The sequence below is a fragment of the Kribbella sp. NPDC055110 genome, from assembly GCF_053607525.1.
In genome coordinates, this window is the sequence record NZ_JBSGTS010000026.1 from 56,209 (window position 1) to 111,406 (window position 55,198).

The 55,198-nt window shown below is 69.4% G+C and carries 46 protein-coding genes, 1 tRNA gene and 1 other RNA gene; 27 read left to right on the forward strand and 21 right to left on the reverse strand.

Translation table 11 applies throughout. The features are described from left to right. The first annotated feature begins 87 nt into the window (after window positions 1-87). Window positions 88-969, forward strand: a complete 882-nt coding sequence (panB, locus tag ACWF0M_RS30800) for a 3-methyl-2-oxobutanoate hydroxymethyltransferase (protein ID WP_452239232.1) — start codon at window positions 88-90, stop codon at window positions 967-969. A gap of 104 nt (window positions 970-1,073) precedes the next feature. Continuing rightward, window positions 1,074-2,672: an alpha/beta fold hydrolase gene (locus ACWF0M_RS30805; RefSeq protein ID WP_452239233.1), complete on the forward strand. Its 1,599-nt coding sequence runs from the start codon at window positions 1,074-1,076 to the stop codon at window positions 2,670-2,672. On the opposite strand, the gene ACWF0M_RS30810 is transcribed toward ACWF0M_RS30805, so the two are convergent. Then, entirely contained in the window at window positions 2,652-3,551 is a 900-nt protein-coding gene (locus tag ACWF0M_RS30810) for an aldo/keto reductase (protein ID WP_452239234.1), read from the reverse strand. The genes ACWF0M_RS30805 and ACWF0M_RS30810 overlap by 21 nt on opposite strands. An 89-nt stretch (window positions 3,552-3,640) precedes the next feature. Between ACWF0M_RS30810 and ACWF0M_RS30815 the strand changes: the two genes are divergently transcribed. Then, window positions 3,641-4,138: an NUDIX hydrolase gene (locus ACWF0M_RS30815; RefSeq protein WP_452239235.1), complete on the forward strand. Its 498-nt coding sequence runs from the start codon at window positions 3,641-3,643 to the stop codon at window positions 4,136-4,138. A 1-nt stretch (window position 4,139) separates the two neighbouring features. Here ACWF0M_RS30815 and ACWF0M_RS30820 read toward each other — a convergent pair whose 3' ends face one another. Then, window positions 4,140-4,316, reverse strand: coding sequence for a hypothetical protein (locus tag ACWF0M_RS30820; protein ID WP_157996160.1), 177 nt, complete (start codon window positions 4,314-4,316; stop codon window positions 4,140-4,142). Window positions 4,317-4,379: 63 nt separating this feature from the next. Beyond that, window positions 4,380-5,126, reverse strand: coding sequence for a helical backbone metal receptor (locus ACWF0M_RS30825; RefSeq protein ID WP_452239236.1), 747 nt, complete (start codon window positions 5,124-5,126; stop codon window positions 4,380-4,382). 295 nt (window positions 5,127-5,421) lie between these two features. Here ACWF0M_RS30825 and ACWF0M_RS30830 point away from each other — a divergent pair, with 295 nt between their 5' ends. Beyond that, window positions 5,422-6,033 (forward strand): histone H1-like repetitive region-containing protein, encoded by a 612-nt coding sequence (locus ACWF0M_RS30830; protein WP_452239237.1) that lies wholly within the window; start codon window positions 5,422-5,424, stop codon window positions 6,031-6,033. An 82-nt stretch (window positions 6,034-6,115) separates the two neighbouring features. Here ACWF0M_RS30830 and ACWF0M_RS30835 read toward each other — a convergent pair whose 3' ends face one another. Next, on the reverse strand, window positions 6,116-6,304 hold the full coding sequence (locus ACWF0M_RS30835; RefSeq protein WP_133999543.1) for a hypothetical protein: 189 nt from the start codon (window positions 6,302-6,304) through the stop codon (window positions 6,116-6,118). Window positions 6,305-6,357: 53 nt separating this feature from the next. Here ACWF0M_RS30835 and map point away from each other — a divergent pair, with 53 nt between their 5' ends. Further along, on the forward strand, window positions 6,358-7,206 hold the full coding sequence (gene map, locus ACWF0M_RS30840; RefSeq protein ID WP_452239238.1) for a type I methionyl aminopeptidase: 849 nt from the start codon (window positions 6,358-6,360) through the stop codon (window positions 7,204-7,206). Continuing rightward, entirely contained in the window at window positions 7,203-7,391 is a 189-nt protein-coding gene (locus tag ACWF0M_RS30845) for a hypothetical protein (RefSeq protein WP_452239239.1), read from the forward strand. Before map ends, ACWF0M_RS30845 begins: the two co-directional genes overlap by 4 nt. Here ACWF0M_RS30845 and ACWF0M_RS30850 read toward each other — a convergent pair. Together ACWF0M_RS30850 and ACWF0M_RS30855 are read right to left on the reverse strand one after the other, a co-directional pair. Further along, a complete protein-coding gene (locus ACWF0M_RS30850; RefSeq protein ID WP_452239240.1) occupies window positions 7,379-7,834 on the reverse strand; it encodes an N-acetyltransferase family protein in 456 nt (151 codons plus the stop codon). The genes ACWF0M_RS30845 and ACWF0M_RS30850 overlap by 13 nt on opposite strands. Then, a complete protein-coding gene (locus ACWF0M_RS30855) occupies window positions 7,831-9,339 on the reverse strand; it encodes a S10 family peptidase (RefSeq protein WP_452239241.1) in 1,509 nt (502 codons plus the stop codon). The genes ACWF0M_RS30850 and ACWF0M_RS30855 overlap by 4 nt, the downstream gene beginning before the upstream one ends. A 44-nt stretch (window positions 9,340-9,383) precedes the next feature. Here ACWF0M_RS30855 and ACWF0M_RS30860 point away from each other — a divergent pair, with 44 nt between their 5' ends. After that, on the forward strand, window positions 9,384-9,746 hold the full coding sequence (locus ACWF0M_RS30860) for a DUF952 domain-containing protein (protein WP_452239242.1): 363 nt from the start codon (window positions 9,384-9,386) through the stop codon (window positions 9,744-9,746). Window positions 9,747-9,756: 10 nt separating this feature from the next. Continuing rightward, window positions 9,757-10,155, forward strand: an RNA gene (gene rnpB / locus ACWF0M_RS30865) — RNase P RNA component class A. A gap of 3 nt (window positions 10,156-10,158) precedes the next feature. Here rnpB and ACWF0M_RS30870 read toward each other — a convergent pair. Further along, the gene (locus tag ACWF0M_RS30870; RefSeq protein ID WP_452239243.1) at window positions 10,159-10,890 is read right to left on the reverse strand and encodes a DUF899 domain-containing protein; all 732 of its coding nucleotides are present in this window, start codon (window positions 10,888-10,890) and stop codon (window positions 10,159-10,161) included. Window positions 10,891-11,006: 116 nt separating this feature from the next. Between ACWF0M_RS30870 and ACWF0M_RS30875 the strand changes: the two genes are divergently transcribed. Then, window positions 11,007-11,186, forward strand: a complete 180-nt coding sequence (locus ACWF0M_RS30875; RefSeq protein ID WP_452239244.1) for a hypothetical protein — start codon at window positions 11,007-11,009, stop codon at window positions 11,184-11,186. 254 nt (window positions 11,187-11,440) lie between these two features. Beyond that, window positions 11,441-12,502: an alpha/beta hydrolase gene (locus ACWF0M_RS30880; protein WP_452239245.1), complete on the forward strand. Its 1,062-nt coding sequence runs from the start codon at window positions 11,441-11,443 to the stop codon at window positions 12,500-12,502. Here the strand turns inward: ACWF0M_RS30880 and ACWF0M_RS30885 are convergent. Continuing rightward, window positions 12,499-12,984: a GNAT family N-acetyltransferase gene (locus ACWF0M_RS30885; RefSeq protein WP_452239246.1), complete on the reverse strand. Its 486-nt coding sequence runs from the start codon at window positions 12,982-12,984 to the stop codon at window positions 12,499-12,501. The genes ACWF0M_RS30880 and ACWF0M_RS30885 overlap by 4 nt on opposite strands. Before the next feature lie 50 nt (window positions 12,985-13,034). Here ACWF0M_RS30885 and ACWF0M_RS30890 point away from each other — a divergent pair, with 50 nt between their 5' ends. Further along, window positions 13,035-13,589, forward strand: a complete 555-nt coding sequence (locus ACWF0M_RS30890; RefSeq protein ID WP_452239247.1) for a TetR/AcrR family transcriptional regulator — start codon at window positions 13,035-13,037, stop codon at window positions 13,587-13,589. Here ACWF0M_RS30890 and ACWF0M_RS30895 read toward each other — a convergent pair. The 6 genes from ACWF0M_RS30895 to ACWF0M_RS30920 all read right to left on the reverse strand — a co-directional run bounded on the left by ACWF0M_RS30895 (window position 13,574) and on the right by ACWF0M_RS30920 (window position 20,214). Beyond that, a complete protein-coding gene (locus ACWF0M_RS30895) occupies window positions 13,574-13,702 on the reverse strand; it encodes a hypothetical protein (protein WP_452239248.1) in 129 nt (42 codons plus the stop codon). The genes ACWF0M_RS30890 and ACWF0M_RS30895 overlap by 16 nt on opposite strands. A 16-nt stretch (window positions 13,703-13,718) precedes the next feature. Continuing rightward, window positions 13,719-15,149: an RNB domain-containing ribonuclease gene (locus ACWF0M_RS30900; RefSeq protein ID WP_452239249.1), complete on the reverse strand. Its 1,431-nt coding sequence runs from the start codon at window positions 15,147-15,149 to the stop codon at window positions 13,719-13,721. A gap of 175 nt (window positions 15,150-15,324) precedes the next feature. Then, on the reverse strand, window positions 15,325-16,443 hold the full coding sequence (locus ACWF0M_RS30905) for a bifunctional RNase H/acid phosphatase (RefSeq protein ID WP_452239250.1): 1,119 nt from the start codon (window positions 16,441-16,443) through the stop codon (window positions 15,325-15,327). Next, entirely contained in the window at window positions 16,440-17,198 is a 759-nt protein-coding gene (locus ACWF0M_RS30910; RefSeq protein ID WP_452239251.1) for a zinc ribbon domain-containing protein, read from the reverse strand. The genes ACWF0M_RS30905 and ACWF0M_RS30910 overlap by 4 nt, the downstream gene beginning before the upstream one ends. A gap of 16 nt (window positions 17,199-17,214) precedes the next feature. Then, window positions 17,215-18,342, reverse strand: a complete 1,128-nt coding sequence (locus ACWF0M_RS30915; RefSeq protein WP_452239252.1) for a Nif3-like dinuclear metal center hexameric protein — start codon at window positions 18,340-18,342, stop codon at window positions 17,215-17,217. Window positions 18,343-18,555: 213 nt separating this feature from the next. Further along, window positions 18,556-20,214: a glycoside hydrolase family 13 protein gene (locus ACWF0M_RS30920; RefSeq protein ID WP_452239253.1), complete on the reverse strand. Its 1,659-nt coding sequence runs from the start codon at window positions 20,212-20,214 to the stop codon at window positions 18,556-18,558. A gap of 127 nt (window positions 20,215-20,341) precedes the next feature. Here ACWF0M_RS30920 and ACWF0M_RS30925 point away from each other — a divergent pair, with 127 nt between their 5' ends. Next, on the forward strand, window positions 20,342-21,550 hold the full coding sequence (locus ACWF0M_RS30925; protein ID WP_452239254.1) for an ROK family transcriptional regulator: 1,209 nt from the start codon (window positions 20,342-20,344) through the stop codon (window positions 21,548-21,550). Between the two features lie 117 nt (window positions 21,551-21,667). Here the strand turns inward: ACWF0M_RS30925 and nagZ are convergent, their stop codons facing one another. After that, window positions 21,668-23,152, reverse strand: a complete 1,485-nt coding sequence (gene nagZ, locus ACWF0M_RS30930; RefSeq protein ID WP_452239255.1) for a beta-N-acetylhexosaminidase — start codon at window positions 23,150-23,152, stop codon at window positions 21,668-21,670. A gap of 315 nt (window positions 23,153-23,467) precedes the next feature. Here nagZ and ACWF0M_RS30935 point away from each other — a divergent pair, with 315 nt between their 5' ends. Then, window positions 23,468-24,397, forward strand: coding sequence for an ROK family protein (locus tag ACWF0M_RS30935; protein WP_452239256.1), 930 nt, complete (start codon window positions 23,468-23,470; stop codon window positions 24,395-24,397). Between the two features lie 413 nt (window positions 24,398-24,810). Here ACWF0M_RS30935 and ACWF0M_RS30940 read toward each other — a convergent pair whose 3' ends face one another. Beyond that, entirely contained in the window at window positions 24,811-34,845 is a 10,035-nt protein-coding gene (locus tag ACWF0M_RS30940) for an amino acid adenylation domain-containing protein (RefSeq protein ID WP_452239257.1), read from the reverse strand. A gap of 532 nt (window positions 34,846-35,377) precedes the next feature. On the opposite strand from ACWF0M_RS30940, the gene ACWF0M_RS30945 reads away from it, so the two are divergent. After that, window positions 35,378-35,454 (forward strand) — tRNA-Val (locus tag ACWF0M_RS30945). An 8-nt stretch (window positions 35,455-35,462) separates the two neighbouring features. On the opposite strand, the gene ACWF0M_RS30950 is transcribed toward ACWF0M_RS30945, so the two are convergent. Next, window positions 35,463-35,933 (reverse strand): peroxiredoxin, encoded by a 471-nt coding sequence (locus tag ACWF0M_RS30950; protein WP_452239258.1) that lies wholly within the window; start codon window positions 35,931-35,933, stop codon window positions 35,463-35,465. Continuing rightward, entirely contained in the window at window positions 35,930-36,373 is a 444-nt protein-coding gene (locus ACWF0M_RS30955; protein ID WP_452239259.1) for a DUF3052 domain-containing protein, read from the reverse strand. Before ACWF0M_RS30955 ends, ACWF0M_RS30950 begins: the two co-directional genes overlap by 4 nt. Before the next feature lie 266 nt (window positions 36,374-36,639). Here ACWF0M_RS30955 and aceE point away from each other — a divergent pair, with 266 nt between their 5' ends. The 6 genes from aceE (at window position 36,640) to ACWF0M_RS30985 (ending at window position 44,865) form a co-directional block, all read left to right on the forward strand. Then, entirely contained in the window at window positions 36,640-39,411 is a 2,772-nt protein-coding gene (aceE, locus tag ACWF0M_RS30960; protein ID WP_452239260.1) for a pyruvate dehydrogenase (acetyl-transferring), homodimeric type, read from the forward strand. 362 nt (window positions 39,412-39,773) lie between these two features. Continuing rightward, the gene (locus ACWF0M_RS30965; protein WP_452239261.1) at window positions 39,774-40,295 is read left to right on the forward strand and encodes a GNAT family N-acetyltransferase; all 522 of its coding nucleotides are present in this window, start codon (window positions 39,774-39,776) and stop codon (window positions 40,293-40,295) included. A 35-nt stretch (window positions 40,296-40,330) separates the two neighbouring features. Beyond that, window positions 40,331-41,803, forward strand: a complete 1,473-nt coding sequence (locus ACWF0M_RS30970) for a peptide MFS transporter (protein ID WP_452239262.1) — start codon at window positions 40,331-40,333, stop codon at window positions 41,801-41,803. Window positions 41,804-41,872: 69 nt separating this feature from the next. Beyond that, window positions 41,873-42,097 carry a hypothetical protein gene (locus tag ACWF0M_RS30975; protein ID WP_452239263.1) on the forward strand — a complete coding sequence of 75 codons (225 nt, stop codon included), beginning with the start codon at window positions 41,873-41,875 and terminating at the stop codon, window positions 42,095-42,097. Beyond that, a complete protein-coding gene (locus tag ACWF0M_RS30980) occupies window positions 42,094-43,179 on the forward strand; it encodes a flavin-containing monooxygenase (RefSeq protein WP_452239264.1) in 1,086 nt (361 codons plus the stop codon). The genes ACWF0M_RS30975 and ACWF0M_RS30980 overlap by 4 nt, the downstream gene beginning before the upstream one ends. A gap of 51 nt (window positions 43,180-43,230) precedes the next feature. Further along, the gene (locus ACWF0M_RS30985; RefSeq protein WP_452239265.1) at window positions 43,231-44,865 is read left to right on the forward strand and encodes a LuxR C-terminal-related transcriptional regulator; all 1,635 of its coding nucleotides are present in this window, start codon (window positions 43,231-43,233) and stop codon (window positions 44,863-44,865) included. Here ACWF0M_RS30985 and ACWF0M_RS30990 read toward each other — a convergent pair. Then, window positions 44,850-46,346 carry an FAD-dependent monooxygenase gene (locus ACWF0M_RS30990; RefSeq protein ID WP_452239266.1) on the reverse strand — a complete coding sequence of 499 codons (1,497 nt, stop codon included), beginning with the start codon at window positions 46,344-46,346 and terminating at the stop codon, window positions 44,850-44,852. The genes ACWF0M_RS30985 and ACWF0M_RS30990 overlap by 16 nt on opposite strands. Window positions 46,347-46,396: 50 nt before the next feature. On the opposite strand from ACWF0M_RS30990, the gene ACWF0M_RS30995 reads away from it, so the two are divergent. Both ACWF0M_RS30995 and ACWF0M_RS31000 read left to right on the forward strand, forming a co-directional pair. After that, complete coding sequence (locus tag ACWF0M_RS30995) at window positions 46,397-47,038, forward strand: TetR/AcrR family transcriptional regulator (protein ID WP_452239267.1); 642 nt, start codon at window positions 46,397-46,399, stop codon at window positions 47,036-47,038. Between the two features lie 35 nt (window positions 47,039-47,073). Continuing rightward, entirely contained in the window at window positions 47,074-47,598 is a 525-nt protein-coding gene (locus ACWF0M_RS31000) for a hypothetical protein (protein ID WP_452239268.1), read from the forward strand. Here the strand turns inward: ACWF0M_RS31000 and ACWF0M_RS31005 are convergent. Both ACWF0M_RS31005 and ACWF0M_RS31010 read right to left on the reverse strand, forming a co-directional pair. After that, complete coding sequence (locus tag ACWF0M_RS31005) at window positions 47,573-48,580, reverse strand: pirin family protein (RefSeq protein WP_452239269.1); 1,008 nt, start codon at window positions 48,578-48,580, stop codon at window positions 47,573-47,575. The genes ACWF0M_RS31000 and ACWF0M_RS31005 overlap by 26 nt on opposite strands. Continuing rightward, a complete protein-coding gene (locus ACWF0M_RS31010; protein WP_452239270.1) occupies window positions 48,577-49,620 on the reverse strand; it encodes a PHP domain-containing protein in 1,044 nt (347 codons plus the stop codon). The genes ACWF0M_RS31005 and ACWF0M_RS31010 overlap by 4 nt, the downstream gene beginning before the upstream one ends. 115 nt (window positions 49,621-49,735) lie before the next feature. On the opposite strand from ACWF0M_RS31010, the gene ACWF0M_RS31015 reads away from it, so the two are divergent. The 5 genes from ACWF0M_RS31015 to fabF all read left to right on the forward strand — a co-directional run bounded on the left by ACWF0M_RS31015 (window position 49,736) and on the right by fabF (window position 55,060). Then, window positions 49,736-50,950, forward strand: a complete 1,215-nt coding sequence (locus tag ACWF0M_RS31015) for a PucR family transcriptional regulator (RefSeq protein ID WP_452239271.1) — start codon at window positions 49,736-49,738, stop codon at window positions 50,948-50,950. Window positions 50,951-51,028: 78 nt separating this feature from the next. Then, the gene (locus ACWF0M_RS31020) at window positions 51,029-52,222 is read left to right on the forward strand and encodes an acyltransferase domain-containing protein (RefSeq protein WP_452239272.1); all 1,194 of its coding nucleotides are present in this window, start codon (window positions 51,029-51,031) and stop codon (window positions 52,220-52,222) included. A 124-nt stretch (window positions 52,223-52,346) separates the two neighbouring features. Further along, the gene (locus ACWF0M_RS31025; RefSeq protein ID WP_452239273.1) at window positions 52,347-53,342 is read left to right on the forward strand and encodes a beta-ketoacyl-ACP synthase III; all 996 of its coding nucleotides are present in this window, start codon (window positions 52,347-52,349) and stop codon (window positions 53,340-53,342) included. A gap of 93 nt (window positions 53,343-53,435) precedes the next feature. Further along, entirely contained in the window at window positions 53,436-53,684 is a 249-nt protein-coding gene (locus ACWF0M_RS31030) for an acyl carrier protein (protein ID WP_130446978.1), read from the forward strand. Window positions 53,685-53,824: 140 nt separating this feature from the next. Further along, window positions 53,825-55,060 (forward strand): beta-ketoacyl-ACP synthase II, encoded by a 1,236-nt coding sequence (fabF, locus tag ACWF0M_RS31035; protein WP_452239274.1) that lies wholly within the window; start codon window positions 53,825-53,827, stop codon window positions 55,058-55,060. The last annotated feature ends 138 nt before the right edge of the window (window positions 55,061-55,198 follow it).

Below are 55,198 nucleotides of genomic sequence, written 5' to 3' on the forward strand. Positions count from 1 at the left end.
GGTCCATCCGCCGGCGACACGGCCGCGGGCAGTGTGGGCTCGGCAGGTCCGGCCGCCAGTAACACGGCCGCGGATGGTGGGCCGCGGGTGGTGGCTGGTGTTGCGCCGCGTAGGGAGGCGGAGGTTTCGCCGTACGGCGGGGGTGCTGGGAAGCCGGCCGATGGGGTGAAGCGGCCGCGGCGGTACCGGATCCATCACCTGCGGGACTTCAAGAGTCGTGGTGAGAAGTGGGCGATGCTGACGGCGTACGACCAGTACACCGCCGAGATCTTCGACCAGGCCGGGATCCCCGTCCTGCTTGTCGGTGACTCCGCCGCGAACAACGTGTTCGGCTACGACACCACCCTCCGGGTGACGGTCGACGAGCTCATCCCGTTGGCGCGTGCGGTTGCCGGTGCGGTCGAGCATTCGCTGGTGGTCGCGGACCTGCCGTTCGGTTCGTACCAGGCGTCGCCGGAGCAGGCGTTCCACACGGCGGTGCGGTTCATGAAGGAAGCCGGCGTACACGCGGTGAAGCTCGAGGGCGGGCGGACCGTCGTACCGATGGTCGAGAAGCTCACGCAGTCCGGCATCCCGGTGATGGCGCATATCGGTTTCACGCCGCAGAGCGAGCACAGCATCGGCGGGTACCGCGTCCAGGGCCGGGGCGATCAGGCCGCCGGTCTGATCGACGACGCCGTGGCGCTCGCCGAGGCCGGTGCGTTCTCGGTGGTGCTGGAAATGGTCCCGGGCGATGTCGCCGCGGAGATCACCAAGCGCATCCCGATCCCGACGATCGGCATCGGCGCCGGCCGCGACACCGACGCCCAGGTGCTGGTGTGGCAGGACATGGCCGGTCTGCGCTCGGGCACGATGCCGCGCTTCGTCAAGCAGTACGCCGACCTGCGCGGCATCCTGACCAACGCCGCCACCACGTACGCGTCCGAGGTCGCCTCAGGTGCCTTCCCGGGAGACGAACACACTTTCTGACGCGACTCTCCGCACCTCCCCGGTAGCTGTCCGCAAACGGTCGGCGAACCCTTGTCCGGCCGATTGCATCGGTTCACGATGTTTCGGCAAAGGGGAGGCCATTGATGATCCGTCGATTCGTTGTTGCCATCGGAGTTTCGTTCGCGCTGGTCGCCGGCGCGCTGACATCGATTCCGGCCGCGAGCGCCGTACAAGCTCGTCCGAGACCGGCGAGCTACACGCCGCCGCCGGTGCAGTGGGGTACGTGTACCGATCCGCGCCTGGCCGCGCGCGGCGCGCAGTGCGGGTACGTCGTCGTACCGCTCGACTACAGCCGTCCGAACGGGACGAAGATCCAGCTCGCGGTGTCGCGCATCAAGCACAAGACGCCCGACGCGCAGGCCCAGGGCCCGATGCTGGTGAACCCGGGCGGACCGGGCGGCTCGGGCCTGATCTACGCGGTGTTCGGTGAGTTCGTCCCGAACGGCGCCGGCGACGCGTACGACTGGATCGGGTTCGACCCGCGCGGTGTCGGCTCCAGCAGGCCCGCGCTGAGCTGCATCCCGGACTACGCCGGCTACAACCGCCCGCTGTACGTCCCGGTGACGCGGCAGATCGAGCAGGTGTGGCTGCAACGCTCCAGGGCGTATGCCGCGGCCTGTGACAACGCGCAGCACGCGCTGCTCGGTCACCTCACCACGCTCGACTCGGTCCGCGACATGGAGAGCATCCGGACGGCCCTCGGCGCCCCGCAGATCAACTACTACGGGTTCTCCTACGGCACGTACCTCGGCCAGGTGTACGGAACGCTGTACCCGAACCGCTTCCGCCGCGTCATCTTCGACGGCGTCGTGAACGCGACCCGCGTCTGGTACGACGCCAACCTCGACCAGGACTTCGCGTTCAACAAGAGCGTGAAGGTGTTCTTCGCGTACGTCGCCGCGCACAACTCCACCTGGCATCTCGGCACCACCGAGGCCCAGGTCGAACTCCGGTACTACGCCGAACTGAAGAAACTCATCGGCCATCCCGCCGACGGCAAGATCGGCCCGTCCGAATGGAACGACATCTTCACGCAGGCGGCGTACTACGTGTACGGCTGGGTGGATGTCGCGAACGCGTTCGCGGCATGGGTCCACAACCACGACGCCGCGCCGCTGGTCGACCTGTACGGCAGTCCGCCGTTCGACGACAACGGGTACGCCATCTATCTGGGTGTGTCCTGCACCGACGCCAAGTGGCCGACGAACTGGCAGACGTGGCGGCGGGACAACTGGAGCATCTATGCGAAGGCGCCGTTCCTGACCTGGAACAACGCCTGGTTCAACGCACCGTGCGCCTTCTGGCCGGCGAAGGCCGGTCACCCGGTGAAGGTCGACGGCAGCCGGGTCCAGAGTCTGTTGATGATCAACGAGACCCTCGACGCCGCGACGCCGTACTCGGGCGCACTGCAGACCCGCAAGACGTTCCCGAACGCGGTCCTCATCGAAGGTGTCGGTGGCACCACGCACGCGGGCTCGTTGTCCGGCGTCACGTGCACTGACGACCGCATCGTCGCGTACCTGCAGACCGGTGCGCTACCGCCACGGGTGTCGGGCAATCGTTCCGATGTGCAGTGCCCGCCGGTTCCGGCGCCGCAGCCTGAGGCCGCGGTGGCCGCTGCGACAACAAAGTCCGGTGCGCTGCGTCACGCCCTCAGGCCGTCATATCCATGGGAGCGATGAGCGCTCGGTCCAGTACTCCTCGGGTTCTTGTGCGAACTCGGTGAGTGGGCCGTCGGTGCGGTAAGCGAGGTTGCTGGCCAGTTGGGCCGTCGTGGTTGCTCCGCTGAGGACCACGTCGGCCCACGGCTGAGCGACGGCTGCGCCGATGGCCAACGCGTCAGGTGCGACGCCGTGCTGCTGAGCGAACTCGTTGAACGGCGTCTCGCCCGCGCGGGATGTGAGGCGGCCGTTGGCGACAACCTCCTTCACAACGACGAACCAGCCGGCGTCGTGCGCTTCCGCGAGGGCGGCGCCCGCTGACGTCTCCAGGACGTTCCAGGTGGCTTGTACGGCGGAGAACGGCGTACTGGAGGACAACGCCTTGCGCAGCGTCTCGGCTTGTCGTGGACCGCTCGTGGAGAGCCCGACGCGGACACCGGAGTCCGCCAGCTCGCGCAACCGATCCAGCAAGCGCTTGTCCTCGAGTGCGGGACTGTCGGACGTCAGGCTGTGCACGAGGTAGAAGTCCGGTGGTCCACCGAGCGCTTGAAGGGTCTCCGGCCATTGGCGTTCGAACGTCGCGAGGCTGTGGTCCTTCACCTCGTGCGTGTCCACGTCGTGCCGCCAGTCGGCGACGTACGTGTAACCCCATTTCGACCCGACGGTCATCGCCGTACGGCGTTGCGGTGTGATCCACTCGCCGAGGAACTGCTCGGCAAGACCGTACGAACGCGCGGCGTCGAAGTACCGAACACCTGCATGCCAGGCCTGCTCCAGCAGCTCGTGCGTCCGCACCCGCAGGTCCTCGACGGCACGTCGCGGCGGCAGGTCCTCGTCGTGCCCGAGATTGATGTACCCGGGACGCCCGAGCGCTGCCAGTCCAAGACCGATACTTGCCATGCTTCCGATCGTAGATGTCCACAGCAACCATGTGAGACGCGCCGCGGCACCCGACGCCGAGCGAGCAGTTTCCCTTAGCGTTTTGTGGTGTGAGCGAATCCCAGTTGCCACCACCAGGAACGGTCCGACACCGTACGACGGCCCGCGTGCTGCCGGTGCGTCCGGACGGCAAGGTGCTGCTGCTGCACGGCTGGGATCCGCTGAAGCCGCAGTCGCCGTACTGGTTCACGATCGGCGGCGGCGTCGAATCCGGTGAGACCGTCGCGGAAGCGGCCGGCCGCGAACTGCGCGAAGAGGTCGGCGTCGTGCTGCCGATCGACGCGCTCGGCGCACCGGTGGCGACGAACACGATCGAGTTCGAGTGGGGCGGGTGCCGGATCATCCAGCACCAGACGTTCTTCGCGGTCGCGGTGGACAGCGTCGACGTGACGTTCGCGAACCAGGAGGAGCTGGAACTGCAGACGATCAGCGCGCACGGCTGGTGGTACGGCGACGACCTCGAGGCGACCGGTCAGGCCGCGCACGTCACGATCCCCGGAATGCTCCGGCGGGCAGCGGACGTGATCACACTGCGGCGGGCTTCCTGAGTCAGCGCTTGCGCGCCTCTTTCAGGACCTTCTTGGGGACCTTCTTGTCCACCTCGTAGTGCACGCGATCGAGCCGCTCGGCGCAGCCTGCCTTGGACAGGCGCAGCAGGACCACCGGGCACTTCTTGCACCTCGGCTTGTCCTTGCAGCACTTCTTCTTCGCGGTCATCGACGGCACCCGGCGAGCGTAGGTGAGGCATACCTAACCCGTCTAGACGTCACGTGGCGATCGTGGCGGACGTCACGCGAGCTGTCCGCTCAGAAGTTCGCGCGCCTCGACAAGTGACGGTCCGTACCAGGTCAGATGCCGCCCGGATACACACCGCGCGGGTTTCGTGAACACCTCCGGTCCGTCGTCGGGAGAAAACGGATAAGGCTCGTCCGGCAGCACCACGAGGTCGTAGTCGGGTAACACGTCCGGGTCGAATCGCGGATAACGTTCACCGGATTCATTCAGCACGTTGTCGATGCCGATCCTCGACAACAGATCGCCCGCGAACGTGTCCCGGCCGAGCGCCATCCACGGCCGCCGCCAGATCGGTACAACGGCCCGCCGGCGCATTCCGGCGTACGGCGTACTCCACACCGCGCGCGCATCGCGCAACCACTGCGGTTCGCCGCCGACGATCGCGGACAGCATGCGACCGAGCGAGTCGAGTGATTCCGGCACCGTCGTCGGCGCCGTCACCCAGACCGCGATTCCACGGCTGCGCAACGCGTCGAGATCGGCCGCGCGATTCTCCTCGGCGTTCGCGACGACGACGTCCGGTGCGAGTTCGCGGATGCGCTCGACATCGGGATTCTTGGTACCGCGAACACGGACGACGTCGAGGTCCGCGGGATGCGTGCACCAGTCGGTCGCACCAACGATTTCGGTTGGATGCGTGACCGCGATCGACTCCGTCAACGACGGCACGATACTCACCACACGACGTACCTCGTCGGGTAGTTCGACGACGTTGCGCAGGTCGTCGTACGCACTCTTCATCTGCTCTTCGCACCTCACGTTCGCAGGACGTTGCCGAGGACAACACTCGTCGATCGGGGCAGTTGCGCGCCAGATTGCGCGCGTGTCGCCAAGAAAATATTCAGCCTATCCGGCATCCTCGAGGCGCGGCGGAATCCCTTCTGCACAAGGATTCTCGGCATTTACCCACGCACCCGCCGCGAGTTCTCCTTAACCTGCGGACGTTTCCGGTGCTTTACGTAGCGCACAAGTGTTGTCATCATCATGACGACGAGGAATCCACCGTGGTTTTCCTCAGCCGCACCAAGGAGGCAGAGTGCCAGCCAAGAAGGCAGCCGCAGGGAAGGCGACAGCCAAAAAGGCTTCTCCCGCCAAGAAGACTGTCGCGAAGAAGACCAGCGCCGCGAAGACGACAACCGCGCGCAAGGTCAGCGCAGCAAAGAAGACTGCGACGAAGAAGGTGAGTGCGGCCAAGAAGACCGCCGCCAAGAAGACGGTGGCGAAGAAGGCGCCGGCCAAGAAGACCACCGCCAAGAAGGCCCCCGCGAAGAAGGTCGCGGCCAAGAAGGCTCCGGCGAGGAAGGTCACGGCCAAGAAGACCGTCGCGAAGAAGGCGCCGGCGAAGCGCGCGACCGCTGCGAAGAAGACGACGGCAGCGCGCAAGACGACGGCGAAGAAGACGGTCGCGAAGAAGACCGTCGCCAAGAAGGCGCCGGCGAAGAAGGTCGTGGCGAAGAAGGCCCCGGCCAAGAAGGTCGCCGCCAAGAAGGCGCCGGCCCGCAAGGTCGCCGCGAAGAAGGCTCCCGTGAAGCGCGTCGCCGCGAAGAAGGCGCCGGCTCGCACCGCCGCGAAGAAGTCCGCGGTGAAGAAGACCGTTGCCAAGAAGGCACCGGCACGCAAGGCCCCGGCCAAGCGGGTAGCTCGCTGACCTTCACGTCAGCAAAGTCGCTAACAACTGAGGGGCACCATCAGTCTGATGGTGCCCCTCAGCACGTCTTCGGAGCCGGACCTCAGTCGTCGTCCCACTTCGGGTCGTTGTCCCAGGCCTCGTTGCGTTCCTGGGCCTTCTCCAGGGCGCGGGCAGCTTCCTCGGGCGAGCTGTACGGCCCGAGCCGGTCCCCCGACTTCGCACCCTGGTACGGCTCGACCTTGCCGGTCTTGGTGTTGTAGTACCACTCGTTGCTGTGATCGTCGCTCATCTGGATGACCACCTCCTGGGAGTCTTGTCGCAGCTCTCTAGAATGATCTCACCATGTCTGTCCTTACCTCTGGCGTCATTTCGCCGCGCCGCGACGTACCTGCTTCCATTCCGCGTCCGGAGTACGTCGACAAGCCGACGCCGACGCCGTTCGACGGGTCGTATGTGACGGCGCCCGAGCTGGTCGACAAGATGCGAGTTGCGAGCAAGCTCGCCGCGCAGGCGTTGCAGGCGGTCGGTGCGGCGGCGAAGCCGGGCGTGACGACGGACGAGCTCGACAGGGTCGGGCATGAGTACCTGGTCGAGCGCGGCGCGTACCCGTCGACGCTCGGCTACCGCGGGTACCCGAAGTCGCTGTGTACGTCGGTGAACGAGGTGATCTGCCACGGCATCCCCGACGACCGTCCGCTCGAGAACGGCGACATCGTCAACGTCGACATCACGGCGTACCTGGACGGCGTGCACGGCGACACCAACGCGACGTTCCTGGTCGGCGACGTCGACGAGGAGAGCCGGCTGCTCGTCGAGCGCACCCGCGAGGCGCTGAACCGCGGCATCAAGGCGGTCAAGCCCGGTCGTCAGGTGAGCATCATCGGCCGCGTCATCGAGTCGTACGCGAAACGCTTCGGGTACGGCGTGGTGCGCGACTTCACCGGCCACGGCATCTCCACGTCGTTCCACTCCGGCCTGATCATCCCGCACTACGACGACGAACGCTTCGACGATGTGATCGAGCCCGGGATGACGTTCACGATCGAGCCGATGCTGACCCTCGGCACGTTCGAGTACGACCTGTGGGACGACGGCTGGACCGCCACCACGAAGGACAAGTCCCGAACCGCCCAGTTCGAACACACCCTCGTAGTCACCGACACCGGCGCCGAAGTACTGACCCTCCCGTGACGGTCACGCCGTACGAGGAAGGTCACCTCGCCGGCGTCCTCGCGATCTGCGAAGCCGAGAACTGGCCGAGCCTGCCCGCCGACCCCGCACGCGCACACGCGGTCTTCACCGCGCCCGGCGTGACGACCGTCGTCGCGCTCGACGGCGAGCAGGCCTTCAACGGCTTCCGCATTTACCCTTCCTGAAAGCCGAACGATCTGTAGAGCGTCACAGCAGGCGTGTTCTTCTCGTCGACGCGCAGTGCGACGGTGATGTTTGCGCACTCGCGGAGGAGCAGTCTGGCGATTCCTTGGTGGCGGCGGGATCGGGCGGTGAACAGCTCGATGATGAACGGGCAGTCGGGAGTGTCCGGCCACGGTGCGCGCTCGACGACGAGCAGTGCGCCGACCAGTTGGTCGTCGGCCCAGGCGAGGCGGCTGAGGCTTGGTGCGAGTACGCCGTACTCGCCCGCGAATGTGAGCTCGATGTCCTCGAGGGCTTCCTGTTCCGTTGCTGCGGCGACGCCGGCGTCGTACGCCTCGAAGTACAGCTTGCCGAGTGGGAGTGCGTCCTCGACCGCCGGCGGACGCAGTACGACGCCCGGGACTGCCGGCGTCTGTACTGCGTCTGCGCGGCGGATCAGGATCATCGGTTGGAGGAGGCGGTGATGAAGGTGGCGAGGTCGGTGGACTGTTGGATGCGGGACTCTTCGTGGACGTACATCATGTGGCCGGCCGGGTAGTACTTCGTCTCGATGTTGGCGGCCAGCTCGGCCGGGATCTGCAGGCGGGCGAGGGTGTGCTCGGTGGCGAAGTACGGCGTCGCGCCGTCGTAGTGGCCGGAGGCGACATGAACGCGAAGGTGCGGGTTGACGCGCATCGCCTCGGCGAGCTTGTCCGCGACCGAGATCTGCTGGCCCTCGAACTCCTTGAACGACCAGCCCTTCGCGGCGTCCATGCTGATCACCTCGTACGGCAGGTCGTTCTCGTAGCCGAGCTCGACCCGGACGTAGTGGTTGAGCGCCGCGGAGTACGGCCCGGTGATCGCGTTCATCGACGGGTCGCGGTCCTGCCGTTCACCAGCCGAGTCCGGGTCCCATCCGGTGAAGCGGCCGTCGAGCCGGCCGACAACCAACCGGCGGGCACGCAGCAGTTCGGCGAAGAAGCGGCCGTGCTCGATCCGCAGGTTCACGCGGTCGATGTAGTCCTCGCTCAACCCGGTCAGCGCGGCCAGCCGGGTGACCACCTCGGCGCGGTAGTCCGCCGAGATTCGGTTGCCCTGGGCAAGCGCATTCGGGTAGCGCCCGGCCGCGAACCGTTCCGCGTCCGCGAGCACCTCCTCCAGCGATTGATCCGGCACCAGACCGTGGTAGTGCGCAATCGCGGCGTACGACGGAAGGAACAAGGCGTACGGCAGGTCGTTGCCCGGCGTGAAGTCGAGCGGCCCGAACTCGAGCGCCGCCGAGATCAGCATGACGCCGTTGAGATACATCCCGTACCGCTGCTGCAGATGCGCCGCGAGCCCGGCCGCGCGCGTCGTACCGTAGGACTCGCCGGCCAGAAACTTCGGCGACATCCAGCGCCCGTTCCGCGACGTCCACAGCCGGATCACCTCACCGACCGACTCCAGGTCGCGCGTGAACCCGTGGTAATCCCCCGGCTTCTCGCCCTCCGCGGCCCGCGAGAACCCGGTCGACACCGGGTCGATGAACACCACGTCACTGTGCTTCAGCAACGTCTCGGCGTTGTCGACGATCGAGTACGGCGGGGGCGCGAGCTCACCCACATCGCCGGTAACCACGCGCCGCGGGCCGAGCAGACCGAGGTGCAGCCAGATACTCGACGACCCCGGGCCGCCGTTGAACGCGAACGTCACCGGACGGTCCTCCGCGCCGGTGCCATCAGGGTCGTCGAGCGTGTACGCCGTGAGGAACACCTCGGCCTTCGGCTTCAGCCCGTCGAACTTGCCGTCGGTGAACACCTCCTCGCGGAGCACGATCCGTCCGGTGGTCGCCGTGTACCGCAACTCCTGGCCGTCGACCGTCAGCGTGCGCTGCGTCGTCACCAGGTCGTCGACCGGCGCCGCCGGCTTGGTCTCCTCTTTGGACTCCGGCTTGGACTCGGTCTCGGGCTCGGTGCGCTCCTCGTTCGCCATGTCGAGCACCTTAATCCACGGCCGCAACCACTAGCGTTGGCTTTATGGCGACGATCCTTCACATCGCATTCGTGGACCAGTGGGAGGCTGCGCGCGACGCCGGGAGCTACCGGTGGTCGACCCGCGGCAAGAGCCTCGACGACGGCGCGACGTTCATCCACGCGTCCCGGCCGGAACAGGTCGCCCTGGTGGCGAACTTCGTGTACGCCGACGTGAACGAGCCGCTGTGCCTGCTGGTGATCGACACCGAGCGCCTCGTCTCCGCATTGTGCGAGGAGCCCGTCGGCGACCAGTTGTTCCCGCACATCTACGGACCGCTCAACCTCGATGCGGTGGTCGACGTACGCGCGTATGAGCGGGGCCCGGACGGCCGTTGGCCGGTCGTGACCGCGGAGGCCGTATCCTGAGAGGACGGAACGGGTCGGTCGGGCGATCGCGTCGCCCTTTGCAGAGGGCGCCGAGGAAAGTCCGGACTCCACAGGGCAGCGTGGTGGGTAACGCCCACCCGGGGTAACCCGCGGGACAGTGCCACAGAGAACAGACCGCCAGCGGCTCCGATGAACCCCGTGGTTCATAGGAGTGCGGGTGAGGGTGAAACGGTGGTGTAAGAGACCACCAGCTCCGCAGGTGACTGTGGAGGCTAGGTAAACCCCACGTGGAGCAAGGCCAAGAAGGGCGGTGGGCAACCACCACCCGCGCGAGCGTCCGAGGGCGGCCCGCCCGAGCTCGCGGGTAGGCCGCTAGAGGTGCCCGGCAACGGTCACCGTAGATGGATGATCGCCACCACAGAATCCGGCTTACAGACCGACCCGTTCCCCCTCAGTGGCAGTGGTCCTCGTGCGTCGGCACAGCGCGGTCGGTGGGTTTCTCCCAGGGTTCTTGGCGGCCGAGGGCGGTCAGGTCGAGGGCGGTGGGGGTGAAGGTCATGGCGTCGGGGCCGCGGCCGTACGTCGAGTAGGTGTGGTAGATCTGCTCGTCTACGCGGAGGAAGCAGCTCAGGCCGTGGAGGTCGAAGGGCTGCTCGCCCTGGGTGTGCTCGTTGTTCGGCAGTGCGTCCCACTCGGACTTGGTGCGGTAGTTGTACTCGAACGGTACGACGGACTCGTCCAGCGTGACGTGGTAGTCGTAGTTGAAGTCGCTCCCGTACGACGAGTACCACGGGTGCACCCACCCGCGCGCATCCCGGTACGCGGCGAGCTTGTCGTACGGCGCTCGCGAGACCAGCGCGAGCGTGGTGTTCGCCGCGTTGAGGAACCGCACGGACCCGATCTCGTCGACGAACCCGGTGCAGTTCGGGCACCCGGCGTCCCACTCCGGCTGGAACATGAAGTGGTACACGACCAACTGGTCCCGCCCCTCGAACAGCTCCAGCAGACTCACCGGCCCCTCGGACCCGGCGAACGAGTACTCCTTGTCAATCAGCACCATCGGCAACTCCCGCCGCCGCGTGTTCAGCGCATCCCGCTCCTTGGTAAACGCCTTCTCCGCACCCAGCAACTCCCGCCGAGCCGCCACCCACTCGTCGCGCGACACCACATCCGGCAAGCTCATACCCACTCCTCCATCAATCAACGGAACACCCGAGACGTCGGAACCACCTCCACCACTTCGACATCCTCCCGCGACCAACCGCCGTACCATCGAAACCGTGGCCGCCGGGGTGCTTGGTGGTCGCGCGTGGGGGCTCGATCGCCGTACTCGACGGTGATGGGCGGAAGGTCGCCGAACTCGGCGGCGCGGTGGTGCTGGGAGGCGGCTACGTCCTGCCCGCGGCGGCCCACACCAGGTCCCGCACCGGCAGCGCGAGGGTCTTCGCCGTCGCCGGCCCCTGGGGGCTCCCGACCTGACCCACCGCCGACCCGTGGCGATCGGCCGCGACCCGATTCGCCGAGTCGTGGCGATTGGTTGGGGGGTGGTTTGTCGAGTCGTGAAGATTGGTGGGGTTTCGTGCGCCGATTCTCACGACTCGGGGGGTGGTGCGGCGGGTGTTGGCCGCGTGGGGTGAGAAAGTGGGGGCATGCGTAGGCGGGTGCGGACTGGGATCGTGATTTTGCTCCTGGTTGTGCTTGTTGGTGGGGCTGGGTATGTCGGGTGGGTGTTGGTGCAGCGGTCGGAGCCGGTGGCGTTGCCGGAGCCGACGGGGAGTTTTCAGGTCGGGCGGCGGACGTACGAGTGGACCGACACACCCCGCCGCGACCCGTTCTCGAACGGCCCGCGCCGCCTCGCGGTCTGGCTCTGGTACCCGGTTGCCAAGGGGACCACCGGCCGCCGCGTCCAGTACGCACCGGATGATTGGAAAGGGCTGCATCTCAAGGCCCCGATCTCCGTGCTTCAAGGACCGTTCGACACACTCCAGGACCGCGCCCTCGACCGCGTCGCCGTCGCACCCGGCCGCTACCCGGTCGTCGTACTGATGCCCGGCATGGGCCTGTCCGCTCCGATGTACGCCGCTCTCGCGGAGGATCTCGCCAGTCACGGATACCTGGTCGCCGGCGTCACCCCGACGTACAGCGCGAACCTCACCGTCCTCGGCGGGCAGACGATCGCGAGCAAGCCGGACGCGAACCCGCCGAATCTCGGCGAGAGCACCGAGGGCGCGCAGCAGGTCGGCGATCATCTCGTCGGCGTCTGGGCCGCCGATGCGCGGTTCGCGGCCGGCATGGTCGCCAAGGAGCTCCCGAACTCGGTCGAGTCCGCGGTCGGGCCGTCGTACGTCGGCCACTCGTTCGGCGGCGCGGCGTCACTCGAGGCCTGCCGGCTGGACGCACGTTGCGCGGCCGCGATCGACCTCGACGGGACCCAGTTCGGTGAGGTCGTGAAGAAGGGGGTGAAGGCGCCGATCATGCTGCTCGGCGCCGACGACTCCTGTATCACCAGCGTCTGCGGCCCGGACGCGAAGAACGACCACGACCGGGACCGCGCCCTCTCGTTGCTCAAGGCAAGCACCGGTACGTCCTGGTGCGCGACGATCCCCGGCACCCGCCACTTCAACTTCACCGACTACGGCGTCTACTACCTGGCGTACCCGCTGCGCAGGTTCCTGCCGCTCGGCAGCGTCGGCCCGCGGCATGCACTCACCATCACCAACGGGTACGTCGCCACGTTCCTGTCGCACGCGATCTACAAGACCGCCGCACCTGGCGCACCGGCCTGTAAATCCTAGAGATCCAGCTCGTACGTCTGCCCCACCAGGCGATCGCCCCACATCTCGTGCACATCAGAACCGGTGAGGCGGAACCCGCGCGCCAGGTAGATGTGCCGCGCCGCGACCAGCGGATCGTTCGTCCACAGCACCATCCGCTTGTACCCGGCCGACCGCGCGAACGCCAGACACGTGTCGACCAGCTCCGCGCCGAGGCGGAGGCCGCGCGCAGCCGGTGTGACGAGCAGCAGCCGCAGCTGAGCGGTCGTCTCGTCCGGCCCGCGCACGCAGAAGATGCTTCCGGCCCGTTCCCCGTCCACCTCGGCGATCCACGCGGCCTCGCGCTCGTCGTCGTGCTCGGACGCGTACGCCGACACGATCTGCGCGATCAGCGTCTCGTACGACGGACCCCAGCCGTACTCCGCCGCATAGGTCTCCGCATGCGACTGCACGACCCAGCCGAGGTCTCCGGGCTGCCCGAGCTTCCTGATCTGTTTCGTCATCAACCCACCGATCTACTGACACGACTGTTTCAGTAGGCAATACTAGACCCGTGCCGACCACGAAGGAAGCCCCGTCCGCCCGCGAGCAAGAACTGCTCGAGCGTGCGTACGCCTACTCCCTCACCCACGGATTGGCCGACCTGTCGCTGCGCCCGCTGGCGACCGCGATCGGCTCCAGCCCGCGCGTGCTGCTGTTTCTGTTCGGCAGCAAGGACGGCCTGATCCGCGCCCTGCTCGCCCGCGCCCGGTCCGACGAACTCGAACTCCTCCGCCGGATCGAGCAGCGGTACGACGACCCGCCCGGCCTGACCGTGATCGCGCGCGAACTGTGGACCTGGCTGGCCGCCCCGGAACGCCGCCCCCTGATGACGTTCTGGGTCGAGGCCTACGGACGCTCGCTCGTAGCACCCGACGGCCCGTGGGCGGACTTCGCCCGCTCGACCGTCGACGACTGGCTCGAGCTACTCAAGTCGAGCGCACCCGACCAGTCCGCCGTACGACGTACCGCCGTACTGGCGATGCTCCGCGGCGCCCTGCTCGACCTACTCGCAACCGGCGACCTGAAGCGCACCACCGCCGCCGTCGAGGACTACCTGTCCGACTGACCCTGCTCGCGCGCGTTGGTGTTCTGCCGCTGACCGCCACCAGGCGGGTTCGAGGACAGCGTCCCCTGGTCGTGCGCGCTCTTGTACTGCGCGAAGAACTCGTCGTACTCCATGCCGCGATTGTCCCAGCTAGACGAGTTCGAAGGCGACCGTGCGTTTGGCGATGTCGGCCTCGACGAGCTTTACGCGGACCTGCTGACCGAGTGGGAGTGCCGCACCGGTGACCCGGCCTTCGATCGCGAACTTGGTCAGCGCGACGATGCCGCGGCCGCTCTCCTTGTCGTCCACGTCCGTGATCACGCCGTCGAAGGAAGCACCGACCTGGTCGGCGACCAGGCCCGCCTCGACCATGCTGACGATCGAGCGCTCGTACGCGTGCGCCCGCCGGTCCGCGTCGTCCATGATCTTCGGGATCTCGTCCATCGACTCGCGTACCCACGCCGGAACCTCGACGCCCGCCGACAGCGCGACGCAGATCTCCCCCGCCCAGCGGTCCACCAACCGCCGCAGCGGCGCGGTGACATGCGCGTACGCCGCCTTCATCGCGGCATGCTGCGACTGCTCCGGCACCTGGCCGTCGAACGCCGTGTACCCAGCGCCGCGGAACAGCACCGTGCACGCCGCCAGCATCGCCGCGTGCGCCGGCGCCTTCGGATCGAGCCCGTGGATGAATTCGGCGTACGTCGCCTCGTCGGCCCAGACGATCCCGAGCGCCTTGGCGGTGTTGCCGAGCTTGCGCCGCAGGTCGTCGTGCGACTCGGGCAGCGTGCGCAGGATGCCGATCTTGCCCTTGGTCATCAGCCGTGCGGCCGCCATGCCGGTGAGCAGCGAGATCTGCGCGTTCCAGCCCTCGACCGGCAGCGGCGCGCGGAACTCCAGGCCCCAGCCGTGGTTGGAGGTGACGATCTCCTGGTCCGGGATCGGGAGGTTGACGCCGCCGCGTTCCAGTTCGCGCTTCTCACGGAGCTTCCCGACCTCACGCAGCAACTGCAACGACTCCGACGCCGTACCCGCGTCCAGATCCTTCTGTACGCCGGCGTAGTTGAGCTTCGCGCGCGATTTCACCAAGGCCCGCTCGCACACCACATCGGTGCCTTCGCCGGTCGCATCCACCGTGATCGTCCACAGCAGCGCGGGACGCACCTGGTCGGGCAGCAGCGAGGCCGCGCCCTCCGACAACTCGGGCGGGTGCAGCGGGGTCCGTTTGTCCGGGGCATAGAGCGTCTCGCCGCGGCGCCGGGCCTCGGCGTCGATCGGGTCGCCGGCCAGCACGAACGCGGCCACGTCGGCGATCGCGTAGTACACGGTGAACCCGTCGCCGGTCCGCTCGATGTGCAGCGCCTGGTCCAGGTCCATCGAGTCCGGCGGATCGATCGTCACGAACTCGAGATCGGTCCGATCCAGCTCCGGCAGGCGCGCGTTCTGGGCAGCCTCAAGAGCTGCGGCGGTCACGTCGGCCGGGAACTCCGCGGGCACCTCCTGCTCCCGGCGGATGTCCTGCAACGACGCCCGGAAGACCTCCGGAACCTCCTCGACGAAACGAACCCTCTGCAGCGGCATGGGGTCAGACTAGGGCATGTCTCCCGCTCCCACGCCGTCGCGAGGAGGTGCTCGGTGCGGTGCATCGGCGTGCGGGGGCGAAGGTCTCGATGCGGAGCATCGTGGCCTTTGCACCCGTGCGGCGAGGTGCCGTGCCGAGTGCCCCGCAGTAGGCGTGGGAGCGGGAGTCATGCCCTCACGAGGGCTGCACATTAAAGGAGCGCAAGGACGCGAGGCCGTCGGCGTACCAGTGGATCTCGGTCAGGGTTGCCGGGCGCAACTCCATCCGGAACAGCGCGGACATCGGGGCCTGGAGCACCGACCGGACCATCAGCTTGATCGGCGTCACGTGAGTGACCACGACGACCGTCTTGCCCGGGTACCGCGCCAGCAGACCGTCGCGCGCCGAGCGGGCCCGCCGGGCGCACGTGTCGAACGATTCGCCACCGGGCGGCGCGACCGCGGTCGACTCCAGCCAGGCGTTCATCGCGTCCGGCCATTTCTGCTGGACCTCCGCGAACGTGTGCCCATCCCAGTCGCCGAACGAGACCTCCCGCCAGCCTTCGTCCACGATCGGGTCGAGCCCGAGCTTGTCCGCGACCGCCGCCGCAGTCTCCTGGGTACGGCGCATCGGCGACACGACCAGCGCGTCGATCCCACCGATCCGCGACAGGTACTCGGCGGCCGCCAGCGCCTGCGCGCGGCCGGTGTCGCTCAGCCCGGGGTTGTCCCCGCCGGAGCCGGAGAAACGCTTCTCCGCGGTGTGCGGCGTCTCGCCGTGCCGCAGGAAGATCAGCTGCGTCGGCGGCTCGGCCTGCGGACCCCAACCCTGCAACGCCTTCGCGAGGTCCGACGGGTCCTTCGCCACTGCCGGTGACGATCCGGCCGGCGCCGGTGTCAGCGGGATGTCCACGCCGTCGAGCGCGTTGTTCGCGAGCGCGTCGGCGGCGGAGTTCTGCGCGCGCGGCACCCAGGTCCACTCGGTCCCGAACGGCGCGAGCCCCTGCGCCTTCATCGCCAGCGGCTGCAGGTCCGGGTGCTTGATCTTCCAGCGGCCGGCCATCTGCTCGATCACCAGCTTGGAGTCCATCCGGACCTCGATCGAGGCGTTCGGCGCGTATTCCGCGGCGAGTTCGAGTCCCGCGACGAGTCCGGAGTACTCCGCGACGTTGTTGGTCGCGATCCCGATCGTCCGGCCCTGCTGCGCGATCACCTTCCCGGTCACCGGGTCGCGCACCAAAGCGCCGTACGCCGCCGGTCCAGGGTTCCCGCGCGAACCACCGTCAGCTTCGACGATGACGTGGTCGTAGGTCATGCGGCGCTCTCCGACGTCCGCACCAAGATCCGGCCGCACTCTTCACAGCGCAGTACGGCGTCCGGCGCGGCGGACTTGATCGTGTTCAGGTCGGACGGTGCGAGCTCCATCCGGCAACCCATACAGCGCTTGCCGACAAGCGGTGCGGCGCCGATCCCGCCGTTGTGGTCCCGCAGCCGCTGGTACTGCGCGAGCAGCTGCTCCGGCAGCTCGGCCACGACCGTGGAGCGCTTGTCCCCGAGCTCGGCGCGCTGCTCGTCGAGCTCCTTGAGCGCGGTGTCGCGGGTGCTCTCCAGCTCTGCCTGCCGGCCGGCGAACGCCTCGGCCCGCGTGCGCAGGTCGGTCTGCACCACCTCGGCGGCCTCGAGCTTCTCCATCACCTCGAGCTCGGCGTCCTCCAGGTCGGAGATCCGCCGGTCGAGCGAACCGATCTCGTGCTGCAGGTTCTCCAGGTCGCGCGGCGAGGTGACCTGCCCGGAGTCGATCCGCTGCTGGTTGCGCGCCTTGCGCTGCCGGACCTGGTCGACATCGCTGTCGGCCTTCTTCTGCTCACGCTGCAGGTCGCTGACCTCGGTGTCGGCGGTGACCAGCTCGCGGTCGACCACGGACTTCTCGGCGGTCAGCTCCTTGAGCGCCTGGTGCTCGGGCAACGACGCGCGCTTGTGCGCGACCTGATCCAGCTGCAGGTCCAGATCCTGCAGGTCCAGCAACCGGCGTTGGACGGCGGGCTCGGCGTTCAGAGTCGGCTCCTTCAAATGTGTGGCGGCGCGCTCAGATTCGCAGGGTCCATGCGTCCGTGCAGAGCGTTGAGATGTGAGTGTCTACGGTACTGCCTTCGGCCGCCAGGCCTTCGCGCAGGAGACGGTCCGCGTCGACCAGCCACGGCCACTCGCTGGCCCAGTGCGCCACGTCGACCAGCGCGGGATCGCCGTACGCACGGGCCTCGGTGGCGGGATGGTGCCGCAGGTCGGCGGTCAGGTAGGCGTCCACGCCGGCCGCTCGGACCCGGTCGAACTCCGAATCCCCCGCGCCCCCGACCACCGCGACGGTCTCGATCGTCCGATCCAGATCCCCGGACACGCGCACACCGTGCTCGGTCTGCGGCAGGCTCTCCGCGACCAGGCGCGCGAACTCGGCCAGCGGCAGCGGCTCCGCGAGTACGCCGACCCGCCCGCCGCCACGCTCACTCGGCATCGCGGCCACTTCATAGATGTCGTACGCCGGTTCCTCGTACGAATGCGCCGCGACCAGCGCCTCGACGACCGCGCGGCGCTTGCGGCGCGGCAGGAGCATCTCGACCCGGTTCTCCGGAACGACCTCGATGTCGCCGACGGTCCCGATCGTCGGGTTCGCGCCGTCGAGCGGCCGGAAGGTCCCCTCGCCGGTACCGCTCCACGCGGCCCGCTCGTAGTCGCCGATCTGTCCCGCGCCGGCCTTCGCCAGCGCGTCGAGCATCGCCTGCGTCTCCGCGACCGGGACGAACACGACGACCTTGTCCATCGGCTCGGCCGGCATCGCCTTCAGCGGCCGGGTGTCGCGCAGCCCGATCGCGGCGGCGAGCGCGTCGCTGACGCCGGGTTTCGCGTTGTCGGCGTTGGTATGGCAGACGTGCAGCGCGACGCCCGCGCGGATCAGGTCGTGGATCACGCGACCCTTCGGCGTCGTCGCGGCCACGCTGTTCACGCCGCGCAGCAGCAAGGGGTGATGCGTGACGAGCAGATCGAACCCGCCGTCGATCGCCTCGTCGACCACTGGCCGCATCGGGTCGACCGCGAACAGGGTCCGGCGTACCTCCTGCTCCGGGTCGCCGGTCACCAGACCGACCGCGTCCCAGGATTCCGCCCAGGCCGGGTTGTAGAGCCGATCGAGAACCGCGAGCACATCTCCGAGCGTCGTCACGACGCTTATCCTGACATTCCCGCAGTTGGAACGGATCGTGACGGGGGCAACCGCCCGGTGCCCCCGCCACGTCCGTGTCCGCCGGTGCAGGAGTCACGGCATGGTGGTGCGACCGCCCCGCCGCATCCACCACAACTCCCGCTCCGGCGGGTCGCCCCGGTCACAGGGGAGGGCCGTCTCGGGACGGCTCGACCGGAACGAGTCTGAGGCCGGCTAGATCAGCCAGGCGGTCGTGGCGCTGGGCAGCTTGTCGCCGTCGAGCGGGCCGCTGGACAGCACGACCGCCGCGTCGGGCAGCTCGACCGGGGCGGCGCCGAAGTTCGTGATGCTCTGCCAGCCGCCCGAGCGGACGAAGTGCAGGACGTCGTCGGAGCCGTCGATCCAGGTGAGCGAGCTCCCGGTACGCAGCCCACGCCGTACGGCGAGAGCCTTGCGGTAAAGGCTCAGCGTCGACTCCGCGTCGTCCTGTTGCGCCTCTACCGAGTACGCACCGAACCACTTCGGCTGCAGCAGGTGCGAACCACCCGTGCCGAAGCCGAACGACAGGCCGCCGACGGTCCACGGCAGCGGCACGCGGCAGCCGTCACGGCCCTTCTCGGCACCCTTCGAGCGGAAGTACGCCGGGTCCTGCAGGTTCGCGGCCGGCAGCTCGCCGACCTCCTGCAGACCGAGCTCCTCACCCTGGTACAGGTACGCCGAACCCGGCAACGCCAGCATCAGCAGGGTCGCGGCGCGAGCGCGGCGCAGCCCGAGCGCGACGTCGACGGTCGGCTCGGTGCCGTTGCTCAGCAGCCAGTCCTTGCCGTCCTGCCAACCGCCCTTCGGGTTCTTCGGCAGGCCGTACCGGGTGGCGTGCCGGACGACGTCGTGGTTCGAAAACACCCACGTCGACGACGAGCCGTTCACCTCGGCGAGCGCGAGGTTCTCCTCGATCACCTGGCGGAACTTCTCGTACTCGAAGTCGGCCTGCAGCAGGTCGAAGTTGAACGCCTGCCCGAGCCCGTCGGCACTCGCATACCGAGCCCGGCGAGCGGCCGGTACGAACGCCTCGGCGACCGCCGACCGCGGCGGGTCGTAGGTGTTCAGCAGCTTGCGCCAGTCCTTGTAGATCTCGTGGACGCCGTCCTGGTCCCAGAGCGGGTGCTGACCGTTCGACTCGGACTGCCGCGGCAGCGTGGTCTTCGACGGGAACGGCTCGGACAGGTCCTTCACCAGCGCGTGCGCGACATCCACGCGGAACCCGTCGACGCCACGATCCGACCAGAACTTCAGGGTGTCCAGGAAGTCCGCCCGTACCTCGGGGTGCTGCCAGTTCAGGTCGGGCTGCTCGGCCGCGAACATGTGCAGGTACCACTGGCCGTCGTCGGTCTGCGCCCAGGCGGAGCCGCCGAACACCGAGTCCCAGTCCGACGGCGGCTGGTCGGGGGCGCCATCTTCTGGGCCGTCGCGGAAGATGTACCGGTCCCGGGCGGGGTGGCCCTTCGCGGCCTCGAGCGCCTCGACGAACCACTCGTGCTGGTTCGACGTGTGGTTCGGGACGATGTCGACGATCAGCTTGATGTTCTCCGCGTGCAGCGCGGCGATCAGCTCGTCGAAGTCGTCCAGGGTCCCGAGCCGCGGGTCGACGTTGCGGTAGTCGTCGACGTCGTACCCGCCGTCGGCCAGCGCCGACGGGTAGAAGGGGCTCAGCCAGACCGCGTCGATCCCCAGCGCCACCAGGTACGGGACCCGGCTGATGATGCCGGGCAGGTCACCGACACCGTCGCCGTTCGCGTCGGCGAAGCTGCGCGGGTAGATCTGGTAGACGACAGCCTGCCGCCACCAGTCGGCCTGAGCCGTTCGGGTCGTTCGGGTCGTCTGCGGACTCGTCACGATCGCCTCACTCGGAATCTGCTGGTAACCCAGCGTTTATATATAGGCTCTAAATTTAGAATCTGCATGTATTCTGCGGTCGGTACAACGACGAGGTCAAGGGCCAATTTCTTCAGGGGGCAGAGCCATGGCGAAACCACCGACAACGCCGCCCACGGCCACGCCGACGATGCTGCGGCGGGTGAACGCGGGCAAGGTACTCGGCGTGCTCACCCGTGCCCGGGTGATGACAGGAACCGGCCTGATCGAGGCCACCGGTCTCACCCGCGCGACCGTGCACGCGGTCTGCAACGACCTGATCTCGATGGGCTGGGTGGTCGAGCTCGACCCCGGCCGGACGTCGGTCGGGCGGCCGTCGCGGCGGTTCGAGTACAACAACCACGCGGGGTACGTGCTCGGCATCGACATCGGCGCAGCCAAGACGACCGTGCTGGTCTCCGACCTGCGCGGCGAGACGGTGGCCAAGGCCGGGCGGTCGGCCGCCGGTGTGACGACGCCGGGCGAACGGACCGAGATCGTGCACCGGACGGTGGTCGAGGCACTCGCCTCCGCGGGCGTGACGGACGCCCAGGTCCTCGCCGCCGGCGCCGGGGTCGCGGCACCCGTCGACCGGGACGGGAACATCCTGGTCGACGACGAGTTCTGGCGACGCTTCGACACCGGGCTGGCGCAGCGGCTGACCGAGCTGCACGGGTGGCCGGTGCTGCTGGAGAACGACGCCAACCTCGCGACGCTCGGGGAGCACTGGCGGGGCGAGGCGCGCAACGTCGACGACCTCGTCGTACTGCTCGCCGGTGAACGGTTCGGGTCCGGTCTGATGGACTCCGGCCGGTTGCTGCACGGTAGTCGCGGCGGCGCCGGCGAGATGGTGTTCCTCAAGCTGATCGAGGGGGTCGGCGACACCCACGGGATCGCCCGGATCGCGCGCGAGAACGGTACGGCGGCGGTCGCGGACGGGGCCGTGGAGACGTCGCTGCGGGACCTCGCGACGCACGGCGAGGTGACCGCCGAGCAGGTGTTCCGCGCGGCCGCCGACGGCGACAAGGTTGCCCAAGGCATCCTTCAGGACATCGCCGGGCGGACCGCGCGGGTGGTCGCGACGCTGGGCACCCTGTTCAACCCTGAGCTCGTGGTCCTGGGCGGCGCCGTCGCCGAGGCCGCCGGCGCGCTCCTCCCCGACCTCGAGGCCCACCTGGCCCACTACACCAGCACTCCCCCGCGGGTCGCCGTCTCCTCCTTGGGCGACGCGATCGTCTCGGTCGGCGCCGTCCGCCACGCCCTCAACCACGTAGAACAACACGCCCTCGACCTCGAACTGGCCTGCCGCCCGACCTGAGACCTTCTGCAGCTCGACAGTACATATACGCCCACTACGCCGGATCGCCCGTCCCGCTGAGCGTGAGCCCGGCCAGGTCTGCCGGACACGTCCTGTCGAGCTGCCGGTCCGGCCGGGTCAGCGCTCGCGGGTGAGTTGGCGGGCGATGGTTTCCAGGACGATGACGTTGCGGCCTGACGTGGTGGCGGAGGGGATGCCTGCGGGGACGAGGGACTGGTCCTCGGGGATCCCGGTGCAGAGGACGAAGACGTCGTCCGGGTGGCCCTGGACGAGGTGGTTCAGGGCCTCGCGCATCCACGGCGTACGGCCGGCGTCCTGGACGGCGATCACCAACGGGCGGCCCTGCGCCGCCTTGGCCGCCTTGGCGATCGCGTCGTCCTGGGGCTCGCCGGTGTCGGTGAGGTGGTGCTCGCCACGCAGTACGACGCCTTCGGCGCCCGGGGCGACCCGGGTGAAGATCTCGGGCAGACCGGAGAAGTAGGGGTTCCAGGCCGGGTGCAGCCCCTGTGTCAGGTCGATCACGTACGGCGCCGCGCCGTACGCCGGGAACGTCTGCCTGGCCACCACGCGCGCGGCGACCTCGCGGATCGGGGCGCCGTCGAGACCCGGCTGCCGGGTGCGCTGCCCGAGTGTGGTGGCGAGCGCGCGAACCCGGGCTGCGGCGTCGGCGACTCGCTCGGCCGGGAGCGTACCGGTGCGCACGGCGTCGACCACGCGGGCGGTCAGCGCCTGCGGGTCCGCCGTACCGACCGCGATCATCGCGAGGTCCGCGCCGGCGCCGATCGACGCGACGGCAGCGTCCTCGATCGAGCGGTTCTTGGTGATCGCCTGCATCTCGAGCGCGTCGGTGGTGATGACGCCGGTGAAGCCGAGTTCCGCGCGCAGCAGTCCGGTCAGGATCCGGTGCGAGAGCGTGGCCGGCTGGTCGTCGTACGCCGAGAAGATGATGTGCGCGCTCATCACGACGTCGGCGCCGGCGGCGATCGTCGCGCGGAACGGTGCGAGCTCGACGGCGCTGACCTCGTCGATCGAACGGTCGACGCGCGGCAGGTCGGTGTGCGAGTCGACGGCGACGTCGCCGTGGCCCGGGAAGTGCTTCGGGCAGGCGGCGATCCCGGCGTCGTGGACGCCCTCGACGAACGCGACGCCGTGCCGCGAGACGACATCCGCAGTACGGCCGAACGAGCGCGTGGAGATGATCGGGTTCGCGGGGTTGCTGTTCACGTCGACGGACGGGGCGAGCATCAGGTCGATCCCGAGGGAGGCCAGGGTCGCGGCCGCGTCCCGGGCCGCGGCGCGGGTCAGGTCGACGTCGTCCAGGTCACCCAGCAGGCGCGGCGACGCGAGCGGCCACGGGTTCGCCGGCGCGAGGTGGCTGAACTCGCCGCCCTCGTGGTCGATCGCCACGATCAGGTCCGGCCGCTCGGCCCGCAGGGCGGTCGTCAGCGCCGCCACCTGCTCGGCGTCCGCCACGTTGCGGGTGAACAGGATGACCGCCCCGAGCCCGCCCGCCACCGCCCGCCGCAGGTCGTCGGGAGCCGTGGTCCCGGTGAAACCGACGACCAGCGCGCCGGCCGCGTCACGATCCAGTTGATCACTCATCCCCCAACCCTCTCCCCCACCCGGTCCACCCCGCCACCCCACCCCCGGCGGCCCGCCCTGAAACCCGCACTTTGTGCATCAGATCCGTACGTCGCGCTCGTCGCAGTACGGATCCGGTGCACAAAGCCGGCGTCGGATCGCTGGGCAACGAGGGCGCTGGGAGCGGCTGGAGGGGCATCGTTGTCAGGGGTGGTGGTCGCGGTTTCCTCGCCGCTTCCTGCGGGTTTTCCGTGATTACCTCGAATCACCCCTGTCTGTTCGGGCCGACTACAGATAACGTTGTCTCTCGACCTGAAGGCCCTGACCGGGGGGACGATGAGCGACGACACGGCGAAGGCGCGCGGAACCGTGCTGGGAATCGACATCGGCGGCACGAAGATGGCCGCCGCTCTGGTGTCCGCGGACGGCACGATTCTCACCGGCGACCGGATCCGCACCCCGGCCGGCGACGCCGACCAGGTGTTCGCCGCGCTCGGTGAGCTGATCGGCCGCGTTCGCGGCGACGCCACCCCACTGGCCGTCGGCATCGGCTCGGCCGGCCCGGTCGACCAGCAGCACGGCCTGGTCTCCCCCGTGAACATCGCCGGCTGGCGCAACTTCCCGATCGTCGACCGGGTACGGGCGATGGCGGGCGACGTCCCCGTGGCGCTCGGACTCGACGGACACTGCTTCGCGCTCGGTGAGTTCTGGGGCGGCGCGGGCCGCGACGCGCACACGCTGCTCGGGATCGTCGTCTCGACCGGAGTCGGCGGCGGCCTCGTCGTCGACGGCAAACCGCTGATCGGCCAGTCCGGCAACGCGGCCCACATCGGCCACGTGGTGATCGACCAGGACGGCGAGGCCTGCGCGTGCGGGTCGTTCGGCTGTGTCGAGGCGTATGCGAGCGGCCCGCGGATGGTCGCCCGCGCGCAGCGGAGCGGCTGGCGGACCGGCGAGGACGTGGATGCCGAAGTACTGGCCACCGATGCCGCGGCCGGGGACGAGCTCGCGCTGGCCGCGTTCGACGACGGGGCGCAGGCGCTGGCCGCGGGGATCGTCGCGACGGCCGTGACCGTCGACCTGACCGCAGTCGTGATCGGCGGCGGGGTCGCGAAGGCGGGTCCGGTGCTGTTCGACCCGGTGCAGGCCTGGGTGAAGCGGCTGGCGCAACTGCCGTTCGTCGCGGACCTCACCGTGGTGCCCGCTCAGCTGGACAATGCCGGCCTGCTCGGCGCCGCACACCAGGCCTGGGCCGCATTAGCCTGAGACGCACACTTTCGCGCGCACGGTAAGGCCTCTCCTGCGCAACTTTGCGCAATTTTTACGAATCTCAGGAATCTGTGTAACGACCGCCCTACTCCAGCCGATTCAAGGGATGGATGGGGTGGGGGCACCGTCATCCACGGTCGGTCTGGGGGGCTCGGACCGGTCGGCAAAACGGTTGATCGAGGGGGGCCTTTGGATCGGCCGGAACACGTGAGCGGCGGGTGAGGAAACTCCCCGCCGCAACCGTGTGCACCACAGGTCGGGAACCAGCATGCCTTGGGCAACGTCCGACCGGTTCGAACGCGATCGATCCCCTGGAGGGATGGGATCGAACGCGGGTTCTGCACCGTGAACGGCGGACGGTGGTTGCGGGAGGGCAGCCATCGGCCTGACCCCCCGTCCATGGTGCAGAACTACGGCTTGAGCCACTCCGGTTCGGGGAGCCGGCCGCGGTCGAGCCTGCCGTTGTCGTCCAGCGGGAGCTCCTCGATCGGGATCAGGTCCGCCGGCACCAGGTAGATCGGCAGTTCCTTGCCCAGGTCGAGCATCAACCGCGCCAGGACGGCGGGATCGCTGTCCTCGAGAACGACGTACCCGATCAGGCAGGTGTCACCGCCCGGGTCCGAGCAGGCCACCACGACCGCGTCGACGACGCCGGGCTGGTCCGCCAGCACGTGCTCCGTCTCTCCGGGCTCGACCCGGTGGCCGCGGATCTTCACCTGATCGTCCGCGCGGCCGAGGTACTCCAGGGTGCGGTCGGCGCGCCAGCGGCCGAGGTCCCGGCTGCGGTACAGCCGCGCGCCCGGGTGTCCCGGGTCCGCGACGAACGCGTGTTCGGTCTCCTCCGGCCGACCGATGTAGCCCTGGGCAACGGCGGCGCCACCGAGGTGGATCTCCCCGACCGCACCGACCGGCACGGGCCGCAGCGCGGCATCCAGCAGGCGTACGACGACCCCGTCGATCGGCCGCCCGATCGACGGCCGATCCTCGGCCGGGTCGACCGGGTGGATCGTGGTCACGATCGAGGCCTCGGTCGGACCGTACTCGTTGAACAGCCGGCACTTCGGATGCGCGTCGAGGAAGTCCCGCACCTTGTGCGTCAGCACCATCGCCTCGCCACCCGCGACGATCTCCCGCAACTCGGGCAGCTCGGGCAGCCGGCGCATCGTCGCCAGCAACGCGGTGAGCGGGCTGAATGCCATGAACAACCGCTGTACGCCGTGATCGCGCAGCGCAGCGACCACCGCATCCGGGTCGTACCGGTCGTCCTCGCCGATCAGCACCAGCGCAGCGCCCGACGCGAGCGTCGTGAACATCTCCTGCACGTGGACGTCGAAGCCGAACGAGGTCCACTGCAGCGTCCGCAGCGACCGCCGTGTCCGCAGGTAGTGCCGGACCAGGTTCACCGGGCCGCGGTGCGGAACCACGACGCCCTTCGGGTTGCCGCTCGAGCCGGACGTGTAGATGCAGTACGCCACGTCATCCGCAGCGGCCCGCACCGGCGGCGCCTGCCGCGACCGCGGATCGCCGTCGATCCGCGCTGCCGGACCCGCGACCGGCACCAGTCGCAGACCGAGACGGTCCGCCAGCGCCGCGTCGTCACCGACCAGCGCGACCGCCGCCGCGTCGTGGACCATGAACGCCCAGCGGGACTCCGGTACGCCGGGATCCAGCGGCAGGTACGCCGCACCGGACTTCAGGACCGCGAGCACGGCGACGACCATCTCGGTGCCGCGAGCAACTCGTACGGCGACCAGTTGGCCCGGCTTCACGCCGAGGTCGACGAGCTGCCAGGCGACCGCGTTCGAGCGGCGGTCGAGGTCGGCGTACGTCAGTTCGCGGCGGTCCTGGATCAGCGCGATCGCGTCCGGCGTCCGCGCCACCTGCTGCTCGAACAGGGTGTGCAGTCCGCTCAGCTCACCGGCCACCACCGCGTCCCGGCGTACCCGGCCGATCGGGCCGCTCGCGTCGGTGTCGGACTCGAGCTCACGGAGCGCCTCGAGGTCGGACTCGATCGGGAGCATCAGGTCGGGCAGCCGGAGGTCCGGCCGGGTCGTTGCCCTGCGCAACACTTCGGCCAGGTAGTCGAGCAGGCGCTCGATCGTCGGCCGCTCGAACAGTCCGGACCGGTAGTCCGCCGTACAGGTGATGCCGGGTTTGGGGCCGGTGTCGTGCTGGGTCAGGCGGAACCGCAGGTCGACGCTCGGCGGCAGGTCGGCTTCGTCGTCTCCGTCGTCTCCGTCGTCTCCGTCGTCGAACTGGTCGTCGAACTCGACGAGGATCTGGAACAGCGGGTCGCGTTCGAGGATTGCGAGATCGGTGTGGGCGTGGTCGGACGCGCCCGCGGTGATGTCGCGGATCCGTTCCGTCAGCTCACCGAGGTCGGGTTCGCCGGACAGGTCGATCCGCAGCGGGAGCGGGCGGTTCTCCTTCGAGCGGTGCAGCGTCGAGCCGATGGTCACCTCGTCCTGCGCGGCGAAGCGGCCGAGCACGGTCGCGACCGCGGCCAGCATCGTCATCACGGGACTGAGCTTGCGGTCCCGGCTGTACTCGAACACCGCGTCGCCGAGCTCCTTGCCCAGCTCGTGCTGGACGGACGCCACCGCGTCGTCACCGGCCGCGCGGGCGTGATCCGCAGGGAGGACCAACGGTTCGGCGCCGGAGAGGACCTGGCTCCAGTACGTGAAGTCGCGGCGTTGCACGTCCGCCGGCGATTCCGTCGTACGGCGGAACTCTGGGGCCTGCTCTTCTGCTGGTACCTGCTCAGGGGTTTGCGCGGCTGGATCTCCCAGCAGGGCGAGCTGTTCGCGCATGAGCTTGGTGACGCCGTCGACGAGCTGCCCGGCGACGCGGAGCTGCTGCGACATCAGGGCCGCCATGCCATTGCCAGGCAGGTCTGCCTCGCTGGTCGCGGCGGCAGCCTCGTCGACCTTCGCCGCGAGCTCCGCGAGGCCCGACCCGAGCACCGCCAACGCCGCGCGCGGATCCCGAACCGTCTCCTCCGTCGCCTGCTCGGGGACGGCCTCGTTGTGCGGCTCTTCGACCGGCTCGGCTGTCTGCATCGCGACGGCGGTCGCGAGCTTGTGCGGTGTGGTGTATGTCAGGAACAGGTCGTCCGGCGCCAGTTCGGCCTCGAACCGACGCTTCAGCTCGTCGATCACCGGCGCCATCGACGCCGGCGTCGCGCCGAGCTCGGCGAACGTGTGGTCGACGGTGAGGTCGTACGGGTCGAGGTTGTGCACGTCGCAGGTCAGGTCGAGGACGACATCCAGCGAATCGCGGTACCGCTCCGCGGACATCTCGTCACCGGACAGGGACCCGGCCTGCGCCAGGTAGTCCGCGTCGATCTGGTGTGTCTCGGCCGGCAACGCGAACGGCGACCGCTCTTCCTGCTGCTCGTCGACCTGCTCGATCGGCTTGCCCGCGACCGGCTCGGGCGGGTCGAGCGGGATCCGCTTCACCGCGGCGCTCGACGGCGGCTCGAACACCACGGACTGTGCGCGCGCGGCCCGTTCGAACGCGTTCAGCCGCTGCGCATTGTTGTCCCCGGCAACCGCCGTACCCGGGCCGGCCAGGACCGTCACCGACGGGTCGACCGGGTGGTGCACCCGACGGAACGGGTACGTCGGCAACGGGACGCGGCCACCGTCCGCGTAGACCTTCGCCCACGCGATCTCGGTGCCCTGCTCGTACAGCTCGGCCAGGCCGTTCATCGTCGCGAGCACCGGGTCCTGCCCGAGGCGCTGCGCGGGGATCCACGTGCTGTTCGGCGCGATCCGGCGACCCGCGGGACTCAGTACGGCGTCCGGCCCGAGCTCCAGGAACCGGCGGCAACCGGCCGCCGTCACCGCCTCGACCGCGTCGCCGAACAGCACCGGCTGCCGCAACTGGCCGACCAGGTAGTCGCTGTCCAGCACGGTCCCGGACTCGAGCAGATCGCCCGACCAGCTCGACACCATCGGCGTCCGCAGCGGCTTCAAGGTGATCTCGCGGACGATCTCCGCGAAGTCCGCCAGTATTGGGTCCACCAACGAACTGTGGAACGCGCGGTCGACGTCCAGCCGTTGCCAGGCGACCTGCAGCTGATCGAGTTGCGCGGCGAGCTGCCCGACGATCACCTCGGACCCGGTCAGCACGAACGACTGCGGACCGTTGCCCGCAGCAACCTCCACGCCGGCGGTCCGGGCGATCTCGCGAACCCGGTCGGCGTCGGCGCGGACAGCGACCATCGCGCCCGGGACTGTGCCGCGCTGCATGAGCTCGCCACGCTTCGCGGTGAGGCGTACGCCGTCCGCGAGCGAGAGGGCGCCCGCCACGCACAGAGCGGCGTACTCGCCGACGCTGTGACCGACGACCAGCGCGGGCTGGACGCCGAACGACTGCCAGAGGCGGGCCAGTGCGAGCTCGAACGCGAACAGGGCGGGCTGCGCGGTCTCGGTCGGCCAGACGCCTTCCGTCGTACCGGCCGGGGTGAGGAGCAGCTCGAGCAGATTGCCGCCGGTCTCCTCGTGGTAGACGCGGTCGCATTCGTCGAGGACCGAGCGGAACACGGGGAAGCGCGCGGCCAGGCCGGCGGCCATTCCGCGACGGGCCGCGCCCTGTCCGGTGAACGCGTAGCCGAGCGGGCCGGGTCCGCCGCGCGGCACCTCGGTCGCTTGGGCGGAGCCGAGTGCGGCGACGAGTTCGCCCTCCGTAGCGCCCGCGACGGCGATCCGGTGCCGGTGCGCCGGCCGGCCGAGCGCCGCCGTACCGGCGAGGTCGATCAGGCGGTGACCGGTGCCGTGGCCCAGGTCGGTGCGGTACAGCTCGACGAGGTCGGCGAGGGCGTCCGGGTCAGGCGCGGACAGCGGCAGTACGACGGGGCCGTCGTCGCCGCGGCGGATCTGGCGCGGTGCCTCCTCGAGGATCACGTGCGCGTTCGTACCGCCCGTGTCGAGCGCACTCACGCCGGCGCGGAGCGTCGTACCGCCGGACAGCAGCGGCACCGTCCACTCGCGGACCTCGGTACCGATCACGAACGGGCTGCCGTCGAGAGCGAGCGCCGGGTTCGGGTCGTTGACGTTGATGGTCGGGACCAGCATCCGGTGCTGCAGCATCAGGATCGTCTTGATCAGGCCGGCCATCCCCGCGGCGCTGTCCAGGTGGCCGATGTTCGGCTTCACCGATCCGAGCGTGCAGAACCCGACCTTGTCGGTGTGCCGGCGCAGCGCGGTCGTCAACGCCTTCACCTCGGCGACATCCGCGTCCGGGCTACCGATCCCGTGCGCCTCGATGTAGCTCAGCGAATCGGCGTCGAACCCGGCGCGGTCCAGCGCGCGCTCGATCAGCTCGGTCTGGTTCCCTGCCGGCGCGTCCTCGTTGCTCACCGCCGTACCGCGAATCACGGCGTACACCGTGTCGCCGTCGGTCAGGGCCTGGTCGAGACGCTTCAGGAGTACGGCGGCCACACCGTTCCCGCCGACCGTGCCGTCGGCATCGGCGGCGAAGGCGCGGACCTGGCCGGTCGGCGACAAGATCGAGTCCGGCGTCGGGTGGTAGGTCGTTGCCTGCGGCACCTGTACGGCGGCGGCGCCGGCCAGGGCGAGATCCGCGTCCCCGGACCGGAGCGCCTGGCAGGCGAGATGCACCGCGACGAGGGACGACGATGACGCCGACTGCACACCGATCGCCGGGCCGGTCAGACCGAGGCGATACGCGACGCGGGTGGCGATCGAGTCGCGGGACTGATGTTGGCGGTAGTACAGGTTCATGCCCGAGCCCGCGAACACGCCGACGCGACTCGTCGTACCGGCGTACCCGCCGTGCTCCAACGCCTGATGACAAACCTCGAGGAACAACCGCTGCGCCGGATCCATCAACTCCGCTTCACGATCGCTCAACCCGAAGAACTTCGCATCGAACGACTCAACGTGCTCCAGCACGCCACTGACCGCAACAACCCCGTCCCCCGACTCCCGCCGGACGCTCTCCACACCCCCCACCAGGTTCTCCCAGAACTGCTCCACCCCCTCAGCCCCCGGAAACCGCCCAGCCACCCCCACAACCGCAACCGCCTCCACAACCCCAACCCGCCCAGCAGCAGCGGCCCCCACGACCTCAGCCGGCCCCTCGCCGGCAACAACGTCCTGCTTTGCTCCAGGTACGACGGCAGCCGCCACACCCTCCGCGCCTACACCGTCCTCCGCACCCGCCACGGACTCGCCCACACCCACCACAGCAAGCGCCGCCGCACCCGCACCAACCTCACGCTGCTGACCGTCCTGCGCCTGCTCCTCAGCACCAGCGGAGTCGTCCTCAGAAGAGCCCAACTGCTCGACGACCGACTCAACGCCACCGCCACCCACCGCATCCGACCGCGACCCAGCCTCAACACCCGAAGCGCCGCCGGCCTCCACCTCGTCCGCCCGACCGCCGCCTACCTCGCCGACCGCCTCGCCACCCCGCACCTCATCCTCAGCCTCGGCGAGGTCTGCCGTCGGCTGGACCTCCGCATCGGCGACCACATCGGCAACGTCCGCGGCGTCTGCAGCTTCCTCGACCTCGTCGACGTGCGTGGAGGTTTCCGTCTCTGCTTCGGACCCGACGGTCTCGTCCTGAGTAGCCACGGCCTCGGAGGCCGCAGTCGACAGTGACGATGCCTCAACCACAGCCGGTACGCCGGACGCAGAGCCATCCGCCTCCTCGACCGAAGCTGTCTCGCCAGCCGCCTCGACAGAAACCAAGCCGTCCGCGTCTTCGGCGGAAACCGAGCCGTCCGCATCCTCCGCGGAAACCGAGTGGTCCGCGTCCTCCGCGGAAACCGAGTCGTCGGCATCCTCCGCGGAAACTGAGCTATCCGTGTCCTCGGCTGAAGCTGAGTCGTCGGCGTCCTCCGCAGATGCTGTCTCGTCGGAGACCTCGGTGGATGCCGTCTCGTCAGAGGCCTCGGCGGATGTTGTCTCGTCGGCAGCTGTTTCGTCGCCGGCTTCGTCGGATGCTCGGTCTGCGTCCGTCTGGTTCTGGTCGAGGTCTGCAGGATCCTCGGTCATCTCGGCGTCTGAACCTGCTGGTGCGTTCTGCGTTCCCGCCGGTGCATCGTCTGCGACCACGTCGGCGTCATCCGAGTACGCCACAACCTCATCCGTCGCGAGCTCGTCGGACCCGTCGTGCGACGTACCCACAACAGCCGCGCCCTCGAACGCCTCCCCCTCACCGCCATCGCTGTCCTCGGCCCCCACATCTCCAGAACCCGAGTCGCCGTCAGCCACGAGTTCAGTGGATTCGGCCGCCGTCGCCTCCCCCTCCTCAGCCGCATCCGACGAATCCGCCGCGTCACTCGCATCCACACGATCGGCGGACTCGACCACGTCCGCCGCGTCCGCCGCGTCCGCAGACTCGGCCGCGTCCGTGGAGTCGGTCGCGTCCGTGGACTCGGTCGCGTCAGCGGGCTCGGTCGCGTTGGTGGAGTCGCTGGCGTCAGTGGACGCGGTGGCCTCGGTGGACTCGGTTGCGTCAGCGGGCTCGGTCGCGTTGGTGGAGTCGCTGGCGTCAGTGGACGCGGTGGCCTCGGTGGACTCGGTTGCGTCGGTCGGCTCGGTTGTGTTCGCGGCGTCGGTCGGGTTCGTGGCGTCCGACGGGTCGGGTTCGTTCGTGGTGTCGTGCGGTTCGTGAGCGGCGGACTTCTCGTTGGCGGGCGGGGTGTCGTCTACGTTCGGTACGTCGAGGCTGGCGGTCGCAGCGTCGTACGACTGCGCGGCCTCGGACAGGCCCGCGGTGTGCTCCGGCTCGGCGGAATCGTCGTCCGCGGACGGGGTGTGGTCCTCGTGGCGTACGTCGGCGCCGTCGGCTGCTACGTCGTTCGGCTGGGCACCCTCGGATCGATCACCGGTGTTCTCGGTCTCGGTGGAGTCATCGTCCGCGGACGGGATGTGGTCTTCGTGCCGTACGTCGGCGCTGTCGGTCGTTGCGTCGTACGACTGGTCGGCGGTGTCGGGCTGCGCGTTGGGACGCGTCTGCTCGGCATCGGGCGCCGCGGCGTACGGCTGCGTGGCGGAGTCCGGCGCGCTGGCGGGGACGGCGGTGGCTGCCGAGTCGGCGGGGGGCGGGGCGGTAGCGGGCGTCGAGTAGGCCGTGGGGGTGGGCGGCGCCGCGGGACCGATCGCAGGTGCTGTGGCGGAGGCGGTCGGCGTGGATGCCGTCGCGGCGGGGCCTTGTGCAGGTCCTGGTGCAGTGCGGACAGGCTCCGGTGCCAGCACGTTCGGGGCGGGCTCCGGTGCGAGCGCGTTCGGGGCCGGTTCGGGTGCCAGCGCGTTCGGGGCCGGTTCGGGTGCCGAGGTGGTACTGGCGGGCTCGGAGGCCGAGGTGGTGGGCGCGGCCTCGGGGGTCGAGGTGGTGGGCGCGGCCTCGGGGTCCGACGTGGTGTGAGCAGGCTCGGGAGCCGACGCGGGCTCGGGCTCGGGAGCCGACGCGGTGGGTGCGGGCTCGGGTGTCGGCTCGGGGGGTGGTGGGGTGCCTAGGGTCGGGCGTTGGGGTGGGGTGGGGATGGATTGTTGTAGTTCGCGTTTCCAGGCGAGGCGGACGACCGGGAGTTCGGTGGTGCGTTCGGCGGCTTCTTCGTCGGCGAACGGGGTGGACTCCGGGGTGGTGGAGGGGCCTTGGCCGGTGGGGCCCGAGGCGGGGGTGGCGCCGGCTGGCTCTACGTGGGTGGTGGCGGGTCCGAGGAGGGTGCCGTCGATCCAGCGTTGCTTGAGGAGCGGGCGGAGGATCTTGCCGCCGGGGGTGGTGGGGAAGTCGCGGCGCGGGACGCCGACGACCTGGGCGGGCAGGCCGAGGCGGGTCTGGATCAGGCTGCGGATCGCCTGGTCCATGCCGGGTACGGAGTCGGTGGTGAGGGCGTAGAAGACGACCAGGCGGTCGGTGCCGGTTTCCTCGTCGGCGATGCCGCAGGCGGCGACCAGGCCGTGTTCGGCGCCGACGACGGCTGCGGCGACGGACTCGATGTCGTGGGCGTAGTGGAGCTTGCCGGACATGATGATGCGTTCGCTGTCGCGGCCGGTGATGACGACCTGGCCGCCGGTGATGAAGCCCTGGTCGCCGGTCGCGAGCCACTTGCGGGTCGGCCAGGCCCCGACCGGGAACGCGGTGCGGTCCGCGTCGAGGTTCCCGAGGTACCCGGGGGTCACCCGCGCGGACGCGACCTGCAGCTGACCGATCCGGCCTTCGGGCAGTACGGCGCCGTTCGGGGCGACGATGCGCACCGTCGTACCGGGGGCAGGTGCCCCGACCGACACCAGCGAGAGCACACCCGGCACCTCGGTGCGTGGCTTGCCCGGGCGCGCGACCGCGACCTTTCCGGACGACGGACGCTGGTCGACCCACTCGACGACGCCGGTGGGTGGGATCCGTACGCGGTGCACGTTCGGTGTCAGACCGGGCCGTGCGAACGTGATGCCGGTGACCGTCTCGGTCATCCCCCACGCCGCCACGAACGTTTCCGGAACCACCCCGAACCGGTTCGTGACGCGGAGGAAGTCCGACATCACCGGCACGGTGATCTGCTCACCGCCGCTGACCAGGCTGCGCAGCGCCGAGAGATCCCAGTGCCGGTCCGGTTCGCCGGCCACCGCGGCGGTCGCGAGCCGGTACCCGAAGTTCGGCGACCACGAGTGGTTGACCCGGTGCTGCTCCATCAGGTCGAGCCAGCGCAGCGGGTTGGCCAGCACCCAGTTCGTGTTCACGTGAATGTTCGTGCCGCCGGTGAACACGGGCAGCACGTGGTAGAGCAGGAACGCGCCGCTGTGGTCCAGCGGGAGCCAGTTCAGCGTCGTCTGTCCCGGCCGGATCGGCAGCATCGCCGGCGTACCCGCGGCGAACTCGACCAGCCCGCGGTGCGTGAGCTGCACGATCTTCGGCGTACCGGTGGAGCCTGAGGACAGCATCAGTACGGCGACGTCGTCCGCGGCCGGCCGGTGGAAGTCGGAGGTGGGTTCGTGCCCGGCCATCGCGTCCGGGTCGAGGACCGGGAGGCCGAGGTCGTTCGGCAGGTCGGACGGGCGGCCGATCAGGACGGTCCAGCCGAGCAGGTCGGTGATCCGGCGGAGGCGTTCGCGGCCCTCTTCGGTGCGGTCGCCGCCCGGGTTCGGCGCGACCAGCAGCGGGCGGATGCCGCCGAGCGTGCAGGCCCAGAACGCGGCGAAGAAGCCGACCGGTTCGGTGCAGTGCACGACCGCGGGGTCGCCGGCGCGTACGCCGTTCGCGCGCAGGCCGGCCAGGATCCGCGCGGCCAGCTCGAGCAGCGTCGGGAAGTCGAGTTTGGTCTCGCGGCCGTCCGGCCCGATCTCGACGACACCGGCGCCGCCGAAGTCACGGGCGGCACGGAGCAGTGCGCTCGGCAGGTCGCGCGGGTACCCGGCGGGAATCATCAACGCCGGCCCGGTGGAGATCGCCGGCCGGTCCGCACCACTTCTCACGCCGATGCCACCACCAGCAGGTGAGTCTCAGGTACGACGGGGCGCTCGGCCGGTTGGCGACCCACGGACACGTGCCTCCCCAACTGGACGGGGCGGGTTCTGGGCAGACCCGCCTCACTTCACACCGACAGCAGCCCCGTTTTCCGCCTGCCGGAACGATGTCGTGACCGGGCACACCCGGTGCGTCATCGCGCCGACCGACAGCCGTGAACCCTACCAGCCGCGACCTGCCCTGGAGGAGTCCGTTCTCACCAGCCGATGGTTAAGAATTCCTCGACCCACCGACACCGTTCACAACGAGCGACGGCCGATTCCGATACGCCTCACCCACCGGCCTGATCCCCGGCGCCACGGTGATGCTTCGGGGGTGTCGGGGAGGGTTTCTGCCCGATCCGGAGGGAATATCCTCCCCAATCCGCGATCGGTCGCCGCAGGGGGGTGATGCAGGGGGGTGATAAGGTCGGGGCGCTTGCTCCGTAGGAGCGCAACTTCCCCGGCCCGTCGTTGGCCGGGCTTCGTTTGCCGTGGGCATGGGCTGTTAGCTCAGTTGGTTAGAGCACCTCGTTTACACCGAGGGGGTCGGGGGTTCGAGTCCCTCACAGCCCACCAGAACGCCGCTACGCCGGGGGCGACGTGAGACTCGCCAGCGCCTCGGCGTAGTCGTCGGGGTTGCGGGCCTCGGGGATCGGGTTGAGGACGGACCAGCGCACGATCCCGGACCGGTCGACCACGAAGGTGGCTCGGAGGGCGCAGCCGCGATCAGCGGCGAAGGCGCCGTACGAACTGGCTATCGCGCCGTGCGGCCAGAAGTCCGTGAGTAGGTTGAAGTCGAGGTGTTGCGCGTCGGCGTAGGCGCGGAGGGTGAACATCGGATCGCACGAGATCGCCAGGAACTCCGCGGCGGCCAGTAGCGACGGGCGGTCGCGGAGGGCGGCCAGTTCGCTGGTGCAGACCTGGCTGAAGGCGTACGGATAGAAAACCAGTACGACGTCCCGCCGGCCGGCGTAGTCGCTCAGCCGGACCGGTTCGCCGTACTGGTTCTGCGTCTCGAAGTCGGGGGCCCGGCTGCCGACAGCCGGGAGGCTCACCCCCGGCGGCCGGACTTCGGAACCACCAACTTGGTGGCGGACCAGTCGTCGGTCACGCTCAGGGTGCTGGTCGTGGCCAGGCCGGCGACCGGCGCGGCCTCGGTGATGTCGCTGGTCTCGACGTAGCCGTCGCGGCCGACCTTCGGGGTCAGCAGCCAGACCACTCCACCGGCCTTGAGGTCGGTCAGGATGTCGAAGAACGCGTCGACCAGGTCGCCGTCGTCCTCACGGAACCAGAGCAGTACGACGTCGACGACTTCGTCGGTGTCCTCGTCGACGAAGGCCTCGCCGGTGATTTCCCGGATCGCATCGCGGAACTCGTCGTCGGAGTCGTCGTCGTACCCGATCTCCTGGACGACCCAGCCGGCCTCCAGGCCGAGCCGGGAGGCCATGTTCGGCACTCCGCTCTTGCCGTCCGCGTGGTCCGCGGTCGCGCTCACGTGTCCTCCTCCGTGGTCCCCGCTTGCCCGGGGGTAGGTGTCAGTAGCCTGCTGCTCAGCGATAGTCCATCGTGTCGTACCGCGTCGCGCAAGTATGCACCAGGGGTCCGTGACGTGTCCGGTATGCGCGCGGCGGGTACGAGGCGTGTCCGCTGAGATCTGACCCGGGTAGCCCGAATCGGGCCGGAAAGGAAGGCGAAGTAGAACGCATACCGAACAGGTGACAGGATTGCGGTGAAGACAACCAGAGAGAACGGCAGGACACCGTGGCTTCCGGACACGAACCACCAGCCATCATCACCGAGGGGATGCCCACCCAGCTCCCCGACATCGACCCCGACGAGACACGGGAGTGGGTCGAATCGCTCGACGCGGTCCTGGACGAACGGGGCAAGGCGCGAGCGCGCTACCTGATGCTCAAGCTGATCGAGCGCGCCCGGGAGCGACAGGTCGGCGTACCCGCACTGCGCAGCACCGACTACATCAACTCGATCCCGCCCGAGCGTGAGCCCTGGTTCCCCGGCGACGAGCACATCGAGCGGCGGATCCGGGCCTTCATCCGGTGGAACGCCGCGGTGATGGTGAGCAAGGCCAACCGCAAGGGCCTGGAGGTCGGCGGCCACATCGCCACCTACCAGTCGGCCGCCAGCCTGTACGAGGTCGGCTTCAACCACTTCTTCCGCGGCAAGGACCACCCCGGCGGCGGCGACCAGATCTTCATCCAGGGTCACGCCTCCCCCGGGATGTACGCGCGGGCCTTCCTCGAGGGTCGGCTGACGACCGACGACCTGGACGGTTTCCGCCAGGAGGTGTCGCGCGGCCCGCACAAGGGCCTGTCGTCGTACCCGCACCCGCGGCTGATGCCGGAGTTCTGGGAGTTCCCGACCGTCTCGATGGGGCTGGCCGCGCTGAACTCGATCTATCAGGCGCGCTTCAATCGGTACCTGCACCACCGCGGTATCAAGGACACCAGCCAGCAGCACGTCTGGGCGTTCCTCGGTGACGGCGAGATGGGCGAGCCGGAGTCACTCGGCGCGATCGGCCTGGCCGCGCGCGAGGAGCTCGACAACCTCACCTTCGTGATCAACTGCAACCTGCAGCAGCTGGACGGCCCGGTCCGTGGCAACGGCAAGGTGATCCAGGAACTGGAGGCCTTCTTCCGCGGCGCCGGCTGGAACGTCATCAAGGTGATCTGGGGCCGCGAGTGGGACAACCTGCTGGCGCAGGACCACGACGGTGCGCTGGTGAACAAGATGAACACCACGCCGGACGGTCAGTTCCAGACCTACTCGGTCGAGTCCGGTGAGTACATCCGGAACAACTTCTTCGGCGGCGACCAGCGGCTCCAGCAGATGGTCAGCAACCTGTCCGACGAGGACCTGCGCAAGCTCCCCCGCGGCGGTCACGACTACCGCAAGGTGTACGCCGCGTTCAAGAGCGCGACCGAGCACGTCGGGCAGCCGACCGTGATCCTGGCCCAGACCATCAAGGGCTGGACGATCGAGGCGCTGGAGGGCCGCAACGCGACCCACCAGATGAAGAAGCTGACCTCGGACGACTTGAAGGCGTTCCGGGACCGGCTGTACCTGCCGATCGAGGACTCCGCACTCGAGGACGCCTACAACCCGCCGTACTTCCACCCCGGCACCGACTCGCCGGAGTACCAGTACATGATGGATCGGCGCAAGCAGCTCGGCGGCTCGCTGCCGCAGCGGCGGGTGGCGCCGAAGACGTCGCTCAAGCTGCCTGGTGACGACGTCTACAAGCCGTTGTCCAAGGGCAACAACCAGCCGGTCGCCACCACGATGGCGCTCGTCCGGCTGTTCCGGGACCTGATGAAGGACCCGGAGATCGGCGACCGGATCGTCCCGATCGCCCCGGACGAGTACCGCACGTTCGGCATGGACTCGATGTTCCCGACGGCCAAGATCTACAACCCGCACGGGCAGACCTACGAGGCCGTCGACCGCAACCTGCTGCTGTCGTACAAGGAGTCCGAGCAGGGCCAGCTGCTGCACGAGGGCATCAGCGAGGCCGGCGCGATGGGCTCGATGATCGCGGCCGGTACGGCGTACGCGACGCACGGCGAGCCGATGATCCCGTTCTACATCTTCTACTCGATGTTCGGGTTCCAGCGGACCGGTGACTCGCTCTGGGCGTTCGGCGACCAGCTCGGCCGGGGCTTCCTGGTCGGCGCGACGGCCGGCCGTACGACGCTGACCGGTGAGGGACTGCAGCACGCGGACGGTCACTCGCCGCTGCTGGCCTCCACCAACCCGGCGGCGGTGCACTACGACCCGGGCTTCGCCTACGAGGTCGCGTACATCGTCAAGGACGGTCTGCGCCGGATGTACGGCTACGGGCTGGACAAGGACAAGCCGTTCGGCGAGGACGTCTTCTACTACCTCACCGTGTACAACGAGCCCGTCCCGCAGCCGGCCGAGCCGGAGAACCTCGACGTCGCGGGGCTGCTCAAGGGCATGTACCGCTTCGACGAGTACCAGACCGCCGAGGGTGACGACGTACCGCGGGTGCAGCTGCTCGGGTCCGGTGTCGCGCTGCCGTGGGTTCGGAAGGCCCAGCAGATCCTCGCCGAGGAGTACTCCGTGGCGGCGGACATCTGGTCCGTGACCTCGTGGAACGAACTGCGCCGCGACGCCATCGCCGCCGAGCAGCACAACCTGCTGCACCCGGAGGAGCCGGAGCAGGTGCCGTTCGTGACGGAGCAGCTGAAACACACGTTGGGTCCGGTCGTTGCCGTCAGCGACTTCATGCGCGCGGTGCAGGACCAGATCTCCCGCTGGGTGCCGAACGACTACACGTCGCTCGGGACCGACGGCTGGGGCCTGGCCGACACCCGGGCCGCGGCGCGGCGGCACTTCCACGTGGACGCCGAGTCGATCGTCGTCGCCACGCTGGAGATCCTCGCCAAGCGCGGTGACGTGAAGCCGGAGGTCGCCGCCGAGGCGGCCCGCAAGTACCGCATCGACGACCCGACCGCAGTCGCCGGCGTGAAGCAAGAGGGTGCCGGCGCCTGATCCGGTCCCCACGGGCCGCCCACCCCGCCCGGGGTGGGCGGCCCGTCGCCGTTCCGGGGGGTGACCACCTGCCGGGTCGGCTGGTTTGGTCGTGTGGGGAGTTCTGCTGGTCGTTTCAGGTGGGTAGGGCTCCCCGGACTACGTGTCACCCTGGCTCGCAGGTGTCGACCAGGGCGCTCGCATTGACCGACGGGCTGGGAAACTATTCGCCACTGGGAGACGGTTTCTTTCCCCACCGCGAGCGTTGGCGCGATCGGCGGGTGCTGGTCGATTGGTGGAGTAGGCCGTTGGAGTCGACCGGGGTACGAGGAGCCGTTGTCGACCCCGACGAACTTGCACCGCAGACCACTAGGCTCCAGGTCGTGCCTGAGTTGATCGAACCGACCGTCGACCTGCGCGATTCCTGGATGGAGTCGGCGAGCGAGTGGGGCGAAGCCCATCAGGACGGCGCCGGGTTGTGGGAGGCCGACGACCTGAACACGATCGACGGGTTCGCCGCGTGGACCCAGCGCCTGCGCGAACAGAGCGACGACAGCATCCCGATCACGCCGGAGCGGGTGCCGGCGACGTACTGGTGGATCGTCGACGGCATCACGTACCTCGGCGCGATCACGCTCCGGCATGCTCTCAACGAGAAGCTGCTCGAGGGCGGCGGACACATCGGGTACGGCGTACGCCCGTCGGCACGTGGTCGCGGACTGGCGACCTGGGCGCTCGGCGCAGTGCTCGACCGGGCCCGGGCGCGTGGGATGGACCAGGTACTGGTGACCTGCGACGACGACAACGTCGCGTCGGCGCGGACCATCGAGCGGAACGGCGGCGTGCTGGAGGACATTCGCGAGACCTGGCTGGGTCTGGCACGGCGGTACTGGATAACCCTCTGAGTAGCTGAGCGGCTACCGATTGCTACCGTCGGAGGATGTCCGAGACGCAGCAGGCCGCCCCCGAGAAGACCTTCTTCGGGCATCCCCGTGGGTTGATGACGCTGTTCACCACGGAACTGTGGGAGCGGTTCAGCTACTACGGGATGCGCGCGATCCTGCTGCTGTACCTGACCGACCGGGCGCACGGGCTCGGGCTGGGTGAGTCGCTCGGGCAGGCCGTGGTGTCGATCTACGGCGCCTCGGTGTACCTGCTCTCGGTGCTCGGCGGCTGGTTCGCAGACCGCGTGTTCGGCGCCCGCCGCACCGTCCTGTACGGCGGTAGCGTGATCGTCGCCGGCCACCTGTGTCTGGCGCTGCCGTCGACCGGTCCGGCGTACGCCGGGATCGCGCTGGTTGCCCTCGGCACCGGACTGCTGAAGCCGAACGTGTCGACGATGGTCGGAACGCTCTACGAACAAGGCGATGCGCGGCGGGACTCGGCGTTCTCGATCTTCTACATGGGCATCAACATCGGGTCGTTCTCGGCGCCGTTTGTGGTCGGGTTCCTGCGCCGCGAGTTCGGGTTCCACGTCGCGTTCGCGGCGGCCGCGGTCGGGATGACACTGGCACTGATCGCGTACCTGCTCGGCCGGCGCACCCTGCACGGCCGCGGCGACACCCCGCCGAACCCGCTGACCGCCGCGGACCGGCCGACGATGATCAAGGTCTCGGCCGCCGTCGTCGCGCTGCTCGTGGTGGTGTTCGCCTGGTCGGCCTGGCGGTCCGGCGGCATCGGCCCGCGGCCGGTCGTGGATGCCATCTCGTACGTGTGCTTCCTGGCGCCGATAGCGTACTTCGTGATGCTGCTGCGGAGCCCGCTGGTGACGCCGGTCGAGCGGCAGCGGGTCCGTGCGTACATCCCGTTGTTCGTCGCGGCGATGCTGTTCTTCATGCTGTTCGAACAGGCCGCGACCACGCTGACGACGTTCGCCGCGAGCCGGACGCAGCTGGATCTGTTCGGCGTGGAGATCTCGCCGGAGTTCTTCCAGTCGGTGAACCCGTTCTCGATCATCGTGCTGGCGCCGGTGTTCGCGGTGATCTGGATCCGGCTCGGCACTCGCGGGCCGTCGATCGGGCAGAAGTTCGCGACCGGGCTGCTGCTGGCCGGCATCTCGTTCGGGGTGATGGCGCTCGCGTCGTCGGTTGCCGGGGACAACCTTGCGTCACCGCTCTGGCTGGTCGGCGTGTACGTGATCCAGACGCTCGGCGAGCTGTTCCTCTCCCCCGTCGGCCTGGCCGCGACGACGGTCCTCGCGCCGCGGGCGTTCCTCAGCCAGATGATGGCGCTGTGGTTCCTCGCCCCGGCCGCGGGTCAGGCGATCACCGCCCAGCTCGTGCAGGCGACCGAGGACGCGTCGGACACGGCGTACTTCGGCGTCCTCGCGGTCGTGACGATCGTGGTCGCGTTCGTCGTCTACGCGCTCGCGCCGTGGATCCGCCGGCACACCGACGTACGAGAAACGTCGTAGTCGCCCCGTCCGCATGTTGCGCATTCCGTCCGACGCGGACGCCGTCCCCTCAGACCTAACGTCGGTGCCATGACTGGCGCAAGCGTTGCTCTTCTCGCGGGGACGATGTCCACCATCCTGGCGAACATCGGCAACGCCGTCCACTGCATCTACGTGGTGCATCTGCCGCCGGGACCGATCTGGTTCCTGCACGGCTTCTACGTCGTGACGTCCGCGCTGATGTTGCTGTGGTGGCTGCGCTTCCACGCTTCCTCGCGCCACGTCGGACGCCCTGTCAGGGAGGTTGTTACATGAACACCATCATCATCGGCGCCGGCCAGGCCGGGCTGTCCACTGGGCATCACCTGCAACGGCTCGGGGAGCCGTTCATGATCCTGGACGGCAATGCGCGCGTTGGCGACCAATGGCGGTCGCATTGGGACAGCCTGCGGCTGTACTCCCCCGCGAAGTACGACGGGCTTCCCGGTCTCCCGTTCCCGGGCGATCCGTGGCACTACCCGGGCAAGGACGAGGTGGCCGACTACCTCGCGTCGTACGCCGCTCACTTCGAGCTGCCGATCCGGGGCAACACCCGCGTCGACCGGCTCGAGCGCCGCGACGACCAGTGGATCGTCACCGTCGGGCGTGAGGAGCTCACCGCGGACAACGTCGTCGTCGCGACGGGCACCTTCGGGCGTACGCCGTACCTCCCGGACTACGCGGTCGACCTGGACCCGGCGATCCGGCAGTTGCACTCGTCGGAGTACCACCGGCCGGCGCAGCTCAAGGACGGGCCGGTGCTGGTCGTCGGCGGCTCGCACTCCGGCACGGACATCGCGTACGAGGTCGCCGAGACGCACGCGACCGTGCTGTGCGGCCGCGATCCCGGCCAGATGCCGTTCAAGCCCGGACGGCCGGGGCAGAAGCTGTTCTGGCCGGTCTTCCTGTTCGTCGGTCGGCACCTCATCACCCGCCGGTCGCCGATCGCGAAGGCCGCGATGGAGGATCTGCGGCACCACGGCGGTCCGATGATCCGGGTCAAGCGCGCCGACCTGCTGGCCCGCGGGGTCGAGCGGGTGGCCGACCGGGTCGTCGGCGTCCAGGACGGTCGTCCGCTGCTGGCCGACGGTCGGGTGCTGGACGTGACGAACGTGGTGTGGGCGACCGGGTTCCGGCAGGTGTTCGACTGGATCAAGGTTCCGGTGGTCGGCGCGGACGGCTGGCCGCGCGAGTACCGCGGGGTCGCCACGGACGCACCGGGGCTGTTCTTCTGCGGGCTCTGCTTCCAGTACTCCTTCAGTTCGATGGTCCTGCCCGGGGTCGGCCGGGACGCGGCGTACGTCGCGCGGCGGATCGCTGCTCGCGCCGGCGCGGGCCGGAGTCTTGCCGCCGCCTGATCCGGCGTTGCATGCTCGCGAGTGGGCAGGCAAGTGGCGTGGGGGGCGTGGATGGGGATTGTCGACGATCTGCAGCGGGCCCGGTCGGCGTTCGAGCGGCGGGACTGGGCGGTCGCGTACGAGCGGCTGACCGCGGTCGATCGGGAACCGGGCGCGACCGAGCTGGGTCCGGACGAGTTGGGCACGCTGGCCACCGCCGCGTTCCTGCTCGGCGACACCGATGCCTGCATCCGGGCGCTGCAGCGTGGCTACCGCCAGCAGATCGAGGCCGGCAACGTGCTCGGCGCGATCCGGTTCGCGTTCTGGCTGGCCCGCGTACTGAACGGGCGCGGTGAGGGGGCCGTCGGCAACGGTTGGGCGGCCCGCGCCGAGCGGTTGCTGGTCGATCAGCCGGAGGACGTCGTGGAGCGCGGCTACCTGCGGATCCACGACTTCTTCCGGTGCCTGGACGACGAAGATTTCCCGGGCGCACTGGCCGTCGGCGAAGACATCGTCGCCATCGCCCGGCGGCACGACGACCCGGATCTGCTCGCACAAGGCCTGGTGTGCAAGGGCCGTTTGCTGCTGTACTCCGGCCGCGTGCCGGAAGGGCTCGCCCTGATGGACGAGGCGATGGTCGGCGTCGCGGCCGGTGAGCTGTCACCGATCTTCGCGGGCACTGTGTACTGCGCGATGATCGAGGGCTGCCAGGAAGTCCTCGACTTCGGGCGGGCCGCCGCGTGGACGGCCGCGCTGACGCGATGGTGCGACAGTCAGCCGGACCTCGTGCCGTTCACCGGGCAGTGCGCCGTCCACCGCGGGCAGATCCTGCGGCTGCATGCGGCGTACCCGGAGGCGCTGGCGGAGTTCGAGGACGCGTGCCGGCGGTACGAGGCGTCCGGGTCGGATGTCGCGGCCGGGCTGGCGTTGGGCGAGCGTGGCGACGTACTGCGGATTCGTGGTGACTTCGCGGCGGCGGATGCGTCGTACGACGAGGCGGCTGGGTTCGGGTACGAGCCGCAGCCCGGGCGGGCGCTGCTGATGGTTGCGCGCGGGCGTGTCCCGGGCGCGGTTGCCGCCGTACGTCGTTTGCTCGCGGAGACGGGCGATCCGGTACATCGGTCGCGGATGCTGGCGGGTGCGGTCGAGGTGCTGCTCGCCGGTGATGGGCTGGCCGAGGCGACGGCCGCCGCGGACGAGTTGGACACGATCGCGAACCGCTTCGGGTGCGCGGGGTTGCGAGCGTCGGCGGCGTACTGCACTGCCCTGGTGGCGTTGGCGGACGACGATCCGGATCGGGCGCTGCAGCACGCCCGGACGGCGGCCCGGTTGTGGGGTGAGCTGCGGGCGCCGTACGAGGTGGCACGTGCGAAGGTGCTGGTCGGGCGGGCGGTCCGGTTGCTCGGTGACGACGATTCGGCGACGGCCGAGCTGACCGCGGCCTGCCGGAGCTTCGCCGAGCTGGGCGCGGTCCCAGCTCGGCAGGGCGTCGAGCGGCTGATCGGACCTACCGCGGGCGGATTGACCGGGCGCGAGCTCGACGTCCTCCGGTTGGTTGCGGTGGGCAACAGTAACGCCGAGATCGCGGAGCGGCTGGTGCTGAGCGACAAGACCGTCGCCCGGCACCTCACCAACATCTTCGCGAAGCTCGACGTACCGTCCCGGACCGCGGCCGCGGCGTACGCCCGCGATCACGACCTGCTCTGACCAACCCAGGTCGACAACGCTTCGTCGAGTCCCGTCACGGAGCCGTCCGCAGCGGCCCAGGCGACGTACCCGTCCGGCCGGACCAGTACGCCGGTGAGGTCATCGTCGTACTTCGTGGTGAGCACGCGCACCCGCCCGGACGCGAGCTCGCGCAACTCCGCCGAGTCGGCCAGGTCGAGCAGCAGCGGCTTGCCGTCGAAGAGATGCTCTCCCAGCCGCGTCCCGTCCGCGAACTTGAAGTCGGGCGCGCCCGAACCGACCAGCTCGTGCGTGCCCTCGATCGGGTAGCGCTGCAGGACACCGGACAACTTCTTCGCGAGGTACGTCGTACCGCCCGATGTCTCGAGCAGGTCCTTGACCACACTGCGCAAGGCGGAAGTCCGGAAATCCGTGCGCATCAAGGCGATCTGGGCACGCGTCCAGTCCAGCACCCACGCGCCGATCGGGTGCCGTTCGGTCGTGTACGTATCGAGGAGGCCAGCGGGCGCAGTGCCCTGGATCGTCGCGGCCAGCTTCCAGCCGAGGTTGACCGCGTCGCCCATCCCGAGGTTCAGGCCCTGGCCGCCGAACGGTGAATGCACGTGTGCCGCATCCCCCGCGAGCAGCACGCGTCCGATCCGGTACGACGTCGCCTGCCGCGCATTGTCCGTGAACCTGGTCGCGGACACGACTCGAGTCACCGTGACGTCGACGCCGGTGACGCGCCGCAAACTGCCCTCGATCTCGTCCGCGGTGATCGGCGCATCCCGATCCTCCGGCGGACCGTCGAACTCGACGGTCAGCACCCGGCCCGGGACCGGCCCGTGCGCGTAGAGCCCGGTCGGGGTGTAGTTCCAGCTGCGGCGCAGTCCCTCGGCGCCTTCGAGTTCCACGATCGCCTGCCGACCGGTGATCGCCGGCTCGGTGCCGGGGAAGTCGAACCCGGCCAGCTTGCGCACCAGACTGCGACCGCCGTCGGCGCCGACCAACCAACCCGCCCGCACCGCCCCGTCGCTCAACTGAACGGTCACACCCTCGTCGTCGGCGTCGAAGCCGGTGACCTCGACCCCGCGCCGGATCTCGACGCCGAGCTCCGCGGCCCGGGCGCCCAGCACGGACTCGATCGCCTGCTGCCCGACCGCGACGACCGACACCGCGGGACCGGCGTCCCGGAAGTCCGGATCCGCGAAGTCCACACCGGCGGAGCTGACCATGATCCCGGCGAAATGCCCGGCCGGCGGCGGACCGCTCGGCCCCTTCCCACCCCGGAACGCCTTCATCTGCTCGTACGCCTGCCGTTGGTACTCCTGCAGCACCGGCAGCATCCCGCGCCGGTACAACGCCTCGGCGGTCGGCACGTTGATCGACCCGGCCTTGATCGTCGGGTCGATCTCGAGCAGCCGCTCGACGACCAGTACGTCGACTCCGGCCAGCGCGAGCTCGCAGGCCAGCATCAGTCCGACCGGCCCGCCGCCGGCGATTACCACGTCCTTGTTGTCCATGCCGAGAATCTTAGACCGAGTATAAAATTTGGTCCAGTATAATTCTCGTCATGGCGGAGCAAGGACTGCGCGAACGCAAGAAGCAGGCGACCCGGCGGATGATCGCGGACGTCGCCACCGGCCTGTTCGTGACCCGCGGGTTCGACGCGGTGACGGTCGCCGAGATCGCCGAAGCGGCCGGCGTGTCCAAGATGACGGTCTTCAACTACTTCCCGCGCAAAGAGGACCTGTATCTGGACCGGCACCTCGACCGGCTCCGTGAACTCGAGGCGATCGTCCGCGACCGGCCGGCCGGCGAACCGGTCGCCACCGCGATGCGCCGTTACCACCACGAGTTGCTCGCCGCGGGGCACCCGCTGTCCGGCGCGATCGCCGGCGCACACGGGTTCTGGTACGTGCTGCAGTCCAGCCCCGCCCTGATGTCCCGCATGGTCGAGCAGGAACACGAGATCGGCGACATGCTGGCAGGTGTACTGGCCGAAGAGAGCGGCGACGAGTTCTCCGCACGCCTGGTCGCGAACCTGCTGACCGCGACCATCACCACGATCTTCCGCACCGCGGTCGGCCGGATCGTGGCCGGTGACGACGTCGAGCAGGTCCGCCGCGATCAGGAGGCCGTCATCGACCGCGCGTTCGACGTACTGGAACAAGGGATCGGTCCTCGGAGGGAGCAGCTTCACTCCGACGGGTGAGGTGCCGCCGGGGTGGTAGGCCGGATGCTCGGACCGTGAGCACAACAGAGCGTCCCGTCCCCCGCTGGGCCTACGTCCTCGCCCACGCGATCCCGTTCCTGACCTTGCCGTCCGCTCTCTGGCGGCTGGGCCTCGTGTTCGGATCGTCGATGGGCATGCTGGACGACAACGGCAACCTCGCGCACCTCGGTGGCATCGGCGCCAAGGTGTACGTCGTCTCGCTGTCGATCTTCTCCGAACTGGTCGCCCTGACCGCACTGGGCCTGGTCAGCCGCTGGGGTGAGGTCGCGCCGCGCTGGATCCCGTTCATCGGCGGCCGGCGGGTCCATCCGTACGCCGCGATCGTGCCCGCCGTCCTGGGATCGCTGTCCCTGATCGCGATCTGGACGTACGGCTTCCGCGACGTCTTCACGAACGACTTCATCCCGTTCGCCAGTACGCCATGGGCGGCCCTGATGATCGCCTGCTACGCGCCGCTCCAACTCTGGGGCCCGGCGCTGCTGATCGTCACCTGGGCCTACTACCGGCGCCGGGTCAGCGCGACCGCGGTCGCGGTTTGAGCGTGGTCGCGGGCAGCGGCGGCGCCGGCAGCGGGTCGCCGTCGTACCCGGGGACCATCGGGAACCGGTCGTTGCCGCCAGCATCGATCGCGGCCTGCCAGGCGTCCCGCGCGGCGACGATGTCCTCGTGCGAGCGGCCGATGAAGTTCCACCACATCACCAGCTCCTCCTCGAACGGCTCGCCGCCGAGCAGCAGGAACCGCACACCATTGCCCGAGGCAACGAGCTCGATCGCGTCCCGGCCGGAGCCGAAGTAGGTCATCTCGCCGAACCCCGGTGTCAGCTCCCCGACCGTCAGCGATCCGTCGACCACGAGGACGGCGTACTCGTAAGCGGCGGTGAGCGGGAGGTCAAGTGACTGCCCCGGCTCGATCGTGACGTCGGCGCCGACCAGCGGGGTGTACGCCGGGGCGGGTGAGGTGACACCGTCGACGGTACCGACCATCACCGTCACCTGTGCGCCGTCGAGGTCCAGCCGCGGCAGGTCGGCGTACGCGTTGAAGGCGGGCGGGGTCGTCGTACGGACGTCGTCCGGCAGGGCGACCCACAACTGAGCGCCGTGCAGCCGCGGCGGGGCGTCCGGGGTGGAGACCTCCGAGTGGGCGATGCCGTTGCCGGCAGTCATGATGTTCAGCTCACCCGGGCGGACGAACGCGTGCGATCCGACGCTGTCGCGGTGCTCGATCTCGCCCTCGAACAGCCAGCTGACCGTCTGCAGGCTCGTGTGCGGATGCGGCGGGACCTGCATGCCGCGCTCCCCCGGTACGTCGTACGAATCGACCCGCTGCGTCAGGTCCTCCGGCCCGTAGTGGTCCACGAAGCACCACGCGCCGACCATCCGGCGGTTCTTGTTCGGCAGCAGCCGCCGTACCTTCGTGGTCCGCCCGAGGACGACGTCGCGCGCCTCGAGCATCTCCAGCGCAGGTCCCTCACAGTCCCCGGTGCCTACGACCTCGGCCGGGTCCTTCTCCAAGTCGCTCATGATGCAGTCCATTCCGCGAGTTGCTGCTGATCCCAGGTGTTGATGACGCGATCCGCCGTCACACCACAGTCCTCGGCGCGCTCGCAGCCGTACACCTGCCAGTCGAGCTGGCCGGGCGCGTGCGCGTCGGTGTCGATCGAGAAGACACAGTCCATCGCGACCGCCATCGAGAGCAGCCGCTTGGGCGGGTCGAGGCGTTCAGGACGGGAGTTGATCTCGACCGCCGTACCGAACTGGCGGCACGCCTCGAACACCACCTCGGCATCGAACTCCGACTCGGGCCGGGTCCCGCGAGCGCCGGTGATCAGCCGGCCGGTGCAGTGCCCCAGGACGTCCACGTGCGGGTTGGCGATCGCGCGGACCATCCGCTCCGTCATCGGCTCGGACGCCATCCGCAGCTTCGAGTGCACACTGGCCACCACGACATCCAGCCGGGCGAGGATCTCGGAGTCGCAGTCGAGCGAGCCGTCCTCGTTGATGTCGACCTCGATACCGTTCAGGATCGTGAAGCCGTCCAGCTCGTCCTGGAGCTTCTTGTTGAGCTCGGCAACGACTTCGAGCTGCTGCAGCCGCCGTTCGCGGGACAGGCCGTTGGCGACGGTCAGCCGCGGCGAGTGGTCGGTGAGCGCGATGTACGAGTGGCCGAGGCGATGCGCCGTACGCGCCATCTCCTCGATCGGGCTGCCGCCGTCGGACCACTCCGAATGCAGATGCAGGTCCGCCTTCAGGTCGGCGCGCAGCCCCTGCCCCGCGCCGGTCAGCTCACCCGCGGCGCCCTCCAGCTTGACCAGGTACGCCGGGGTCTCGCCGTCCATCGCCTCGATGATCACGGCCTCGGTCTTCGGGCCGATCCCCGGCAGTTCGGTCAGCGTCCCGGCGCGGCGGCGCGCCCGCACCTCGGCGGCCGGCAACGCCGCGATCGTGTCGGCCGCCCGCCGGTACGCCTTCACCCGGTGCGTCGGCTGCCGATCGCGCTCGAGGTAGTACCCGATCGCCCGCAAGGCTGCTACAGCGTCCGCCACGCCCGCGTTGTCGGTCATGGTGCCAATCATGGCAGGGCGGACCGCCACGCAGGCAGAACCTCGTAAAAGGGTCCTCCGCAGGGCGATCTGGGTGGTTCTGCCTGCAGGGCGGTCCGGGGTCTATGGTCGGTCCGTGGCGAAGGGTGCGCATCTGGCGCGGGCGGAGCGGTTGCAGGGGGCGACCGGCGCGCTCGCCACCGCGGCGATGGCGGCGATGGAGGAGAAGCTTCCGTGGTTCGGGAAGTTGTCGGCGCAGGACCGGTCGTGGATCGGGCTCGTCGCGCAGTCCGGGATCTCGGCGTTCGTCGAGTGGTTCCGCGACCCCGACGCGCACTCCTCGATGCCGACCCGGATCTTCGGCTCGGCGCCGCGCGAGTTCACCCGGGTGATCTCGCTGCACCAGACCGTCGACCTGGTGCGGACGACGATCGAGACCATCGAGAACACCATCGGCACCCTGCTCCCGCCCGACGACGTGCCGATCGTCCACGAGGCCATCCAGCGGTACGCCCGCGAAGTCGCGTTCGCCGCCGCCACCGTCTACGCGCAGGCCGCCGAGATGCGCGGCGCCTGGGACGCCCGCCTGGAGGCCCTCCTCGTCGACTCCGTCATCCGCGGCGAGGCCGATGAGTCGGTCCGCTCCCGCGCCTCCGCCCTCGGCTGGACCGGAACCGCCGGTACGACGGGAGCGGCCGAGGTCGCCGTGGTGGTCGGCCGGGCCCCCGCCGCCGAACCGGACCAAGCAAGCAACGCCGGCTCGTCCGTCGCGGACCTGGTCCGGCACGCGGCCCGCGAGGCGGGTGCTGACGCTCTGTGCGCGATCCAGGGCGACCGCCTGGTGGTGGTACTCGGCGGTACGAGCAAACCTGTGGAGATCGTACAAAAACTCGCGCATTGGTTTGGACCCGGTCCGATCGTGGTCGGGCCGGTCGTGAAGGACCTGATGTCGGCCGTGACCTCGGCCCGCGCCGCGGTCGCCGGGCTGCGCGCCGCGGCGGCCTGGCCGGGTGCTCCACGGCCGGTCCCGGCCGACGAGCTGCTCCCGGAACGGTCACTCTCCGGAGACGGCCACGCGCGGCGGCAGCTCGCGAACGAGGTCTACGGCCCGCTCACCGTGGGCGATGGCGCGCTCCTCGACACGGTCTCGGCGTACCTCGATTCCGGCGGATCGATCGAGGCGACGGCCCGGGCGATGTTCATCCACGCCAATACCGTCCGGTACCGGTTGAAGCGTGTGGCCGACATCACGGGGTACAACCCGCTCAACCCCCGCGACAGTTTCACGTTGCGTGTCGCACTGACCTTGGGTCGCCTGCTCAATCCCGAGCCCGGAAGCTCCGTTTTGTAGGATCTCCACAAACCGGCCCCGGAGAATTCGTGCTCGCCCTTCCGCTCACGACAGGCCCGGCTGAGGGAGAGTGGACCCGTGCTCGTCATCGTCGCGCCCGGTCAGGGTGCCCAGACCCCAGGATTCCTCGAGCCGTGGCTGGCGGATCCCGTGTTCGAGAGCCGGCTGAACTGGCTCTCCGCGGTCGCCGGTCTCGACCTCGCCCACTACGGCACCGAAGCCGACGCGGACACGATCCGGGACACCGCGATCGCGCAGCCGCTGCTGGTCGCCTCCAGCATGCTGGCCGCGCTGGCGGTCTTCCCGCACCCGGCCGACGCCTTCACGAAGGTCGGCGCGGTCGCCGGCCACAGCGTCGGTGAGCTCGCCGCCGCGGCCGGCACCGGTGTCCTGTCCGCCGAGCAGGCGATGGTCCTGGTCCGCGAGCGCGGCAAGGCGATGGCCGCCGCGGCCGCGCTGACGCCGACCTCGATGATCGCGGTGCTGGGCGGCGACCGCGACGAGATCCTCGCCAAGCTCGCCGAGCACGGCCTGACCCCGGCCAACGACAACGGCCCCGGTCAGATCGTTGCCGCAGGCACCGTCGAGGAGCTGGCTGCGCTGGCCGCCGATCCGCCCGCGAAGGCCCGGCTGATCCCGCTGTCGGTGGCCGGTGCGTTCCACACCCGGCACATGGAGCCGGCGGTCCAGACGCTGGCGAAGTACGCGACCGCGATCAGCACCCACGACCCGCGGACCCGCCTGATCTCGAACCGCGACGGCCATGTCGTCCACGACGGCCGGGACGTCCTGCAGCGGCTCGTCACCCAGGTGAACTCGCCGGTCCGCTGGGACCTGTGCATGCAGACCATGGCCGAGCTCGAGGTGACCGGCATCCTGGAGTTGCCCCCGGCCGGCACGCTGACCGGTATCGCGCGGCGCGCCCTCAAGGGTGTCGAGACGTTCGCGCTGAAGACCCCGGACCAGCTCGACGACGCCCGCGCGTTCGTGGACAAGCACGGCAGCCCGTCCGAGATCGACGCCTCCCCCACCTGGCGCCTGCTGGTCGCCCCGATCAAGGGCACCTTCACTCGCAAGGTCGACGTACTGCGGGAGACCGGTGCGACCGTCGAGGCCGGTGAGGTCGTCGCGAAGGTGGCGAGCCTGCGGGACGAGGTCGACGTGACCGCGCCGCACGGCGGCATCGTCGTCGAGTGGCTCGTCGAAGAAGGCGACCCGGTCGCGCCGGGCCAGCCCCTCGTCCGCCTGCACCCCGCCGGAGGCTACGCATGATCACCGCTGTGCTTTTGGCCGGGCCTTCGGCACCGGCAGGGTCATGGGGCTGTAACTCCCGGCCTTCCCTCGTCGCTCCGGTCGCTTCGCTCCCTCCGCTCCTCAGTCCAGGCCGGGAGGCCCCATGACCACCATCACGCCCTCGTCCGGGGCGACCTGCGCCGGGATTCTCGGGATCGGGTCGTACCGGCCGCGGCGGGCGGTGCCGAACGCCGAGATCCTCGAGCAGATCGACTCCAGCGACGAGTGGATCCAGACCCGCTCCGGGATCAAGGAGCGGCGCTGGGCCAGCGACGACGAGACCGTCCTGATGATGTCGGTGAACGCCGCGAAGGACGCGCTCGCGGACGCACGCATCGACCCGTCCGAGATCGGCTGCGTGATCGTCGCGACCGTCACGCACCTGTACCAGACGCCGGCGATCGCGACCCGGATCGCGGTGGAGGTGGGCGCCCCGACAGCGGCCGCGTTCGACATCTCCGCGGCCTGCGCGGGCTTCTGCTACGGCGTCGCGATGGCCAATGACCTGGTCCGCGGCGGCAGCGCGAAGTACGTGCTGGCGATCGGGGTCGAGCGACTCAGCGACATCACCGACCGGACCGACCGCGGTACGGCGTTCATCTTCGCCGACGGCGCCGGCGCCGCGATCGTCGGCCCGACCGACGAGCCGGGCATCGGCCCGGTGGTGTGGGGCTCGGACGGCACGCAGCACCAGGTGATCAGCCAGACCGAGTCGTGGCAGGAGGCGGTCGCCGAGTCCAACTGGCCGCACCTGGCGATGGACGGCAACCCGGTGTTCCGCTGGGCGTCGTTCGCGATGGCCAAGGCCGCGCAGCAGGCGCTGGACGTGGCCGGTGTGAAGGCGGAGCAGCTCGACCTGTTCGTCCCGCACCAGGCGAACATGCGGATCACCGACGCGATGCGCCGCACCCTGAAGCTGCCCGAGCACGTGAAGGTCGCCCGCGACATCGAGCGCCAGGGCAACACCTCGGCAGCCTCGATCCCGCTCGCGATCACCGCGATGCGCGAGGCCGGCGAGGCCAAGAGCGGCGACCTCGCCCTCATCATCGGCTTCGGAGCCGGGCTGGTGTACGCCGCCCAGGTCATCCGGCTGCCATGAGTCACGAGTAGTCCATAGTTGTCCGGGGGCGGCTCAGGTGGCCGCACCCGGCTGTGACAAAGCCAGAAGAAATCCGAAAGGGAACCAGAGAACATGGCCAGCACCGAAGAGATCCGTTCCAACCTCGCCGAGATCGTGAACGAGATCGCCGGCATCCCGGTCGAGGACGTCCAGCTGGACAAGTCCTTCACCGACGACCTCGACGTCGACTCGCTCTCCATGGTGGAGGTCGTGGTGGCCGCCGAGGAGAAGTTCGACGTGAAGATCCCCGACGACGAGGTCAAGAACCTGAAGACCGTCGGCGACGCGGTCGCGTTCATCGAGCGCGCCCAGAACGGCTGACGTACGCCGTCACCCGTGCTGGCCAGGATGCTCATCGGGCCGTGAACGCGGTCCGATGAGCACCACGCCCGTACCGCGACAACGCAGTACACACCCCTCGCTCCCAACCGCAGAACGCTCATGTGAAGGATGAGGTAACCATGTCGAAGACCCGAGTCGTCATCACCGGACTCGGAGCCACGACTCCGCTCGGCGGCGATGTGACCAGCACCTGGGAAGGGTTGCTGGCCGGTCGCTCCGGCGCACGGCGGCTGACCGACGAGTGGGTGCAGAACCTGGCGGTGCAGATCGCCGCACCGGTCGCGGTCGAGCCGACCGAGGTGATCGAGCGCGTCAAGGCCCGCCGTCTGGACCGTACGGCGCAACTCGCCGTCGTCGCCGCCCGCGAGGCCTGGGCCGACTCCGGCCTGGAGGACTCCGGGCTCGACAAGGAGCGGCTCGGCGTGGCGGTGGCCTCCGGGATCGGCGGCTTGCACACCACGCTCTCGAACTACGACGCCCTGCTGCAGAACCCGCGCCGGGTGTCGCCGCTCGCGATCCCGATGCTGATGCCGAACTCGTCCGCCGCGTACGTGAGCCTCGAGCTCGGCGCGAAGGCCGGCGTGCACACCCCGGTCTCGGCCTGCGCCTCCGGCAACGAGGCGATCTGGCTGGGCCTGGACCAGATCCGGCTCGGTCGTGCGGACGTGGTGGTGGCCGGTGGCTCCGAGGGCGCGATCATGGCGCTGCCGCTGGCCGCGTTCGGGATGATGCAGGCGCTCAGCAAGCGCAACGACGACCCGGAGAAGGCCTCGCGTCCGTGGGACGTGGACCGCGACGGGTTCCTGCTCGGTGAGGGCGCCGGGATCCTGATCCTGGAGTCGTACGAGCACGCCAAGGCGCGCGGCGCGAAGATCTACGCCGAGCTTGCGGGTGCGGGGATCTCCGCCGACGGCCACGACATCGCGCAGCCCGACCCGACCGGTTCCGGTGCGCGGCGGGCGATGCAGCGGGCGCTGTCCGAGGGGGACCTGACCCCGGCCGACATCTTCCACATCAACGCGCACGCCACCTCGACGCCGCAGGGCGACATCGCCGAGTCGATCGCGATCCGGCAGGCGCTCGGCAAGGACGCCGACCACGCGGTCGCCACCGCGCCGAAGTCGATGATCGGTCACCTGCTCGGCGGCGCCGGCGCGGTCGAGTCGGTCGCCACCGTGCTCGCCCTGAAGAACCGGATCTCGCCGCCGACCATCAACGTGGACAAGCTCGACGACCAGATCGACCTGGACGTCGCGACCGAGCAGCGCAAGCTGCCCGACGGGGACATCGCGGCACTCAACAACTCCTTCGGCTTCGGCGGCCACAACGCCGCCATCGCCTTCAAAACCCTGTAGTCCCTGGAGGCTCCATGACTGCATTGATGCCGCGACTCCGTCGCGGCTGGTCATGGGGCTGTAACTCCCGGCCTTCCCTCGTCGCTCCGGTCGCTTCGCTCCCTACACTCCTCAGTCCAGGCCGGGAGGCCCCATGAC

What these genes read in the sequence shown, in the direction of transcription:
- ACWF0M_RS30895 (WP_452239248.1), bottom strand. Translation starts at nt 13,702, where the DNA reads ATGGAGTACGACGAGTTCTTCGCGCAGTACAAGAGCGCGCACGACCAG.
- ACWF0M_RS30860 (WP_452239242.1), top strand. Translation starts at nt 9,384, where the DNA reads ATGGCGACGATCCTTCACATCGCATTCGTGGACCAGTGGGAGGCTGCG.
- ACWF0M_RS31010 (WP_452239270.1), bottom strand. Translation starts at nt 49,620, where the DNA reads ATGACCGACAACGCGGGCGTGGCGGACGCTGTAGCAGCCTTGCGGGCG.
- map (WP_452239238.1), top strand. Translation starts at nt 6,358, where the DNA reads ATGTCTGTCCTTACCTCTGGCGTCATTTCGCCGCGCCGCGACGTACCT.
- ACWF0M_RS30995 (WP_452239267.1), top strand. Translation starts at nt 46,397, where the DNA reads ATGGCGGAGCAAGGACTGCGCGAACGCAAGAAGCAGGCGACCCGGCGG.
- ACWF0M_RS30855 (WP_452239241.1), bottom strand. Translation starts at nt 9,339, where the DNA reads ATGGCGAACGAGGAGCGCACCGAGCCCGAGACCGAGTCCAAGCCGGAG.
- nagZ (WP_452239255.1), bottom strand. Translation starts at nt 23,152, where the DNA reads ATGAGTGATCAACTGGATCGTGACGCGGCCGGCGCGCTGGTCGTCGGT.
- ACWF0M_RS30810 (WP_452239234.1), bottom strand. Translation starts at nt 3,551, where the DNA reads ATGGCAAGTATCGGTCTTGGACTGGCAGCGCTCGGGCGTCCCGGGTAC.
- ACWF0M_RS30990 (WP_452239266.1), bottom strand. Translation starts at nt 46,346, where the DNA reads ATGGACAACAAGGACGTGGTAATCGCCGGCGGCGGGCCGGTCGGACTG.
- ACWF0M_RS30985 (WP_452239265.1), top strand. Translation starts at nt 43,231, where the DNA reads ATGGGGATTGTCGACGATCTGCAGCGGGCCCGGTCGGCGTTCGAGCGG.
- ACWF0M_RS30905 (WP_452239250.1), bottom strand. Translation starts at nt 16,443, where the DNA reads ATGACCTACGACCACGTCATCGTCGAAGCTGACGGTGGTTCGCGCGGG.
- fabF (WP_452239274.1), top strand. Translation starts at nt 53,825, where the DNA reads ATGTCGAAGACCCGAGTCGTCATCACCGGACTCGGAGCCACGACTCCG.
- ACWF0M_RS31005 (WP_452239269.1), bottom strand. Translation starts at nt 48,580, where the DNA reads ATGAGCGACTTGGAGAAGGACCCGGCCGAGGTCGTAGGCACCGGGGAC.
- ACWF0M_RS30885 (WP_452239246.1), bottom strand. Translation starts at nt 12,984, where the DNA reads ATGACGAAACAGATCAGGAAGCTCGGGCAGCCCGGAGACCTCGGCTGG.
- ACWF0M_RS30805 (WP_452239233.1), top strand. Translation starts at nt 1,074, where the DNA reads ATGATCCGTCGATTCGTTGTTGCCATCGGAGTTTCGTTCGCGCTGGTC.
- ACWF0M_RS30835 (WP_133999543.1), bottom strand. Translation starts at nt 6,304, where the DNA reads ATGAGCGACGATCACAGCAACGAGTGGTACTACAACACCAAGACCGGC.
- ACWF0M_RS30850 (WP_452239240.1), bottom strand. Translation starts at nt 7,834, where the DNA reads ATGATCCTGATCCGCCGCGCAGACGCAGTACAGACGCCGGCAGTCCCG.
- ACWF0M_RS30925 (WP_452239254.1), top strand. Translation starts at nt 20,342, where the DNA reads ATGGCGAAACCACCGACAACGCCGCCCACGGCCACGCCGACGATGCTG.
- ACWF0M_RS30900 (WP_452239249.1), bottom strand. Translation starts at nt 15,149, where the DNA reads ATGCCGCTGCAGAGGGTTCGTTTCGTCGAGGAGGTTCCGGAGGTCTTC.
- ACWF0M_RS31030 (WP_130446978.1), top strand. Translation starts at nt 53,436, where the DNA reads ATGGCCAGCACCGAAGAGATCCGTTCCAACCTCGCCGAGATCGTGAAC.
- ACWF0M_RS30870 (WP_452239243.1), bottom strand. Translation starts at nt 10,890, where the DNA reads ATGAGCTTGCCGGATGTGGTGTCGCGCGACGAGTGGGTGGCGGCTCGG.
- ACWF0M_RS30825 (WP_452239236.1), bottom strand. Translation starts at nt 5,126, where the DNA reads ATGAAGAGTGCGTACGACGACCTGCGCAACGTCGTCGAACTACCCGAC.
- ACWF0M_RS31025 (WP_452239273.1), top strand. Translation starts at nt 52,347, where the DNA reads ATGACCACCATCACGCCCTCGTCCGGGGCGACCTGCGCCGGGATTCTC.
- ACWF0M_RS30970 (WP_452239262.1), top strand. Translation starts at nt 40,331, where the DNA reads ATGTCCGAGACGCAGCAGGCCGCCCCCGAGAAGACCTTCTTCGGGCAT.
- ACWF0M_RS30975 (WP_452239263.1), top strand. Translation starts at nt 41,873, where the DNA reads ATGACTGGCGCAAGCGTTGCTCTTCTCGCGGGGACGATGTCCACCATC.
- ACWF0M_RS30980 (WP_452239264.1), top strand. Translation starts at nt 42,094, where the DNA reads ATGAACACCATCATCATCGGCGCCGGCCAGGCCGGGCTGTCCACTGGG.
- ACWF0M_RS30935 (WP_452239256.1), top strand. Translation starts at nt 23,468, where the DNA reads ATGAGCGACGACACGGCGAAGGCGCGCGGAACCGTGCTGGGAATCGAC.